The sequence below is a fragment of the Caulobacter sp. GW821-FHT10C03 genome (genome assembly GCF_059415485.1).
The window spans coordinates 198,607-253,647 of record NZ_JBWKNI010000002.1 but is presented as its reverse complement, the minus strand read 5'-3'; the positions used below and the strand labels follow the sequence as shown (position 1 = coordinate 253,647).

Sequence of the window (55,041 nt, the reverse complement as noted above, 5' to 3'; positions counted from 1 at the left end):
TGTTCAGCCGCGACGGCAAGCTGGTGGCGTCGGTGGCGCAGGAATGCCTGATGCGGATCCGCAAATAGTTCCCCTCTCCCCCTGCGGGAGAGGGTGGCCTCCGAAGGAGGTCGGGTGAGGGGTCGAAAGTCCTGTCCGCCGCGATGGCGGTCAGACAGGGTGCGGCGTCTGAGTTTTGAGAGACCCCTCATCCGTCGACTTCGTCGACACCTTCTCCCGCAAGGGGAGAAGGATGCGCCTTCACCCCCGCCCAGTCACCGAGGCCAGGGCCCGGGCGATCTGGTGGACGTTGTAGGGCTTGCGCACGATCGGGGCGTCGAAGCCCATCGGAGCGGCCTTGTCGGCGTAGCCCGTGGCGAACACGAACGGCCGGCCTTCCCTGCGCAGCACCTCGGCCACCGGGGCGACCGACTGGCCGTTGAGGTCGGCGTCGAGCACGGCCGCGTCGAACTCCTGCTCCAGCATCGCCAGGGCCTCGCCCAGTTCGGCCGCGCAGCCGACCACCTCGACGCCGCTGTCCTCCAGGCCCGCTTCCAGCTCCATGGCCAGCAGCAGCGAGTCCTCGACGATCAGCACCTTCAGGCCGGCGATGGCCCCGGCGCGGAAGTTCTCGTCGCCGCCGCCGATGGTCTCGACGATCCGTTCGGGCTCGGCCTCGACCGGTTCCGGCTCGGGACCGTCGGCCAGGGCGGCCGGCGCGGCGTGGATCATCGCCGACACCCCGCTGCGGCGGTAGTCGATCTTGGCCTCGCCGCCCAGCTCGCGGCCGACCACGTCCTCGACCAGGGTGGCGCCGAAGCCGCGCGTCGTCGGCGGATTGGTCACCGGGCCGCCGGTCTCCAGCCATTCCAGGCTGAAGCCGCCGTCGGGCGAACGGCGCCAGACGATCTCGACCCGGCCGCTCTCGGTCGACAGCGAGCCGTACTTCACCGCATTGACCGCCAGTTCGTGCAGGGCCAGCGACAGGGCGGCCGCCGCACGCGGCGTCAGGAACAGTTCCGGCCCGTCCCAGCGGGTCTGGTTGGGGGCCAGCCCGCCCAGTTCGGCGGCGGCGATCCGGCCCAGGGTGGCCCCGCGCCAGCGGGCGGCGCTGATCAGGTCGTGGGCCGAACTCATCGACTTCAGCCGCGCGGCGAAGGTCTTGAGGAAGGCGTCCAGCGACGAGCTCTTGCGGGCCGACTGGGCGGCCACCGACTGCACCACCGCCAGCAGGTTCTTGATGCGGTGGTCGAGCTCGGCCACCAGATTGTCGCGCCGCTCGTCGGCCTCGCGCTGGTCGGTGATGTCCTGCACCACGCCGATCAGCAAATCAGGCTTGCCCTCGCCGTCGAGCACCATGACCCCACAGCCGCGGCTCCAGCGTTCGCGACCGTCGGGACTGGCGGCGCGGCGATACTCCACCTCGTAGCGGCCGCCTTCGTGCAGCTGCGCCCGCAGGTCGTCGCGGGTCATCTCGCGGTCGTCGGGATGGACATAGGGCCAGATGGCCTTGCCCTCCTCGGCCGGCATCTCGCCGGCGGGCACCCCGCTGATCCGCGCCATCCGCTCGCTGATGCGCAGGTGATCGGTCTTGATGTTCCACTCGAACTCGCCCAGGCGCGCGGCCGTCAGGGCCAGGGCCAGGCGTTCGCCGTCGAGCAGGCGCTCGGCCTCGGCCCGCGCCTGGTCGGCGCCGCGGATCAGTTCCTCGACCGCCAGGTCGGCCAGTTCGGACAGCGCCTCGAGCAGGTCCGGCGCAGCCTCGCCACGTGGCGCATCGTCCTCGACGGCCAGAACGCCGACCACCAGGCCGCGAGGGTCGCGCAGCGGCGCGCAGGCCAGGAAGGCTGCGCCGCCGGCCACATCGGCGTGCTGCGACGAGCGGCTGCAGCGCAGCACGATGTCGGCCAGCGGCGTCTGTCGGGAAATCGTCGGATTGGCGTGGCCGACGCGTCCGGCCAGACGGATGTGATCGACCTCGATCAGCAGCAGGGCCGCGCGGGGGGCTTCGAACAGCCGCGCCGCCAGCCGGGTCAGGCGCGAGAGACGCGGGTCGTCGGCATCCTTCCACGCTTCGGCCAGAGCCGTCGCCGCCCGCAGTCTACGGGCCTCCTGATCCGATGCTCGTTCTGCATCCGCGTCCGCCATGATTCGAACATAGACCGCCTTCCCGTCACGCGCGAGCGGCGATCACCCCGTATTGGGGCGTTCGCACGCGATCTTCTGTGGTGAAGCTTTCGCGGTGACGCTAAGATGGGAACTGGCCGCACGGGCTCCGCGTTGACGGGGCGCAGCTTGATGCTGCATTCCCGTACAGCCTGCCGCGAACCGGAGACGAGATCATGCCCGCGAACGCCTTGAATCCTGCTCTCAAAGAAGCCGACAAGGCGCAGGCCGCCGCCGGCGTGGCCGCCGAGCACGCCGAACGCAGCTTCGCCGAAGCCGCCTCGGCCGCGAAGGCCAGCTTCGCCGACGCCGCCAAGCGCCTCGAGAAGAACCTCCTCGAAGGCTTCGACACCCTGCGCGCCCAGAGCCGCACCTACACCGACACCGCCGGCGCCCAGCTGGAAGACGCCCAGAAGTACGTCTCCGAGCGCGTGCGCGAACGTCCGATCACCGCCACCCTCGCCGGTCTCGGCGTCGGCGTTCTCCTGGGCCTCCTGCTCGCGGGCGGCCGCAGCCACAACAAGTGATCTTCGAAAAGACCCTGATGACGCTGGCAGCGGCCGCGGCGATCGCCGCGGCCGCTGCCGTGAGCGTGTTCGCCGCCGCCTTCGCGCTGTTCGCGGTGCTGGCCCCGTTCCTGACGCCCGCCGGCGCGGCCGCCGTGGTCGCCGCGGTGACGGCCTTCATCGTCGCCGTGGCCGGCCTGATCGCCGCCAACCGAGCCGAGGCCAAGCGCGTCCGCCACACTCCGACGCCGGAAGTGAACGGCTTCGCCGAACGCATCGTCGACATCGTCAAGGACCGTCCGATCCTGTCGATCGGCGCGGCCCTGGCGGCCGGAGTCTTCGCGCTCAGGAACCCGACCTTCACGGCGGCCGTCGCCCAGGCCTTCATGGCTTCGAGACAACCACCGCCCCGGCGCTGAAACTTCCGCTGAAGTTTTTTCCGCGCCGCCGTCTAGCTTTCAACCGCCCCCGGCCCATTTCCCGGGGGCGTTTCGCCATGGAGCAACCATGTTCAAGCTGCCCGACCTGCCCTACGCCTACGAGGCGCTTCAGCCGACCATCTCGGCCAACACGCTGCACTTCCACCACGACAAGCACCATGCGGCGTACGTCAACGCCCTGAACGGCCTGCTGCCGGAAGGCGACACCCGCTCGCTGGAAGCCGTCATCGCCGACGCCGGCCCGGGCAAGGTGTTCAACAACGCCGCCCAGGCCTGGAACCACGCCTTCTTCTGGGACTGCATGAGCGCCGACACCCAGGGTCCGGGCGAAGCCCTGGCCAAGGCCATCGACGAGACCTTCGGCGGCCTGGCCGGCCTGAAGGAAAAGTTCGTCGCCGAGGGCGTCGGCCACTTCGGTTCGGGCTGGGCCTGGCTGGTCGCCGAAGGCGCCAAGCTGTCGCTGATCTCGACCCACGACGCCGACGGCGCCATGACCAAGCCGGGCGTCACCCCGCTGCTGGTCTGCGACGTGTGGGAGCACGCCTACTACCTCGACCACCAGAACAACCGTAAGGGCTTCCTGGAAGCCTGGTTCGACGCCCTGCCCAACTGGGCGTTCGCCGACGCCCAGTACGCCGCGGCCCAAGGCCAGGGCGAAGCCTGGAAGTACCCGGTCTAATCGACCGATCGAGGGCCGACCTCGAGAAGGGCGGGATCGCAAGGTCCCGCCCTTCTTGCGTTCAGGGGGTTTTGCAGTTGGGCCGACGGTTGACCGCCCAGGTGCGCCAGACCACGAAGCCGGTGCGCTCGAAGGCCATGGCGGTGATCCGTATCTCGGTCTCGTCGGCCTCGATGATGTTGAAGCTGGGCGGCACGCCGCGCTCGCGCACCGACAGCGTGCCCGAGCCCACCGCCTGGGTGCAGCCGCCGGCATAGGGATAGGCGTGCACGAACGGGACGTGGATATGCCCGGTCAAAACGAGATCCGCCCCGGCCTCGGCGAAGGCCAGGGCCGCGACCTCGCCGCCGCGCACCTTGGCGGTCATCGGCCCGCCCATCATCTCGATCAGCGGATGGTGGCAGACCACCACCTTCAGGCGGCCAAGCGGCTCGGCCTGCAGGCGACGGGTCACCGCCCTGGTCTGCGAGCGCGACACCGCTCCCTTCGACCAGTTCCAGCGGATCTGGGCGCCGCGCGCCGAATTGAGCGTGAACACCGCCGCCCGCTCGTCGCGGAAGGAAAGACCATCTGCGTCGCCGAACCGCGCCTCGTAGCGCCGCCAGGGCGTCGCCAGCCGCTCCAGGATCTCGATCGGCCCCTTGAACGGGGTGTCGTGATTGCCCGGGGCCAGCAGCTGCGGCCGGGGCAGGCGCGCGAACCAGGCGCGGGCGGCGTCGAACTCGACCTGGGCGCCGTCCTTGGTCAGGTCGCCGGCGCCGATCACCAGGTCGGGCCTGGCCGCATGGATGCACTCGACCGCCGCCTCGACGGCCTGCGGGTGCTCACCGCCGAAGTGGACGTCGGAGACCTGGACCATCTTGAAGACGGGTCCCGGCGAGGCGGACGCGCTCACGGCGCGTCGTCCTTCAGGGCCAGGGCGCGGAAGGCCTTGGGGCGGAAACGGATCGAGACGTGATCGTCCAGCCGCACCGGCTCGCCGTCGAGGATGGCGGGGATTCGCCCGCCGGCCCAGGCCCGGCCGATCCGGCAGCGCTGGACGCTGACCGCCGGGTCGTTGCGCCAGTCGCCGGTCACCGTCTTCACGCCCAGGCGGAAGATGTCGAGGGCGTTGGTCGGGTCGAGGGCCGCGGCCTCCAGAGCCCGCTCGTCGGCGTCCATGCCGCTGGAGACCAGGGGGCACATCAGGGTCAGGGCCTCGGCCTTCTCCTTGGGCCGGCCGTCCAGCACGTAGCGCAGGCGGCTGGAGAAGGCGCGGCGCAGGGCCCGCTGGGCGCGCATGATCGCAAGGTCCGCCCGACCCTGGCGCGCGGCCTCGCGCGCCTCGGCCCACAGGGCGGGACTGCCGAGGATGGCGGCGACGAAGAACAGGCGGCCGGCCACCTCGCCGCCAGAGATCATCTTTTCCTCGCCGTGGGTCAGGCAGGCCTTCAGGGCCTGGGGCCAGGCGCGCTCGCCATAGAGGGCGCGGGGCAGCATGTTCATGGTGCCGCCGGGCAGGGGCGCGATCAGCGGCCCGTCGGGACCGGCCATCTCGGCCGCCGCCCGGGCGGTGCCGTCGCCGGCCAGCACGAACAGCACGTCGGGCTTGCGGGCCAGGGCTTCGCTCAGGCACGGCTCCAGCTCGCCGCCGGCCGGCGCATGGACCCTGGCGTCAACGCCGTGCTCGGCCAGAATGGCTTCGGCCTGGGCGGGTCCGTCCCGTCCGACCGATCCCGAGGCGCTGTTGGCGACCAGTTCGACGCGCATGGAGGCTCCCGACGGCGCGGTCCCGAACGGCCGCCGTCCGGAGCTAACGGCGGCGCTTGGCCAGGGTTCCCCCGGAGTTCCCCCAGAGTTCCCAAGCCGACCGTCGAGCGGCGCGCCGGAACTTCCGGTGGTGGTGCTCCGTTTGACTGGCCGGGACACGCTCGAACGGAGAGCCACGATGAAAACCACAATGATCGCCCTGGTCGGCGTCGGCCTGCTCGCCAGCGCCTGCACCGCCACCGGCAACACCGAACGCAACGCCGCCGGCGGCGCGGCCCTCGGCGCCCTCGCCGGCGCCGTGATCGGCAACAATGTCGGCGCGGGCGACGCAGGCACGGGCGCGGCCATCGGCGCGGCCATCGGCGGCACCGCGGGCGCCGTGAAGGGCTGTCGCGAAGACGGCGGCTGCGGCGCCACCAACGTCAATCGTCGCCAGTACTATGACGAGCGCGCCGGACGGTATTACTACTACGACTCGCGCAGCGGTCGTTATTTCTGGGAAGACGGCAGCCCCCGCTGAGGCGGCGTCGTCCAACAGGGTTTCGAAGGCGGTCGACGCGCGTCGGCCGCCTTTGGCATGTTCGCGATCGGCGGGTTTCACGAAGAGGGGCTACGCATGAACAAGGCTGGCGTCTGGATCGCGGCTGCGGCGATCGGAGCAACGATGACGGGGTGCGCCACCGGGCCCTGGCCCAAGTCGCGATCGCAGATAGAGGCCTTGCCGGCCGCCTGTGACGACTTCTCGGTGTCGATCTATTTCGACCGCGACTCCGCGGCGATCACGCGCGAGGCCCGGCAGGTGCTGCGCGGCGCGGCCGACCTGGCTAAGGGCTGCACGGCCAAGAACGTCCACGTGGTGGGCCTGGCCGACGCGGTCGGCGCGCCCGACGCCAATCTGGCCCTGTCGCAACGCCGCGCCAGCGAGGTCACCGCCGCCCTGGCCAAGGTCGGCTTCCGCCAGGTGTCGTTCGAGGTCTCGGCCGCCGGTGACGCGGGCGCGATCACCCGTGACGGCGAGGCCCGGCCCCTGCGCCGCCGCGCCGACGTGCGGATCGATCTCGAGGCGCCGCCCAAGCGCTGATCCCTGGTCCATCGGACCGCGCATGAAGAAAGGCGGGCCGGTGGTCCGGTCCGCCTGAGGCATGACAGAAAAGGGGGGTGCGGAGGCGACAGGCTGGCTTTCACCAGCCTCAAGTCGGGGGGGCGTCGCCGCCTCCGCAAAGAGTAAACGACCTCCCCCAGGCGGCGTTCCCAACAATCCGAAATATTTTTCGCCTCCTCGGCGAGCGGATATTCCGCCCTCTCGACAAGCGTCTCGGCTGGAACATGGCTGTGTGCGGAACGTTGTTTCTTCGACCCGCGACATCGCGGGCGAATGGGGAGCGACGTGATGATCCGCGCCTATGAAGCCGCGCATGGCGGACTGGTCTTCGAAACCCAGCGTCGACGCAAGCAGGCCCGGAGTTCGCGGCTGCTCGCCCTGGCGACGGTGCTGGGCATGGCGCTGGCGGTCGGCACCGTCCAGCATTTCGCCACCGCCTGGCTCGACGCCGACCACGCCGCCTCGAAAGGCGCGGCCTGGACCGTCGCGAATTAAGTCAGGAGGTCCCCATGGCGACCGACATCAATACCGAACACAGCCCCACCCTGAAGGCCACCCGCGCCCGCCAGGGCCGCTGGGGGCGCCACATCTTCTGGGTGCTGGTGATCTCGACCGTGCTGGCGGCCATCGCCCTGTTCGGGGCCTGGGGCATGCGCTCGGGCGACTTGGCCTCGGTCCAGCACAACACCGGCGCCGACACCCCGGCCGAAGCCGCCCAGGGCACGACCGTGCAGACCGCGCCCAAGCAGACCCCGGGCGAGAAGACCGCGCCCGCCCACTAAGGTCTTCGCGTTTTCGACAAAGAAAAAGGCCCCGGCGATCGCTCGCCGGGGCCTTCGTCTTTTTCAGCCTCGCGCGTCAGGCCGCCTGGCGGGTCCGGCGCGGATGGAAGAACAGCGCCTGGCCGATGGCGGCCTTCACCGTCTCCGGCTGGAACGGCTTGGTGATCAGGAAGGTCGGCTCCGGACGCTCGCCGGTCAGCAGGCGTTCGGGGAAGGCGGTGATGAAGATCACCGGCACGTCGAGGCGGGCCAGGATGTCCTTCACCGCGTCGATGCCCGACGAGCCGTCGGCCAGCTGGATGTCGGCCAGAACGAGGCCCGGGGTCTTGCGGGCGACGGCGTCGACCGCTTCGCCACGGGTGGCGGCGATGTCGATCACGTCGTGACCCAGCTCGCGCACCAGCGCCTCGATGTCGGCGGCGATGACGGGCTCGTCCTCGATGATCAGCACCTCGGTGGCCAGTTCGGCGTCGATCTCGCTCTGGGCGTCGGCGATCAGCCGCTCGACCTCGCCGAAGTCGCAGTCGAGGATCTGGGCGGCCTCGGTCGGCGTGAAGCCTTCCAGGGCCGTCAGCAGGAACGCCTGGCGCGACCGCGGGGCGATACGCAGCAGGCGCTGCGAGGCGTCGTCGGAGAGGTCGTCGCGACGCGCTTCAAGCTGGGCGCCCGAGGACAGCCAGATGGCGTGGAAGACGCGATAGAGCGCCACGCGCGGCGACAGCGCGGCATCGAGCGAGCGTTCGCCGGCGGCCAGGGCCTCCAGCGCGACGCGGACATAGTGATCACCGGTGGTCTGATCCCCGGTCAGCGCGCGGGCGTAACGGCGAACGTAGGGCAGGTGCGGCGCCAGTCGGGCAAGAAGACTCATGACCCCTCCCGTAGAGTGTCTTCGAAACAAAAAAGGTCGTCCATCACGGCAAAGCTATGCCGTTCGATCGGGAGCATAACGTGCCCTGCGCGACGACGGTTCCGCAGCAACTCGATTTTTGGCACTCTACGCTCAAGCTTATGGAACCCGATGCGGAATCTGGCGTTGACCTCCAGCATTTATAAATTCGGCCGCAGGGGGCGGACGCTGCGCACAACCGGCGTCGAGGACATGATCGAACACGTACCCATGGAAGATCAACGCAAGGGATCCGCCTCGCTCGACGAGGCGCGGCTTCGTCAGCAGGCCATCGGCGTCAAGCTTCGCCAGATGTTCGACGAGGTGGTCAACGAGCCCATCCCGGACGAATTCCTCGACATTCTGCGCAAGGCTGAAAAGCCTTCGGGAGAGCGTTGAGCATGAGCGAAGCGCAAGTCGGCCGGTCGCCCATCGATCCGGTCCGTGACGAGACCTTCAAGAAAGAGCTCGTCACCCTCATCCCGCATCTGCGGGCCTTCGCGCGCACCCTCACCGGTGATCCGACGGCCGCGGACGACCTGGCGCAGGACGCCATGATGAAGGCCTGGGACGCCCGGGCCAGCTTCCAGTTGGGCACCAACATGAAGGCCTGGACCTTTATGATCCTGCGCAACCAGTTCTATTCGGAGAAGCGTCGCTCCTGGCGTCAGAGCCAGCTCGACCAGGAGGCCGCCGAGCGGACTCTGGTGGCGGTCGACGATCCGGAAGCGCCGGTGGCGCTGGACGAGCTGCGCATGAGCCTGGCCATGCTGCCGCCGGAACAGCGCGAAGCCCTGATCCTGGTCGGGGCCGGCGGCTTCGCCTACGAGGAAGCGGCCGACATCTGCGGATGCGCGGTCGGCACGGTGAAGAGCCGGGTCAGCCGGGCCCGTCGGGCCCTGCAGGCCATCCTCGAGTCGGGCGGCTATGAGCGTGACGGCGCCGCCGCCGGCGACGCGATGCACGCCATCCTGGCCGATGCGGAGCGTTTGAGCACCCAGCGGTGAAGCGCGTGTACGGCCGCGCGGCGGAGGTCGTCGGCACCATCCGGGTCCGCCTGCTGCTGACCCTGACGCTGGCGCTGCTGCCGGTGCTGCTGATCGGCGCGCTGCAGTCGGCCCTCGTGTTCAAGCACGAGGGCGACGCCCGGCGGCAGAGCCTCGAGCTCGCCGCCGGCCGCAGCGCCGCTATCGCCCGCGCCCGCATCGAGGCGGCCGGCGTGCTGCTCCAGACCCTGGGTCCCGGCTCGGTGGGCCTGGAATGCGCGCGCCGGCTCGACGCGGTGAAGGCCCGCCTGCCCGGCTACGCCAACCTGATCCGCTTCGACGCCTATGGCCGCGTGGCCTGCGCGGCGGGCACCACGCCGCGCGATCCCGAGCGCGCCCATCGCCCCTGGTTCCTCGACCTGGCCGCCGGCGCCCACCTGGCCGTCGCCCCGACGCCGGGCGCGATCTATTCGGGCGAGCCTTCGGTGCTGACCGCCGTCCGCGCCGAGGACTCGTCCGGCGTGTTCGACGGGGCCATGGCCGCGGTGCTGACCCTGTCGAGCCTCAAGCCCGAGACCGCCAACCGCTTCCTGCCCGACGGCGCCGAGATCGGCCTGGCGGACTCGCGCGGCCAGGTGTTCTCGGCGACCACGCCCGGCGCCTTTGGCGAGGCGCGGCCGGGCCTGCGCGACGAGATCGACCAGGGCCGCACGGTGCTGTGGTCGGGCAAGGACGCCCAGGGGCGCCGCCGGCTGTTCTCGGCCGCCTCGCTGGTCGAGGACGACGTCTTCGTGATCCTGTCGGCGCCGGCCCCCGGCATCGTCTCGTGGGCTTCGCTGAACCCGATCTCCAGCATGCTGCTGCCGCTGCTGGCCTTCGCCCTGGCCCTGCTGGCGGTGTTCTGGGCCACCGAGCGCGAGGTGATCCGCTGGATCGTCTATCTGCGCCGGGTGGCGGCGATCTACGCCAAAGGACGCTTCACCGTGCGCCCGGTGCAGGCCTCCGAGCGAGCCCCGCCGGAGATCCGCGAACTGGCCAAGACGCTGGACGACATGGCCGTCGGCATCGTCCAGCGCGACGCCTCGCTGCGCGACAGCCTGGCGGAGAAGGACTCGCTGATGCGCGAGATCCACCACCGCGTGAAGAACAACCTGCAGATCATCACCTCGCTGCTCAACATGCAGCAGCGGGCGCTGACCGACCCGGCGGCGCGCACGGCGATGAACGACACCCGCCAGCGGATCACCGCCCTGGCCCAGATCTATCGCGCCCTCTACCAGGGCCCTGACCTCAAGCGGGTCGACCTGCGGCCGTTCCTGGAGGAGCTGACCGCCCTGCTGCTGGCCGGCGACATCAACGGTCCCGGCGCGGTGCGCACCGAGGTCCACGCCGACCCGCTGGTCATCGACCCCGACCGCCTGGCGCCGCTGGCCCTGTTCGCGGTCGAGGCCATCACCAACGCCCAGAAGCACGCCCTGGCCGAACGCGGCGGCGCGCTGACGGTGGACTTCTTCGTGCGCGGCGAGGAGGCCGAACTGGCCATCGGCGACGACGGTCCCGGCGCCCCGTCCGGACCCGGCGAGGGGGTCGGCCGCACCCTGATGACCGCCTTCGCCCGCCAGCTGCGCGGCACGGTGAAGTTCGACGTCAGCCCGATGGGCGGACTCCTTGTGCGGCTTGTGTTCCCGACGCCCCAGGCCCTGCCGGCGCCCCAGCATCAGGCCGGAACCTAGACCGCGCGGCCACGTTTGCTCTGGGCGATCCATCATCCGCCCACGAGGGCGAAAAGCGGAGAACCTCCCCCATGCGCAAGCTGATCATTTTCGCCGCCCTGGCGGCCAGCCTGACCGTCGCCGCCTGCAACACCGTCGAAGGCGCCGGCAAGGACGTCTCGTCGGCCGGCAAGGCCGTCACCGACACCGCCCGCGACGCCAAGAACTGATCCCGTCGCCTCGACTGAATGCGAGGGGCCCGTCTCAACCCTGAGGCGGGCCCCTTTCCATTCGGATCGCCACGTTACGCAGATGACGTCCAGAAACGGGCGCGGCGCTCGCCCGCGCATCAAACTTTGCAATACCGACACAAAAGGCCCGGATTTTCTGTCTTCGGGGAGATAACCAGGCCAAGTCCGCAAGCCACGCTGTTGGCATGTCGGTTCCGTTCGCTTCCCTCGATTCAGCGCTTCCCCCCGTGTTCGTGCACAGCGGCTGGCGCTGCTCGAGCACCTACATCTGGAGCCGGTTCCGCGCCCTGGCCGGCGTGCGGGCCTATTACGAGCCCTGGCACGAACACCTCGAGACGATGACCCACGAGATCATCGCCCGCGAGACGCCCGAGCACACGCGGCTGCGCCATCCGGGCGGCGACCGCCCCTATCTCGCGGAGTTCTCCGACCTGATCACCGCCGAAGGCGGCGTGGCCGGCTATCACGAGCGCTTCGCCCTCGACGGCTATCGCCTGGCGGCCGAGCAGGACGATCCCGAGCAGCAGGCCTATGTCGCCGGCCTCGTCGATCACGCCCAGGCTCAGGGCGAAGTCCCCGTGCTGGCCTGCTGCCGCACCCTGGGCAAGATCGAGTGGCTGCGGCGCCGGTTCGGCGGCTTCCACATCGTGCTGATCCGCGACCCGCTGCAGCAGTGGCTGTCGTTCTACTCCCTGCGCAAGCGCCCCCGGCCGACTTATTTCGAGATCTGCCAGTACGTGCTGATGGCGGAGTTCGCCGAGGCCGACAGCCTGCGCGGCGACCTGAAGGTGCCGGATTCGCGCGGCCACGGCTTCGCCGGACGGCTGGCGGCGGTGCGGCGGCGGCTGAAGCGCGCGCCGGCCAAGGTGTCGTTCGCCGCCTTCCTGTCGATCTACATCCTGTCCTACCTGCAGGCGCTGCCGGAAGCCGACCTCGTCATCGACGTCGACCGCCTGGGCCGCGACGCCGACTACCGCGCCGCCGTCTCGCGGGCGATCGAGGCCGGCTGCGGCCTGTCGCTCGACTTCTCCGACTGCCGCACGCCCGAGCCGCGCGAAACCGCCCCGCCCGTTCGCTACCGGCAGATGTCGCGGCGTGTGGTCGAGAGGCTGGACACGCGCGGCGCCCTGGCCGCGCCCGGCGCCACGGCCCTGCTGTTCGGCAAGCTGGCGCGCGCCATGGTCGATGCGCCGGAACCGCCGCCGTCGGCGTGGCGGACGCTGGTGTCGTGGCTGCGCGGTCAACGCGACGGCATGGCCCAGGCGGTTACGCGGCCGGCGCCCCGCCTGAGCTGAGACTTTAGCTGAACGTCACGCCGCGACGGCGCGGTAGGCGGGATCGCGGGCGAACACGCCGGGACGGCCGGCCACCGGATGCAGGGCCTCGGTCACGCCGGCAAGGCTCTCGGCCTCACCCAGCACCAGCAGCCCGTCCTCGGTGAGGCGCGCGGCGAGGTTCTCGATCAGGCGGGCGCGCACCGACGGGTCCAGGCCCGGCAGCACGTTGCGCAGCATGACGAGGTCGAAGGCGCCCATGCCCGACAGGTCGGACATCAGGTTGATGCGCCGCCAGCGCACGGCCTGGCGGATGCGGGGCGAGATCGCCCAGGTCTCGTCGTGGTTCTCGAAATGCTTGATCAGCAGCCGGATCGGCAGGCCGCGCTGCACCTCGAACTGGGTGTAGAGCCCGCTCTGGGCCTTCTCCAGGCAACGCTCGGAAAGATCCGAGGCGAAGAACTCGAAACGCACGCCCTGTTCGAGATTGCGCGCCTCGTCGGCGGCGATGGCCAGGGAATAGATCTCCTGACCGGTCGAGCAGGCCGCGCTCCAGATCCGCACCGAACCGTCCTTGCGACGGCGCGACAGTTCCGGCAGCGCCGTGTCGCGCAGGAAGGCGAAGGTGGCGCGGTCGCGGAAGAAGGCGGTGTCGTTGACGGTCAGGGCCTCGACCACCGCCCAGATCAGCCGCTCCTCGCGCTTGGCGCGCAGGGCCGCCACCAGGGCCTCGATCGAGGGGTAGCCTTCACGGCGCGCCAGCGGCGCCAGGCGGCTTTCGACCACGTAGTGCTTGTCGGTCTCGACCTTCAGGCCGGCGCGGGTGCGGCCCAGGGCCGCCAACAGGTCCATGTCCTCGGGGGTCATAGCAGGCCCGCCTCGGCGAACTTGGCGGCGATGATCTCGCCGTCGAAGGGCTTCATGATGTATTCGTCGGCGCCGTGATCGAGGGCCAGGCGGATGTTCTCGACCTTGTTCTCGACGGTGCAGAACACCACCACCGGCGCGTCGCCGCCCGGTTCCTCGCGCAGGCGCTGCAGGAATTCCAGGCCGTTCATCACCGGCATGTTCCAGTCGAGCAGGACGGCGTCGGGCATGGCCGCGCGACACCAGGCCAACGCCTCCATGCCGTCGGCGGCCTCGGCGATGTCGAAGCCGATGTCTTCCAACGCACGGCGGGCGACCTTGCGGATCACCCGGCTGTCGTCGACGACGAGGCAGGTCTTCACGGCACGCTCCAAATCGGAGAGCGCGTCAGGCGAAAGTGTGCGCGGTTTCGCCGCCAGACGCGCTCCAAATCCTAGACGATCAGGATTGGCCGATCCGGGTTAAGGAGCGGTGACGGCGCCGAAAAACGTACGGTTCAGTCGGCCGATCTCAGTCGGCGGGGGTCCAGGCGGCGATGCTGACGCGCTCCTCGGCGATCTCGACGCCGAGCTGGCCGCCGGCGGCGCGGACCACCGCGTAGAGATAGGCCGCCTGCACCCAGGGACCGCCCAGGCCTTCGCCCAGCGGCTCGCCCTTCAGGCCGGCCAACACCTCGGGGCGCAGGCGGGCGCGAGGGCCGACGGCGTCGGCGGTGATCGCGGTGCGGCCGTCGGCGACGACGGCGCGCAGCGTGGCCACGCCGCCGGCCGGCAGGGCGCTGGCGGCGATCTGGGCGATGTTGAGCAGGGCGCGCGAGGCGGCCTTGTTCAGCGACTGCGGCGCTATGTCCCAGGTCAGGTTGGGGCGCACGTGGGCGAAGACGCCCTGCTGGGCCAGCTTTTCCAGTTCGCGGGAGTCGAAGCTCTCGGCCGAGGCCGAGGCGCCGAAGGCCACGCGGGTGAACTGCAGCAGGTCGGCCAGCTTGCGGGCCGAACTGGTGATCAGGCTCATGGCGTCGTCGCGCATGTCCTGGGCGCTGGGGTCCTCCAGCAGGTCGAGACCCGAGACGATGGCGCTGGCCGGGCTGATGAAGTCATGACACAGGCGCGCGGCCACCAGGGCGGCGAAATCCGGGCCGTTGACGTCAAGCGTGGCGGCGGGCGCGGGCGAGGCGGTGGCTTCGGTGTCGGTCATGGCGCGATCTTTGGCGTGATTTGGGACTTTGGCAAACGGGACCGCCAGGCCGCAACGACGACTTTTAGGGCGTCTGGACGCCTAAAACCGCTCCCGCTTTGCGCCGCCAGCCTCTATCAGGTGCGTGTGATGGATCCCTTTCTCGAACCCGGCGCCCTGGTGCGCCATCCCGGCCAGCCCGACTGGGGCCTTGGCCAGGTGCAGTCCGTGACCGGCCATCGCGTCACCGTGAATTTCGAAGAGGCCGGCAAGCAGACGATCGACGCCCGCGTCGTGACCCTGGATTTCGTCGGCGACGACCCCCGAGGACAAGCATGAGCTCCGCCCCCATTCCGGCGAACATCGGCCGCGACCTGGCCCGCATCGTCGAGGCTGCCGCCGAGGTGATCCTGCCGTTCTGGCGGACCGAGCTGGACGTGGTGCGCAAGGCCGACGAGAGCCCGGTGACCGAGGCCGACCGCGCCGGCGAGAAGGTGATCCTGGCCCTGCTGGCCCAGCAGTTCCCCGACATCCCCGCCATCTCCGAGGAGCACGCCTGCGAGTACGGCACGCCCGACCAGATCGGTCCGCGCTTCTTTCTGGTCGACCCGGTGGACGGCACCAAGGCCTTCGTCCGCGGCGACCCCAACTTCACCGTCAACATCGGCCTGATCGACCAGGGTGTTCCCGTCGCCGGCGCCGTTTGCGCCCCGGCCACCGGCGAGGTCTGGTTCACGGCCGACGGCGGGGTGCTCAAGCGCGAGGGCGCGGACGGCGCCGAGACGCCGGTGCGGGCCCGCGCCTGGCCGCAGGGCGAGGCCCTGGCCCTGGTCAGCCACACCATGAAGGAAGACAAGGCCACGGCCCTGGCCGACCAGTACGGCTTCAGCCTGCGCGCCCCGATGGACTCGTCGATCAAGCTGGCCCGCATCGCCGAGGGCGCGGCCGACATCTATCCGCGCCATGGCCCGACCATGGAGTGGGACACCGCGGCCGGCCACGCCCTGATCGTCGCCGCCGGCGGCCGCTTCACCACCCCCGAGGGCGAGCCTTTCCTTTATGGCAAGGCCGACCAGGGCTTCCGCAACGGCTGGTTCGTGGCCCGCGGCGCCTGATACCAAGGCGAAACGTTGCAATATGGTCACGGTCGCCGCACGCAGCGGCGACCGGGCTCATCCTGCGACTGATTATTATTGCACCCCAGCAAAGGCATAACTAATAACGCCTCGCAATTTCAGGACAGGGGCCGCGGATCCTTCCCTCCGCGACCCGAGCTGGGGTCTCACTAAAAGATGCAAAAGCCTTCCTCGCCCGCCGCCGCCGGCGTTCGCAGCCACGCCCGCCGCGCCCTGGGCGCCGCCGCCGTCGCCGGTGTCGCCGGTCTGGCCATGGCGCCCGCCGCCTTCGCCGCCGACGCGGTGGACGCGGCCCCGGTCGCCACCGCCCCGGCCTCGGCCCCCGCGCCGAGCGCGGCCGACGTGCAGGAAGTGTCCGGCATCGCCGTCGACGCCCGCAAGGCCACCGACATGCAGTCGGGCAAGTACACCGCCCCGCTGGTCGACACCCCGCGCTCGATCACGGTGATCTCGTCGCAGATCATCGAACAGACCGCCTCGACCTCGCTGCAGGACATCCTGCGCACCTCGCCGGGCATCACCTTCGGCGCCGGCGAAGGCGGCCAGCCCCTGGCCGACCGTCCGTTCATCCGCGGCCAGGCCTCGGGCAACAACATCTTCGTCGACGGCATCCGCGACAGCGGCGGCCAGTCGCGCGAAGTCTTCGCGCTGGAGCAGGTCGAAGTCGTCAAGGGCGCGGACTCGGCCTACGGCGGCCGCGGTTCGGGCGGCGGCAGCATCAACCTGTCGACCAAGACCCCCAAGGCCCAGGACTTCGTCCGCGGCGGCCTGGCGGCCGGCACCGACAACTATTTCCGCGGCACGGTCGACGCCAACTATGCGTTCGCCGAGAACGCCGCCTTCCGCCTCAACCTGATGGGCACGCAGGGCGACACGCCCGGCCGTGACAGCGTCGACTTCAAGCGCTGGGGCATCGCCCCGTCGCTGGCCTTCGGCATCGGCACGCCCACCCAGGCGACGCTGACCTACTACCACCTCGACACCGACCAGGACCCCGACTACGGCATCCCGCTGGCCAGCAAGCGCACCTGGGGCGTGGCGGGCACCGACAGCCGCACCCGTCCGGCCAACGGCATTCTCGACGTCTCGCGCGACGCCTATTACGGCCTCGACCGCGACTTCCAGAAGACCAGCGCCGACATCGGCACCTTCATCATCAAGCACGAGATCAACGACAACCTGACGGTCCGTCAGGCCGTGCGCATCGGCCAGTCGGTCAACGACTACCTGGTCACCAACCCGGGCGACGGCGGCGCGGCCCAGTTCGTCGCCGGCGAATGGTGGATGAAGCGGGGCACCAAGTCGCGCTGGAACGAGACCACCACGGTCGCCTCGGTCACCGACCTGAGCGGCAAGTTCGACCTCGGCTCGCTGAAGAACAGCTTCAACATCGGCCTGGAAGTGTCGCGCGAGGTGAACGACAACGCCTCGTACGTGATCTACACCACCAAGGGCTCGACCTGCCCGACCGGCTTCACCAACAACGTCACCACGGCCGGCGTCGGCGACTGCACCCGTCTCTACGCCCCCAACCCGTCGGACGCCTGGGAAGGGATCATCACCCGCGGCCCGTCCTCGCGCTCGGTGACCAAGACCACCGCGCTCTACGGCTTCGACACCGTCAACCTGACCGACAAGCTGCTGCTGAACCTCGGCCTGCGCTACGACGAGTACGAGACCGACGGCTACAACGCCACGGCCACCTCCTCGAGCGGCGTGATCACGGCCGTCACCTACACCAGCCTCGCCGCCGCCAAGTGGGACTTCGTCAACTACCAGGTCGGCCTGGTCTACAAGCCCACCCCGAGCAGCAGCGTCTACGCCTCCTACGCCACGTCCTCGACCCCGCCGACCATCTCGGGCGGCGACCAGAACACCGCCTCGGGCTCGGGCACCGGCAACCTGGCCAACGAACTGCTTGATCCCGAAGAGTCCACCAACGTCGAACTCGGCGCCAAGTGGAACCTGTTCGGCGACCAGCTGGCCCTGTCGGGCGCGATCTTCCGCACCGAGCGCAAGAACGCCCAGATCCTGGTCGACGCCACGACCAGCACCTACGAGCAGGCCGGCAAGACCCGCGTGCAGGGCGTCGAGCTGGGCGCTTCGGGCAAGGTGACGCCGAAGTGGCAGGTGTTCGCCGGCTACACCTACATGGACAGCGAGCTGGTCCGCGGCGCCATCACCAGCGTCAACATCGGCGATCCGCTGGCCAACACGCCCAAGCACTCCTACAGCTTGTTCACGACCTACCGCGTCCTGCCGCAGATCTCGATCGGCGGCGGCGTCTACGGCGCCTCCAAGAGCTTCGGCGGCAACCAGGGCGGCGCGGGCGGCGGCGCCACCGGCGTCTTCGCCCCGGCCTACACCCGCTACGACGCTTTCGCGTCGTGGAAGGTCAATGACAAGGTCGACCTGCAGCTCAACGTCCAGAACCTCAGCGACGAGCGCTACATCCTGCGCACCAACGGCGTGCACCACGCCGACCCGGCGCCGGCCCGCCAGGCCCTGCTGACCCTGAACGTCCGTTACTGATCCTTCTCGCCTTCACCGGCGAAAAGCGCATGAACCCCGCCCGGAGCGATCCGGGCGGGGTTTTTCGTTGAGCACGCGGAACGGGGTCAGGAAATATTCGCCTCACGCGAGCCGGCGCCAACCTAAAGTTTACCCTTGGGCGCGACGATCCGCCTCACCTTCCGCCGGGAGCTGGGATTGTCCTCGCCGCGCTCGCCAGACACGCCGCCCGCGCCTTTGAGCCAGGCCGAGAGCGCGCAATGGTTCTTCGAGAACGCCCACGACCTGTTCGCCGTCGTGGTCGAGGGCCGTTTCGTCACCGTCAATCCGGCCTGGACGCGCCTCACCGGCTGGACCGCCGCCGAGCTGATCGGCCAGCCGCCCCTGAAGTTCATCGATCCCGAGCACCACGCCGAACTGATCCAGGCCGGCGAGGTCATCCGCGCCATGGGCGGCACGGTCCTGCGCGTGCGCATGATCTGCAAGGACGAGCGCCGCGTCTGGCTCGAGGCGCATGTGCGCCAGGGTCCCGCCGGCGAGATGGTCGGCACCCTGCGCGACGTCTCGGCCGAGGTGGCCCGCAAGGCCGAGCAGGCCGTCTCGCGCCGCACCCGTGAGATGCTGGCCTCGGCGGCCGGCGTCGGGGTGTGGAGCTTCGATCCCGTCACCCAGCGCATCGAGTGGTCGAGCGACATCCTCAGCCTGACGGGCCTGCGCCCCGAGCAGGTCTCGACGCCGGAAACCTTCTACGCCCAGCTCGACGAGCCCGAGCGCAGCCGCGTGCGCTCGACCTTCACCCGCGCCGTGCGCACCGGCCAGGGCGGCACGATCGAGCACCATATGCGCGGCGCGACGGGCCAGAAGTTCTCGTTCCGCGCCACCTTCCAGACCGAGCCTCGGCCCGGCGGCGTCTTCGCCCTGCGCGGCATCTCGCAGAACATCACCGAGGTCGCCCGCGACCGCGACCTGGCCCGTTGGGGCGAGCAGAAGGCCCGCCGGCTGGTCGAGAGCGCGCCCTTCGCCGTGGCCCTCTACGACCGCGACCTGCGCCTGAAGGTGGTCAGCCCGCGCTTCCTGGAGATCTTCCAGGCGACCGAGGCCGAGGTCATCGGCAAGTCGCTGCAGGAACTGACCTATGGGGCGCGCAAGCGCTTCGTCGCCGCCGTCGAGCGCGCGCTCACCGGCCAGACGGTGGTCCGCCGCGAGGACAGCCTGACCGACGGCCAAGGGGTCGAGCACCGCCTGCGCTGGGAGGCCCGGCCCTGGCGCGACGCCAGCGGCGCGATCGCCGGCGTCATCACCTACATGGACGACGTCACCGCCCTGGCCGACGCCCGCCGCGAGGCCCGCGCCAACGCCCGGCGGCTGAAGACCGCGCTCGGCGCCGCCCAGGCCGGCGTCTACGAGATCGACCACGCCGATCGCTCGTTCTGGGGCTCGCCCGAGTTCCACCGCATCCTGGGCCGTCGCATCACCTTCGAAGACGTGCGCCAGGCGATCTGGCCGATGATCCGCTCCGAGGACGTGGCCGCCGTCTACGCCGCCGGCGCGGTCGGCCGCTGGGGCGAGCGGGCCTTCGACGCCCGGGTCGTGCGCCCCAACGGCGAGGAGCGCTGGATCCGCCTGTTCCACGAGGTGCGCCGCGACGCCTCGGGCCGGGTGCGCAAGGCCTATGGCCTGGTGCTCGACATCGACGAGCAGAAGCGCGCCGAGCTGGCCCTGGTGGAGGCCGAGCGCGCCGCCCAGGCGGCCAACGAGGCCAAGGCCCAGTTCCTGGCCAATATGAGCCACGAGATCCGCACGCCGATGAACGGGGTGCTGGGGATCATCCACCTGCTCAAGCGCCAGGGGCTCTCGTCGGAAGCCGACCACCTGCTGGGCGAGGCCCTGGCCTGCGGCCGCATGCTCTCGACCCTGCTGGACGACATCATCGACTTCTCGCGCATCGAGGCCGGACGCCTGGACGTGACGCCCGAGCCGATCGACCCGGCCGATCTGGTGCGCAGCGTCGCGCGCCTGCTGAAGGGCCAGGCCGAGCACAAGGGCCTGGCCCTGATCGTCGACGCCCCGGACGTCGGGATCGTGCTGGCCGACCCCACCCGCCTGCGCCAGGCGCTGTTCAACCTGGTCGGCAACGCCGTGAAGTTCACCCTGTCGGGCTCGGTGACCCTGCGCCTGCGCCGCGAGGGCGCCGACCGCCTGGCGTTCGAGGTGGCCGACACGGGGGTGGGCATCGCCCAGGACGCCCAGGCGCGCCTGTTCCAGCGCTTCCAGCAGGCCGACGCCAGCACCACCCGCCGGTTTGGCGGCTCGGGCCTCGGCCTGGCCATCACCCGTCGCCTGGCCCAGATGATGGGCGGCGAGGTCGATTTCTCCTCCGTCGAGAGCGAGGGCTCGACCTTCCGCCTGACCATCGCCGCGCCGTCGGTGGCCCAGCCCGCCCAGGGCGACGCCGTCGATGAGCAGATGCTGCAAGGCCTGAAGGTGCTGGTGGTCGAGGACAACCCCACCAACCGCATGGTCGCCCGCCGGATCCTGGAGATGCTCGGCGCCTCGGTCGAGACGGCGGAGGACGGCCTGTCGGGCGTCGAGGCGGCCGAGCGCGGCTTTGATCTGATCCTGATGGACGTGCAGATGCCCGGCGTTGACGGGCTGGAGGCCTCGCGCCGCATCCGCGCCCTGCCCGGCCCGGCCGGCGCCACGCCGATCGTCGCCCTGACCGCCAACGTCCTGGCCCACCAGCGCGCCACCTACCTGGCCGCCGGCATGAACGGTGTGGCCGCCAAGCCGATCTCGCCCACGGCCCTGCTGTCGGAGATCGTCCGCGTCGCCGAAGCCGCCGCCAGCGCCCAGGCCGCCGTCGCCTGACGACGTTCTCCGAAGGCTTCCCAGGACGCCGCGTTCCGGGCTAATCCTCCGATCAATCAGGGGGATTTCCGAATGACGGAAACGGTATCGGGCGCGGCTCACAAGAAGGGCGCGTCGATGCGCACGGTGGTGGCGGCCTCGTCGGCCGGCACGGCCTTCGAGTGGTACGACTTCTTCATCTTCGGCAGCCTGGCCCAGGTCATCTCCAAGACCTTCTTCACCGGCCTGTCCGACACCGCCGGCTATATCGCCGCCCTGGCCCTGTTCGGCGTCGGCTTCGCCTTCCGGCCCCTGGGCGCCCTGGTGTTCGGCAAGATCGGCGACCAGGCCGGCCGCAAGGGCGCGTTCCTAGCCACGGTCCTGCTGATGGGCGGCGCGACCTTCGCCATCGCCCTGCTGCCCACCTTCAAGCAGGCCGGGATCATCGCGCCGATCCTGCTGATCATCCTGCGCTGCGTGCAGGGCTTCGCCCTGGGCGGCGAATATGGCGGGGCGGCGATCTATGTCGCCGAGCATTCCCCGCCGGGCCAGCGCGGTCGGGCGACGTCGTGGGTGCAGAGCTCGGCCTCCCTGGGCCTGTTCGCGGCGCTGCTGGTCATCCTGGCCACCCGCTGGCTGCTGGGCGCCCTCATCGGGCCGGCGGCCTTCGACGACTGGGGCTGGCGCATTCCCTTCGCCGTCTCGATCGGCCTGCTGGCGGTCTCGGTCTGGATGCGCCTGAAGCTCAGCGAAAGCCCGACCTTCGCCCGGATGAAGGAAGAGGGCGCGGCGTCCAAGGCCCCCTATGCCGAGGCCTTCGGCCAATGGAAGAACCTCAAGCTGGTGCTGCTGGCCTTCTTCGCCGTGATGTCAGCGCAAGGCGCGGTTTGGTACACCACCTTCTTCTACATTCAGACCTTCATGGAGAAGTTCCTCAAGGTCGCGCCCGGCACGATCAACGGCCTGATGATGGGGGCCGCGGCGGTCAGCGCGGTGCTCTATGTCGTGTTCGGCTGGCTGTCGGACAGGATCGGCCGCAAGCCGGTGATGCTGGGCGGCATGACCCTGGCGCTCGTTTTCTACTTCCCCGGCTTCCACATGCTGGAGCGCGCCGCCAACCCGGCCCTGGCGGAGGCCTCGGCCAGGGCTCCGGTCAGCGTCACCGCCGCCCCCGGGGACTGCGCCCTGCAGTTCGACCCCATCGGCAAGGCCGCCTTCGTCTCGTCCTGCGACATCGCCAAGAGCGCCCTGGCCAATGCCGGCGTCTCCTACGCCAACCAAACCGGCCCGGCCGGCGCCCCGGCCGTCGTCCAGATCGGCGAGACGCGCATCGTCTCGAAAAGCGCCGAGGGCCTGCCGGCCAAGGACGCCAAGGCGGTGAAGGCCGCCGGCGAGGCCGCGATCAAGGCGGCGCTGGCCAAGGCCGGCTATCCGACCGCGGCCGATCCCGCCCGGATCAACATCTGGGGCGTGTTCGGCGTCCTGCTGGTGTTCGTGATCGGGGCGACTGCCCTCTACGGCCCGCTGGCCGCGGCCCTGGTCGAGCTCTTCCCGACGAAGGTCCGCTACACGGCGCTGTCGCTGCCCTACCACATCGGCACGGGCTGGATCGGCGGCTTCGTCCCCTTCAGCGCCTTCGCCATCGTGGCGGCGGTGGGGAACATCTATGCCGGGCTCTGGTACCCGGTGATCTTCACCCTGATCAGCGTGCTGACCACGGCGTTCCTGCTGCCGGAGACGAAGGGGCGAAGCCTCGACTAGCCCCTCTCCCCTTGCGGGAGAGGGTGGCCCGCGAAGCGGGTCGGGTGAGGGGTCGAAAGCGCTGTCCGCCGCGACGGCGGTTAGGCTGGGCGAGGCGTTTGAAGTCTGAGAGACCCCTCATCCGACGCCTTCGGCGCCACCTTCTCCCGCAAGGGGAGAAGGACCTTTAGTGATCCGCCGCTCTCGCCAGCTTCCACCTGATCTTCGCGCCCTTCTCGGCGCGGACCTGGCTTTTCAGGACGATCACCCCGGCCTGGCGGGCGTGGCCGTGGTCGAAGTGGGGGGCGGCCAGGACGGCGACGTCGGGCGCGTCGTTGCGCAGCCACCAGCCGATGTTGGACGGCCCCTTGATCAGCACGCTCTTGCCGTCGCGGGCCAGCGAGGCGCGGGCGTCGGGGTGCAGGTGGAAGCTGATCTTGAACGGATGGTAGCGGCGCGGGCCGTCGACTTTCGCTTCCGCCATCGGGATCAGGCTGTCCTCGCCGCGCAGCTCGTCGGCGGCGATGTCGAGGAACAGGCGGCGGGCGTGCTTGAGGCCCAGGCGCCGCCAGCCGTCATGGACGATGTCGAGCCAGACGCCCTGCTCGGCGTCGTGGCGGCGGGATTCGACGCTGGTCGCGCCGTCGACCAGCCAGGGACCCAGCGCCGTGGCCCGGAAACCCGACAGCGGCCGGCCGGCCGAGCCGCCGCCCACCGACACGGTCGAGGCGGCGTCGGACAGACGGAAGGCCTGAGCGTTGGCCGCCTCGGGGCTCCAGCCGCTGGAGGTGATCAGCCGGTCCTTGCCGCAGATGATCTCCAGGGCGGCCGGTTGGGCGCAGGCCGAACGGCTGAGCGCGCCCACGGGCGGGACGCCGGCGTCGGCCATCACCTGGATCGTGCCGCCCTGCATCTTCTGGAAGCCGGCGTGCGGCATGTCCATCGGCGGCTGGGGACCGTGGTCGTCGTGGGCCAGGGCGGCGGCGATGCGGGCCGGCTCGATGGCCTCGCCGCCGTGGAAGGCCGCCAGCCGTCCGTCGGCCAGGGCGAAGAAGCGCGCGCCGGACGACAGGCGGTCGATGGCCCGGCTCATCGCCTCCGGCGTCGGCCGGCCGCGCTGGCCCAGGGCGTCGTCGAGGGTCAGGAGGTCGAACAGCAGCTCCAGCCCGGCCTCGGGCGAGCGCGAGGCGTGGCCGCCGTCGGCCAGGACGACCGTGTCTAGGCAGCGCAGCACCCGGCGCAGGCCTTCGGCCATCAGGCGGTCGCTGGCCTTGCCGACCAGGGCCGTGCCGGCGATCGTCACCACCACCGCGCGTTCGAGGGCTCGGTCAGGGGCGTCGGAGGCCCGAAGCAGCTGGCGGGCGCCCCGGGCGATGTCCAGGGCCAGGGCCGTCGCCTCGGCGTCCGAGGCGCCCGGCGACAGGGTCTTGGCGGCGCAGGCCAGGTGGAAGGTGCGGCGCTCCAGGCACTCGCCCGACCACGAGAACTGGTTCCAGGTACCGAACACCCGCCGCCAGTCCTGGATCAGCCGCAGCGCCCGGCGCGCGCCCTCGGGGCCCTGGGCCAGCAGGCCGGGCAACCAGTCGAAGCGGTGCAGGGCGACGGCGAAGGCGCGCGAGGGGCTGGGGGTGTCGAAGGGATCGCCCTCGGCCCCGACCTTCAGGCTCTCGTCGTGCAGGGTCAGGACGCCGTCGAGCAGCTGGCGGCCGCGCTGGACCTGCACCGGACGGGGATCATGCGGCCGGGCGGCCAGACCGACGGGACGCAGCGAGGAGATCAGCGCCCGGTGCGGCGGCGAGCCGAACCACTCGCGCTCGACGCCGGCGCGGACCGAGGCGGCGATCGACCGCGCCAACACGGATCCCCGGCGCACAGGACGTCCAAGGGGACGCCCGGCGGCCTGGGATGCGGAAGGCGTGTCGGGCGCGCCGGTCATGCGGTGGCGTCAGTCCCCTTTGAGGGCGCGGATGTTGGCGGCGTAGGCGTCCGGGCCGCCCTTGAACACCGCCGAGCCGGCCACCAGGGCCGTGGCGCCGGCGGCGACGCATTGGGGCGCGGTGACCGGGGTCACCCCGCCGTCGACCTCGACGATGACGTCCAGGCCCTGAGCGTCGATCAGCTTGCGCAGGGCCTCGACCTTGCGCAGTTGGCCGGGAATGAAGCTCTGGCCGCCGAAGCCGGGGTTCACCGACATGACCAGCACCAGGTCGACGTCCTCGAGGATCCATTCGACGTGGTCGAGGCTGGTCGAGGGGTTGAACACCACGCCCGCCTTGGCGCCCAGCTGGCGGATGCGCTTGAGCGAGCGGTGCAGGTGGGGACCGGCTTCCGGATGGATGCTGATGATGTCGGCGCCGGCCTCGCGGAAGGCTTCCAGATAGGGATCGGCCGGGCTGATCATCAGGTGCACGTCGAACGGGATCTTGGCGTGCGGCCGGATGGCTTTGACGATGTCGGGACCGAGCGTGATGTTCGGCACGAAATGGCCGTCCATGACGTCGACATGCACCCAGTCGGCGCCGGCCGCCTCGATGGCGGCGACTTCGGCGCCCAACTTTGCGAAGTCGGAAGCGAGGATCGACGGGGCGATGATCGGCGCGGTCATGGTGTTCCTGGCTTACCGGGCAAAGGCTCGCGCTACAAGCGAGCGGTTGAGTTGCAGCCTTATGCGGCCTTGACGAAGCGGGCCACGAAGAAGCCGTCCTGGCCGCCTTCGCGGTGATGGGGCAGCAGGCGCAGGGTTCCGCGCGCCGTCAGGCTGGCCTGCGGCGCCCCGCCCTCGCCGGCGCCGATCGGGGCCAGGGAGAATTCAGGATGTCGGGTCAAGAACGCCTCGACCTGGGCCTCGCCCTCTTCCGGCTCCAGCGAGCAGACGCAGTAGACCAGGCGGCCACCGGGGGCGGTGCGCTTGGCCGCGCTGTCGAGCAGGGCCGACTGCACGGTCGCCAGGCTGGCGATGTCGCCCGGGCGGGCGGCCCACAGCACGTCCGGATGGCGGCGGAAGGTGCCGGTGGCCGAGCAGGGCGCATCCAGCAGCACGGCGTCGAAGACGCGCTCGTCGGTCCAGGTCGCGGCGTCGGCGGCCACCACCTCGGCCTGGAGGTTCATGCGGGCCAGGTTCTCGCCGACCCGCTTGAGGCGCGAGGCCGAACGGTCGACGGCCACGACCTTGGCGCCCGTGGCGGCCAGTTGCAGGGTCTTGCCGCCGGGAGCGGCGCAGAGGTCGACGGCAGTCTCGCCGGGCTTGACGTCCAGCAGGCGGGCGGGAACGGCGGCGGCGGCGTCCTGCACCCACCAGCTGCCGTCCTCGAAGGCCGGCCAGGCGGCGACGTCGCCGCGGCGGCGGGTGCGCAGGGTGTCGCCCGGCAGCACCTCGGCTTCCAGGGCCTCGGCCAGGGCCGCGACGTCGGTTCCGGGCTTGAGGGAAAGATCGGTGGCCGGCTCCTCGGCCACGACGGCGGCCAGGGCGCGGGCGTCGTCCTGGCCCCAGGCGCCGACCCAGCGGGCGAACAGCCACGGCGGCGTCAGGTCGGACGGATCGTCGGACGGCGCGCCGTCACGCAGCAGACCGCGCAGCACGGCGTTGACCAGGCCCTTGAACGGACGGCTGGCCTTGTTGGCGCCGGCCAACTCGACGCTGGTCGCGACGGCGGCGAAGGCCGGCACCTCGAGATAGAAGGCCTGGGTGGCGCCCAGGCGCAGCAGGTTGCGCACGCGGGGCGGCGGCTCCTTGCTGAGCTTGGCGGCGAGGGCCCGGTCGACGGGTCCCAGACGGCGCAGCGCGGCCATGGCCAGAGCGCGCGCGAAAGCGCGCTCTCGCGGCTCCAAGGCGCGGAAAGCGTTGGTCGTCGCGGCCTCGTCGAGGCCGCCGCGGCGCGAAAGGGCCGCGTCGAGTAGGGCGAGGGCCGCTTCCCGAGCGGGAAGGCCGTCGTTCAATTCCTGAGTCACCGCCCCGCCGTGCCCCGCAATGAGCGCGAGCGCAAGCCCCTTGGATGATCCATCGACGCTTGCGTGCTATGAAAGCGCATGTCCGACGATCTTTCTTCCCCGCTTTCCGAGGTTCAGGACCCGGAACTGGCCCGCCTGGGCGCAGCTCCCGGCAAGGACCTCAGCCCCGCCGCCCGCCGCGCCCTGGAAGAGGCGGCCGCCCGCCGCGAGGCCGAAGCGGCCGCGTCGCTTCCCGTGGAACAGGGCGGCCGCAACGGCCCCGAACCCACGCGCTTCGGCGACTGGGAGCGCAAGGGCGTGGCGGTGGATTTCTGATCACGATCCTTCTCCCACCACATCTCACCTCTCCCATAGGGAGAGGGAGGGGCCCATGCGCAGCATGGGAGGGTGAGGGGTTAGGGACCTTTCCGGACAGGGCAGGGTCGAAGGGGATGTGACGTTTGACGTCTTACACCCTCCCACGCCTTCGGCGCGGGCCCCTCCCTCTCCCCATGGGAGAGGTTTTCCTTTTCTAGGCCTTCGGCTTGCGCGGAGCGGCCGGCTTCTTGGCGGGAGCGGTCTTGGGCGCGGCCGGCGCGGGCTTTTCAGCCGCCGGCGCCGCAGCCGCGACAACCGCCGGCTTGGCCAGCAGGTCGCGGATTTCGGTCAGCAGCTTTTCTTCCGGGGTCGGGGCCGGCGGGGCTTCGGGGGCCGGGTCAGCGGCGTCGGCGCGGCGGATCTGGTTGACCAGCTTGACCAGCAGGAAGACCACGGCCGCGACGATGAAGAACTGGATCAGGGTGTTGATGAAGGCGCCGTACTGGATGGCGACCTTCTCGACCGCCTCGGTGGCCGGATCCTCGGGCCTCAGCACCCATTCCAGCTTCGAGAAGTCGAGCCCGCCGGTCAGCAGGCCGATCGGCGGCATGATCACCTGGTCGACCAGGCTCTTGACGATGCCGTTGAAGGCCGCGCCGATGATCACGCCGACGGCCAGGTCGATGACGTTGCCGCGGGCGATGAACTCGCGGAATTCCTTGACGATGCTCATGCGAAAATCCCTCTCGGCACATCCAACGCCGAGAGGCTGAAGCGGTTCGCCCGCAGGGGCAAGTGAGTCGGTTTCCCGACTATTCCGCGTTCAGGCGGGCGCGCAGTTCCTTGCCGCTCTTGAAGAACGGCACGTGCTTGGCACGGACGTCGACGGTTTCGCCGGTGCGCGGGTTGCGGCCGGCCCGGGCCGGGCGCGAACGGACCGACAGGGCGCCGAAGCCGCGCAGCTCCACGCGGCCGCCGCCTTCCAGCGCGCCGATCATGCGTTCGAGGATCACGCCCACGACGCGTTCCACATCCTTCTGCGTCAGGTGCGGGTTTTCGTTCGCGAGCCTGGCGATGAGTTCAGACTTGATCATCGATGTCCCCTGCGCCGAGGGAGCGGCGCGCCGCGACCTTTGCCCAAGCGGCATGGAATCTTCAAGGAAAAGGTTGCAACCGGTTCCCAAAGACTGCGGGGGCGCCCGGAGTAACCGCAAAAGAAAAGCGGCGGCCGGATCGCTCCGGCCGCCGCCTGTCTTCAGCTTACGCGGTTAGGCGAAAGCTTAGTCCTTCGTAGCGCGCTCGCGCAGAGCGGCGCCCAGGATGTCGCCCAGCGAAGCGCCGGAGTCCGACGAGCCGAACTGCTCGATGGCTTCCTTTTCTTCGGCCATTTCCAGCGACTTGATCGACAGCGAGACGCGGCGCGCGGCCTTGTCCACGTTGGTGATCTGAGCGTCGACGCGGTCACCCACGGCGAAGCGCTCGGGGCGCTGTTCCTGACGATCGCGCGACAGGTCCGACTTGCGGATGAAGGCGGTCATCGGGGCGTCGTCTTCACCGAAGCGGACTTCGATGCCGCCCGAGGTCACTTCCGTGACGGTGACGGTCACGGTCTGAGCCTTGCGGAAGGTGTCGCCCGACATCGGGTCGCCGGCCAGTTGCTTGATGCCGAGCGAGATGCGTTCCTTCTCGATGTCGACGTCGAGCACCTTGGCCTTGACCAGGTCGCCCTTCTTGTAGCGGGCCATGGCTTCTTCGCCGGCGACGCTCCAGTCGATGTCCGACAGGTGCACCATGCCGTCGATGTCGTTGTCGAGGCCGACGAACAGACCGAATTCGGTCGCGTTCTTGACTTCGCCTTCGACGGTCGAACCGATCGGGTGAGCCTCGACGAAGGCTTCCCACGGGTTGGCCAGGGCTTGCTTCAGGCCCAGCGAGACGCGGCGCTTGGACGGATCGACGTCCAGGACCACGACGTCGACTTCCTGCGAGGTCGAGACGATCTTGCCGGGGTGGACGTTCTTCTTGGTCCACGACATTTCCGACACGTGCACCAGGCCTTCAACGCCGGCTTCCAGCTCCACGAAGGCGCCGTAGTCGGTGATGTTGGTGATGCGGCCGGTGAACTTGGCGCCGACCGGGTACTTGGCTTCGACGCCGTCCCACGGATCCGACTGCAGCTGCTTCATGCCGAGCGAGATGCGCTGGGTGTCCGGGTTGATCTTGACGATCTGGACCTTCACGGTGTCGCCCACGGCGAGCACTTGGCTCGGGTGGTTGACGCGCTTCCAGCTCATGTCGGTGACGTGCAGCAGGCCGTCGATGCCGCCCAGGTCGACGAACGCACCGTAGTCGGTGATGTTCTTGACGACGCCTTCGCGGATTTCACCCTCTTGCAGCTGCGACACCAGTTCGGTGCGCTGCTCGGCGCGGGCTTCTTCCAGGATGGCGCGACGCGAGACGACGATGTTGCCGCGCGGACGGTCCATCTTCAGGATGGCGAAGGGCTGTTCCTTGCCCATCAGCGGGCCGACGTCGCGGACCGGACGGATGTCGACTTGCGAGCCCGGCAGGAAGGCCGAGGCGCCGCCGAGGTCGACGGTGAAGCCGCCCTTAACGCGACCGACGATCGCGCCCATGACGGGTTCGTTCTTGGCGTAGACGCCTTCCAGGCGGGTCCAGGCTTCTTCGCGCTTGGCCTTTTCGCGGCTGATGACCGCTTCGCCCATGGCGTTCTCGAGGCGCTCGAGGAAGACTTCGACGGTGTCGCCGGTCTTGATGGTCGCCTTGCCTGCTTCGTCGACGCCGAATTCCTTCAGCTGGACGCGGCCTTCGGTCTTCAGACCGACGTCGATGATCGCGAAGTCCTTCTCGATCCCGACAACGACGCCCTTGACCACGGAGCCTTCGGCGAAGTCGCGGCCGCCCATGGAGTCGTTCAGGAGCGCTTCGAAATCGTCGCGCGTGGGGTTGAAGCTCATATCGTCAGCCATGCTGATCTTTGGTCTCTGGGTTGTGGGAAGCCCTGCGATGAGCGCCGCCAGATGACGGTTCTCGGGATTCCGGGTGAAGTGGATTTTTGATGCGATCCGGCGCTTCCAAAGCGGCGGCGAGGCGGGCGTTAGATTAGCCCTTGGGGTTTCCCCACCGGGCGCGCGCCGTCTCGACGATGCGGAGAGCCGCATCGAAGGCCTGGGATATAGTCATTTCCGACGTATCAAGCAAGGTGGCGTCCTGCGCCTGGGCCATGGGCGCGTCCTTGCGGCCGCCGTCGCGCTCGTCGCGCTTCCTGATGTCGGCCAGGATCTCTTCGAACGAGACGCTTTCGCCCTGGCCGGTCAGCTGTTTCCAGCGGCGATCGGCGCGGACCTCGGGGCTGGCCGTGACATAGAGCTTGGCCGGCGCCTCGGGGGCGATGACGGTGCCGATGTCGCGGCCGTCGAGCACGGCGCCGCCGTCCTGGCTGGCGAAGGTCCGCTGCAGGTCGAACAGGGCCGAGCGCACGCCCGGATGCACGGCCACGCGGCTGGCGGCCTCGCCGGCGGCGCGCGTGCGCACCTCCGGCCGCTCCAGTTCGGCAAGGTCGAGGCCCCGGGCCGAGGCCTCGGCGGCCCCGGCGTCGTCCAGGTCGCCGCCGGCCTCCAGCAGCCGCACCCCGACCGCCCGGTAGAGCAGGCCGGTGTCCAGCATCAGCAGGCCGTAGTGGGCCGCCAGGCGCGAGGCGATGGTGCCCTTGCCCGAGGCGGCCGGGCCGTCGACGGCGATCACGAAGCCCATGGATCAGGCCTCGACGATCGAGCCGCCCAGGCCCGTCATCAGCGACACGAAGCCCGGGAAGCTGGTGGCGATCATGCCAGGCTCGTCGATCTCGACCGGCTCCAGGGCGGCCATGCCCAGGATCAGGTGGCTCATGGCGATGCGGTGATCGCCGTGGGTGATCACCTTGCCGCCGCCGCGCACCGGATGGTTGCCGCCGCGCGTGCCGACCACGGTCATGCCTTCCGGCTCTTCCTCGACCGTGACGCCGCAGGCCAGCAGGCCCGCCGCCGTCAGGGCGATGCGGTCGCTTTCCTTGACCCGCATCTCGCCGATGCCGCGCATGACGGTGGGACCATCCGCGAAGGCGGCCGCGACGGCCAGGATCGGATATTCGTCGATCATCGACGGCGCGCGCTCGGGCGGCACCACGACGCCCTTGAGCTGAGAGTGGCGGGCGGTGATGTCGCCGACCTCCTCGCCGCTCTCGACGCGGACGTTCGAGATCACCAGATCCGCGCCCATCTCCTGCAGGGTCGTGAAGAGGCCCGTGCGCAGCACGTTGAGCATCACCCCCTCGACGGTCACTTCCGAACCGGGGACGACCAGGGCCGCGACCAGCGGGAAGGCGGCCGAGGACGGATCGCCCGGCACCTGCACGTGCGTGCCCTTCAGCTTCTGGCCTTCGGGCAGGCGCACGTGGCGCACGACACGGTCCCCATGGGGCTTGTCCTCGACGATCACCTCGGCCCCGAAGGCGCGCAGCATGCGCTCGGTGTGGTCGCGGGTGGCTTCCGGCTCGATCACCTCGACGCCGCCCTCGGCGTGCAGCCCGGCCAGCAGCACGGCCGACTTCACCTGGGCCGAGGCCATCGGCAGGGTGTAGACGAGGCCGCGCAGGCCGCCGCCCTTCAGGGTCAGGGGCAGGCGACCCTTGTCGCGGCCGAGCCAGGTGGCGCCCATGCGGGCCAGCGGATCCAGCACCCGGCCCATCGGACGGCCGCGCAGCGAGTGGTCGCCGGTGAAGGTGGCGCACATGGCGAAACCCGAGGCCGCGCCCATGATCAGGCGCACGCCGGTGCCGGCGTTGCCGCAGTCGATGACGTCCGAAGGCTCGGCGAAGCCGCCCTTGCCCTCGACGCGCCAGCGGCCGACGCCTTCTTTTTCGATGCGTGCGCCAAAGGCCTGCATCGCCCGGGCCGTGGCCAGGACGTCGTCGCCTTCCAGCAGTCCCTCGATGGTCGTGGTGCCGCTAGCCAGGGCCCCGAGGATCATCGAACGGTGCGAAATGGACTTGTCGCCAGGCGCCCGAACCGTACCGCGAAGGGCTCCGCCGGGCGTGCTCTTCAATCCAGCCGTCGTCATGCCGAAACCGGCTCCTTGCAACATAGGTGTTTCGCGAAGGGGTTTGCTTTTGACAGCGGCCCTTCGTCATGGCAAGTCAGCCGCCGCTTTTCCCATCAGGATCAAAGGGTCGCCACCTTGGCAAATCCCGACTTGGGCGCAAAACAAATCTGCCCCAGCTGCCAGTCGAAGTTCTACGACCTCAACCGCCGTCCGGCCGTCTGCCCCAAATGCGGTGAGCAGTTCGATCCGGAAGAGGCGCTGAAGTCCCGCCGCGTGCGCGCCCGCGCCATCACGCCGGACTACGACGCCGAAGACGAAAAGGAAGTCCCGGCTCCCAAGGAGCAGGACGGCTTCGAGGACGAAGTCGACGAGACCCCGGAAATCGACGAGGCCGCCGAGGCCGACGTCGTCGAGACCGATGACGAGGACGGCGATCCGACCGCGGCTCCGGCCCCAGGCGGCGACGACCTGGGCGTCGATTTCGCCGAGGACGAGGACCTCGCCGAGGACGAAGCCGACGACGTTCCGTTCCTGGAAGACGAGGACGACGACGATCTCGGCGACGAGATCGAAGGCCTCCCGGGCGAAGAAGACGACGACCGCTAAGCGGCGAATGCGCCGGGGTCGGAGTGATCCGACCCCGGGTTTTCGGGTTCTCCACAGCGTTTCGTCGCACCCCGAAAAAAAGTTCACCGAGGGGGTTGATCCCGGAAAAACCTCGGCATAGGTTCCGCGCCTCTTCGGGGGGCAGCCACTCGGAACCGTCGAAGAGACTAAGGAATTCAGACGAAAGTCTTCGGATTTTCGGAAGAGCCTTGGGGCTATAGCTCAGCTGGTAGAGCGCTTGAATGGCATTCAAGAGGTCAGCGGTTCGACTCCGCTTAGCTCCACCAAGACGGCCGCTTCCCTAAAGGGAGCGGCCGTTTCCATTTTCGGAGCCGTCCGAAGACTTGCCGGAAAACTTGAGCCTCGCCTGACGGAGGGGGCTTGATCCCGGAAAGACCTCGACATAGGTTCCGCGCCTTCCCGGGCGACCATCCGGGAGACCAAGGCTCTCGTTTTTCGAGGGGCCTCGGGGCTATAGCTCAGCTGGTAGAGCGCTTGAATGGCATTCAAGAGGTCAGCGGTTCGACTCCGCTTAGCTCCACCAAAGCGGCCGCTTCCCTAAAGGGAGCGGCCGTTTCCATGTCTGGGCTCCGCAAAACCCCCTCAGTCGCTCCGCGACAGCTCCCCCAGAGGGGGAGCATCTTCGCCGCCCAGATCCTCCCCCTCTGGGGGAGGTGGCCCGGAGGGCCGGAGGGGGTCAGCGCGGCGTCGCGATCAGCGCCGCCAGACGCCGCACGCCCTCCTCCATCTGCTCCGGCGGCAGCAGCGAATAGCTGAGGCGCAGGGTGTTGGCGGCAGGAGCTTCGGCGAAGAACGGGGCGCCGGGCACGAAGGCCACGCGGGCCTCGACCAGGGCGCGCTCCAGCAGGGCCTTGCCGTCCAGCCTCTCGGGCAGGGTCAGCCAGACGAACATGCCGCCTTCCGGCGAAATCCAGGAGACGTCCTTGGGCATGTGGCGCTCAAGCGCCGCCAGCATGGCCCGCGCCTGGCCGCCATAGGCCCCGCGCAGGCGGTGCAGGTGCTGGTCGTAGCCTTCCGACACCACGCGGTGGGCGACCATCTGGTTGATGGTCGAGACGTGCAGGTCGCCGCCCTGCTTGAGCAGGACGAGCTTCTCGATCGCCGCCTTGGGACCGCAGATCCAGCCGATGCGCAGGGCCGGCGACAGGGTTTTGGACAGGGTGCCGCAGAACAGGGTGCGCGCGGCCTCGATCGAGCCCTTGCGGGCGATGTCCAGCGCGAGCAGCGAGGGGATGGCCTCGCCGCCGAACCGCAGTTCGCGATAGGCCGCGTCCTCGATCATCGGGAAGTCCTGGGTGTCGGCGAGGTCCAGCAGGGCCTCGCGCTCGGCCAGGGTCAGGCTGACGCCGGTCGGATTGGCGAAGTCGGGCACGAAGTAGCCCAGGCGCGGTTCGCGGGCCGCCACTGCGCCTTGCGCCGCCGCATCGCCGGCCAGCGCGCCCTCGGGCAGGTCCAGATAGGCCGGCTGGTAGGCGTTGAAGGCCTGCAGCGCGCCCAGATAGGTCGGCCGGGCCACCATCACGGTCGCGCCGGGGTCGAGGAACAGCTTGCCCAGCAGGTCGAGCGCCTGCTGCGAGCCGGCGGTCAGCAGCACGTTCTCGGGCTCGCACGGCATGCCGTCGCGGGTCATCCGCTCGGCGATCCAGCGGCGCAGCGGGCCGTGGCCCTCGCTGACGGTGTATTGCAGCGCCTGGGCGGCCTGGGCGCCGTCGGCGAGGATGTCGCCATAGGCCGCCCGAATGGTTTCGGCGGGAAACAGGGCCGGGTCGGGAATGCCGCCGGCGAACGACAGGATGTCGGGCTGCTCCAGCAGCTTCAGCAGTTCGCGGATCTCGCTGGCGCGGATGCCGGCCATGCGCGCGGAAAAGCGTCCGGCCCAATCCTGGATGGCCGCGTCTTGGGTGTCGATGGTCATGGAGGTCGTGTTCTTCGTCGAGACTGATCTGTGCGGCGGCCCTGGTCGCTGTCTTGAAGGGGCCGCCTGTCTTTTTGAGCGCGGCGGCTGAGGCCGCCCGTCGGGCGCACGGAGGCGCCCCGCCTGATCCCTAGCGGTCAGGCGCTGCGTACGAGTCCGGTCGGTCCAAGAGAGCGGCGACGCTGGAAGCGTCCCGGTCCGCGTTCGATCTCGATCATGGGCGCGACCCTAACCAAACCGGACGCGGATGAAAACCCGCCCCGGACGCCTCGATGGTCGCAACCGGCCTCAGCGCACGCCGGTCAGGCTGTCGGTCCAGTCCTCGGTGGGATCGGGCGGACCGCCGCTCGGCAGGCGCCATTCGCCGCGGTAGGAGAAGTCCAGCGTGCCGCACAGCCGCGCCTGGCCCGGCGCGGCGGGATCGTCGCCGAAGGCCTGGATCCGCAGATCCTGGCGCACGGCGATGCGGCTGAAGCTCAGCCACAGGCGCTTGGAGCCTGGGCAGAAGGCGCGGACATAGACCTTGCCCTGCTCGGCCTTGCCGTCGACCTCGTAGAGGGCCGCATTGGCGTCGACGCCGCTCATGGCCGCCAGCCCGCCCTTGCCGAGGTCCTTTTCGCCGCCCTTGCGCAGCAGGGCCTGGGCCGGCACGCCGGTGGCCAGCACCTTGACCGGCTTGGCGCCCAGCAGGCTCTGGTCGAACAGCACGGTCAGGCCCGCCCCGGTCAGCCGCTTGGCGTCGGCCGAGATCGGATCGTACGAGAACATCCGCCGCTCGGCGGCCGCCGAGGGCCCCGCCACGGCGCTCAGGAGCGCCGTGGAGGCCAGAAGCAGGACAGCCCCAAGCCTCATCGCTTGGCCCGCAGGTCGACGGCCTGGGCGTCGAATCCGGACAGCCGCCAGGCGCCGCCCTCGCGGGTGAAGGTCAGCAGGCACGGCCCGTCCTTCTTGGCGGCGCAGACCCGGCCGTCGCCGGCCGGCCGCAGGGCCGAGGCGATGGCGATCCGGCCCGGGATCGGCCGATCGGGCGTGTAGCCGTAGTAGTTGGCGGCGGCGCGGAACACCTCGGGGCGGATCAGGGCCTCGCCGGCGACGTCGGCGGCGGGACCGGCCAGGGCGATGGCGGCGGCCTGCCAGCCGCCCTTCAGACCCGAACCGCGCGCCTCCTGCACAAGGCGGGTCTCGATCGCGCCCTTCAGGGCCTGGTGGTCGACCAGGCTGTCGAACGTCGCCCGATCGTTGTTGCGGATCGACGTCAGCAGGGCGTGCACGTCGCCGGCCGCGTCGTAGCGGTCGGCGGTGGCGCAGGCCGCCAGCGAAGCGGCGGCCGCGCTCAGGGCGATGAGGGCTCGAATACGCATGGACGAAGGGCTAGCGCTCAATTCCGGCGAATTCCAGTCCGGCGTGTATCGGTCGGTCAGCCGCGGCTCAGCGAAACCACGTCGTGGTCGGCCGCGCGCCACAACCGCCGGGTCTTGCCGCCGACCAGCGGCTCCTCGACCCGCAGGGCGAAATCGAAGACCCCGGAGACCTCGTAGCTTCCCGCCAGGTCGTAGGTCGCCGCCGTGGCGCGATCGGGGGCCAGGCGATCGATCGCGGCGCGCCAGTCGGCCTTGAAGGTCGCCTGCAGGGCGTCGAGCGAGACCTCGTAGCGCGTTTCGGCCGGCACCTCGATCTCGACCGTGATTTGGCCGCGGACGCCCACGGCGGCGCTGACGTCGGCGCCGAGCACCAGCCCGGCCGGCGCGCCCACGAACCGGGGTTCCAGCCCGCAGGACAGTTGCAGGCGTTCGCGGCGGAAGCTGGCGACCTCGTCGAGCTCGATCCGGCCGCCCAGGGCCGTCAGGCAGGCCAGGGCCTGTTCGGACCCCACGTCGGTGCGCCAGCGGTGCTGCGCGACGCCCGACCCCGTCAGGGTGGCGCTGAACAGGCGCGGCGCCTTGCCGCCCCGGTTGTCGAAGGTCTCGACCGCCACGCGCCTGCTGTCGTTCGGCGCCAGACTCCTGGTCCGATAGGCGATCCGGGGCGCGCTGAAGCTTGGCCGGTAGGGCCGGAAGCGCCAGGTCTGGTGATCGCGGTGATGCCGGTCGTACTCGTAGACGCAGACGCGGCTGCGCTCGTCATAGGGACCGTTGCCGGCCACCTCCAGCAGCTGGTCGCCCCAGGGCTTGGCCAGTATGGGCGTGGACGCCAGCGCGACGTCGACATCCCAGTAGAAGCCCTGGGCGTTCTGCTCGAACGGGACGACCCGGACGGGCCCCTGGCCCTGGACGCCGCTGAAGTGCAGCGCGCCGCCGACACCCCCCGCCTCCGGATGCCGCAGGGCGACCGCCTCGAACCAGTACTTGCCGTCCGCGCCATGGCGCCGCCACAGCTGGTTGTCGCCGTAGCGGGCCGGGGCGATGCCCACGCGGCAGTCCAGCCCGCCCCAGTCGCCGCCGGGACCAGCGCCGTCCGATCCGGCGGCCGTCAGCGCCCAGGAGCGCGACCAGTCGCGGCTGACTTCAGACAGGATGATGAAAAGGTCCGACGCCATTGATGCCCCCAGGTGATGCGCCCAGGCGCGCCCCCGCGCCGCGGGCCTCACCCTTAGGGGTTGCGCCGCCCGCGTCCACCCGCCCGAGGGCTCATTTTGGGCGGGGCAAGGAAAAAGGGCGCGGATCCGAAGACCCGCGCCCTTCTCATTTTCGGTGACCCAGGTCGCCGGGCTCTTAGTCGAGCTGGCGCTTGATCTCCTCGACGGTGAAGCACTCGATGGTGTCGCCGACCTTGATGTCCTGGAAGCCGGCGAACATCATGCCGCATTCCTGACCGACCGGCACTTCGTTGACCTCGTCCTTGAAGCGCTTGAGCGTCTGCAGGGTGCCGAGTTCGAGCACGACGATGTCGTTGCGGATGATCCGGACCTTGGCGCCCTTGCGGACCACGCCTTCGGTGACCTTACAGCCGGCGACCTTGCCGATCTTCGAGATGTCGAAGGCCTGCAGGACCTCGGCGTTGCCGAGGAAGGTTTCGCGCTGGATCGGGGCCAGCATGCCCGAGAGCACGCCTTTGATGTCGTCCAGCAGGTCGTAGATGATCGCGTAGTAGCGGATCTCGACCCCTTCGCGTTCGGCCAGGGCCCGCGCCTGGGCCGAGGCCCGGACGTTGAAGCCGATGACCGGCGCGCCGGCGCCCTTGGCCAGCATGACGTCGCTTTCGCTGATCGCGCCGGCGCCCGACAGGATGATCCGCGCGCGGACCTCGTCGGTCGACATCTTGTCCAGCGAGCCGATGATCGCTTCGGCCGAACCCTGCACGTCGGCCTTGATGACCAGCGGCAGTTCTTTCAGCTTCTTGTCCTGCAGCTTGGCCATCATGTCGGCCATCGAAGCGCCGGCGCCCACCGGGGCCATCGTCTTCTCGCGCTTCTGGCGGATGCGGTACTCGGTCAGCTCGCGGGCGCGGGCTTCGTTCTCGACCACGGCGAAGGCTTCGCCGGGCGAGGGAACGCCGTCCAGACCCAGGATCTCGACCGGCGTGGCCGGACCAGCTTCGGTCAGCTGCTCGTTGCGCTCGTTCAGCAGGGCGCGAACCCGGCCGAACTGGCTGCCGGCGACGACGATGTCGCCGCGCTTGAGCGTACCGCGGTTGACCAGCACGGTGGAGACCGCGCCGCGACCCTTGTCCAGCTTGGCCTCGATCACAACGCCGTCGGCGGTGCGGTCGGGGTTGGCCTTCAGGTCGAGAACCTCGGCCTGCAGCAGGATGGCGTCGAGCAGGTCGTCCAGGCCGGTGCGGGCCTTGGCCGAGACTTCGATGATCTGGGTGTCGCCACCCAGGCTTTCGACGACGATCTCGTGCTGCAGCAACTCGTTGACCACGCGGGTCGGATCAGAGCCCGGCTTGTCCATCTTGTTCACGGCCACGATGATCGGCACTTCGGCCGCCTTGGCGTGCTTGATGGCCTCAATCGTCTGCGGCATCACGCCGTCGTCGCCGGCCACCACCAGCACGACGATGTCGGTGATGTTGGCGCCGCGAGCGCGCATGGCCGAGAAGGCGGCGTGGCCGGGCGTGTCGAGGAACGTCACGCGCTGGCCGTCCTTCAGGCGAACCTGATAGGCGCCGATGTGCTGGGTGATGCCGCCGTGCTCGCCGGCCGCCACGTCGGTGGCGCGCAGGGCGTCGAGCAGGCTGGTCTTGCCGTGGTCGACGTGGCCCATGATGGTCACGACCGGAGGACGAGCCTCCAGGTGATCGTCGTGGTCCTCGGCGCCGATGAAGCCTTCTTCGACGTCGGCTTCAGACACGCGGCGCACGGTGTGACCGAACTCGGTCGCCACCAGCTCGGCGGTGTCGTTGTCGATGACGTCGTTGATCTTCAGCATCACGCCCTGACGCATCAGGAACTTGATGATCTCAACGCCGCGCACGGCCATCCGGTTGGACAGCTCCTGCACGGTGATGACGTCGGGGATCACGACCTCGCGGGCCACGCGGGCCTGCTCGACCGCGCCGCCACGGCGCTTTTCCTTTTCGCGTTCACGGGCCCGGCGAACCGAGGCCAGCGAGCGCATGCGGTCGGCGGACTCCCCATCACCGGCCACGGCCTGGATGGTGAGGCGGCCTTCACGGCGCTGCGGAGCGCCCTTGGCGCGCGAAACGGCCTTGTTCGGCGCGTTGTTGGCCTTGCGGCGATCGTCGTCCTCGTCCGGACGGCGATCGGTCAGGCCGCCGCCGGGCCGCGGGGCCGAGCGGGTGGCGCGCTGGATTTCCGGGGTCGCCGGAGCCGAGGCGGGAACGCCGGGACGCGGACCGCGCGGACCACCGGGGCCGCCAGGGCCACGGGGACCGCCGGGCGCCGGGCGCGGGGCCAGGGCCGAATAGCGGACGGTCTGCTGCGGACGGTCGCCTTGCGGACGATCACCCTGCGGGCGGTCGCCGCCCGAACGGTAACCACCGCCGCCACCAGCGCCGCCTTCCGGACGCGGACCACGCGGACGGTCGCCGTCCGGACGCGGAGCGCGCTGGTTGTACGGGCCGTCCTGACGGGGGGCGCGTTGATTGTAGGGACCGTCCTGACGCGGCGCGCGCTGGTTGAACGCGCGGTCGCCCTGCGGACGATCGCCTTGCGGGCGATCCCCTTGAGGACGGTCGCCGTGCGGACGATCGCCGCCCGGGGTCGGGCGATAGGTCGTGGTCGTCGGACGATCGTCGCGGCGCTCACGGCTGGGTTCGTAGGTGCGGGTCTGGCCGGGCGACGCGGCGGCGGGGCGAGGGCCCTCGCTGCGCGGCGCTTCGGCGCGCGGGGCGACCGGAGCGGCGGGAGCCGGGGTCGGCGCGGGCGTCGGGGCCTGAGCCACCGGGGCCTGGGCCACGGGAGCCTGAGCCACAGGGGCCTGGGCCGCCGGAGCAGCGGCCGCGGGAGCGACCGGCTTCGCAGCAGCGGCTTCGGCCGCGGCCTTCGCGGCGGCGGCCTTGGCCGCGGCTTCCCGAGCCGCGTTCGCCTCGGCGGCGGCGCGGGCCTCGGCGGCGCGGCGTTCGGAAGCCTGACGCTCCTGGTTTTCGCGAGCGGCTTCGATGGCGCGCTGACGCGCGCGCATCTCGTCCTGCGACAGACCGCCGGCCGACGAACCGCCGCCACCGCCCTGCCCTTGCGGACGCGGAGCGTCGTAGCGACGCTCGGCCTGCGACGGCGCGGCGAGGTTGCCGGCGGCGGGCGCATGCGGACGCGTGCGCTTGGTCTCGACGACCACCGTCTTCGTCCGGCCGTGGCTGAAGCTCTGCTTCACAACGCCCGCGCTCACCGAGCCCTGGCGGGGCTTCAGGGTGATGGGGGCTCGCCCACCGGGGTTGGAACCAGGCCGACCGTTATCGTTCTCGTCGCTCATGCGCTCGCTTGTACTTCCGCCGGGCGGGTTCCCGGCCCAAAAACCGATCAATCCATACGAGAAAGGGGCCTGGACGTACCTCCAATAGGAAGCGCGTTTCCCGGCCCTTCGCTCAAGAGCGCGACGCCTTAGGCGGCTTGCTCCAACATTCAGGTTCTAGACCTTTCGCACCGCCGGATGAAGTCATCCGAGGACGCATCGAAGCCTAGGGCTCCTCGTTCTGACGCACCACCCAGTCCGGCGGCATGAGAGGACGGAAGCCTGATAACCGCTCGACATCCAAAGTCCAGCGATCCGTGCCTCGCCCCGTGAGGAGCGCCGTGTGTATCACATTCTCCCCGCCCAAGGCCAAACCCAATTCGTCGGATGTGAACATCCCGAGGATTCTGGGCGTGTTAGGCGCTTTGCGGGCGGCTGAAAACACCTTGCGGCGGCCGTCTTCGGCGCCATTGGCGGCTTCGATCAGCCAGGCGGTCTTGCCCGAGGCGAGGGCCGCCAGAACCTTTTCGTACCCGGAGATAATGCCGCCGGAGCGTCGTGCAAGGCCCAGCCCGTCCAGAACCCGCTTGGCCAGCAGCCGTTCCACCTGGTCGGGCAGGTCGGCGGGCGCGGCCAGCTTGGTCTTGGCCGAACGCGAGAAGGCGTTCTTCTTGACGGCCGCGGCGATGGACTCGCGATCGGACGCGACCCACATGCCCCGACCCGGCAACTTGCGGGCCACGTCGGGCACCACCACGCCGTCGGGACCGGCCACGAACCGCACCAGGCGCGCCTCGTCGACCGCTTCGCCCAGGACGACGTCCTTGCGCTGGCGGTTGGCTTCGGCGTGCGTCTTGGGGGCGGCCTGGTCGATCATGAAGTCCGTGACGGGGTCCTGAAAGGAAGCGGCCCCTCCGAAGGCCGGAGGGGCCGGGGTTTCTTACTGCTCTTCGGCGGCTTCTTCGGAGGCGGCCTCTTCGGCGGGGGCTTCTTCGCCTTCCGCCTCGATCTCGCCTTCGAGCTCGGCTTCGGCGTCAGCCTCGCCCTCGAGAGCCTCTTCTTCTTCGTATTCCGGCTCCGGCGGAGCCTCGACCCAGCCCATGACGATGCGGGCGCGCATGATCAGCGCTTCGGCGTCGTCGGGCGACAGGTTGAAGCTTTCGAGGATGCCCGGCTCGCGCACGCGCTCGCCGTTCTTGCTCTCGAACCAGCCGCGCATGTCGTCGGGCACCAGGCCGGCCAGGTCTTCCACCGACTTCACGTCGCCTTCGCCCAGGGCCACGGCCATGGCGAGGGTCACGCCCTCGATGGCCAGCAGGTCGTCCTCGACGCCCAGTTCGACGCGCTTGGCGTCGAGGGCGGCGGCTTCCTTCTCGAGGAACTCGCGGGCGCGGGCCTGCAGTTCTTCGGCCGTCTCTTCGTCGAAGCCCTCGATCGAGGCGACTTCATGCGACTCGACATAGGCCACGTCTTCCACGGCGGTGAAGCCTTCGGTGACCAGCAGCTGGGCGATGACCTCGTCGACGTCCAGGGCTTCCTGGAACAGGGCGGTGGCCTCGGCGAACTGCTTCTGACGGCGCTCGCTCTCCTGGCTTTCCGTCATGATGTCGATCTGCCAGCCAGTCAGCTGCGAGGCCAGGCGGACGTTCTGGCCGCGGCGGCCGATGGCCAGCGACAGCTGCTCGTCCGGCACCACGACTTCGACGCGCTCGTCTTCCTCGTCCATGACGACCTTGGAGACTTCGGCCGGGGCCAGGGCGTTGACGATGAAGGTGGCTTCATCTTCCGACCACTGGATGATGTCGATCTTCTCGCCCTGCAGCTCGGCGACCACCGCCTGCACGCGCGAACCGCGCATGCCGACGCAGGCGCCGACGGGGTCGATCGAGCTGTCGTTCGAGATGACGGCCATCTTGGCGCGCGAACCCGGGTCGCGGGCCACGGCGCGGATCTCGATGACGCCGTCGTAGACTTCCGGCACTTCCTGCGCGAACAGCTTGGCCATGAAGCCGCCGTGGGCGCGGCTCAGCATGATCTGCGGGCCCTTGGTCTCGCGACGGACGTCGTAGATGTAGGCGCGGATGCGGTCGCCGACGTTGAAGTTCTCGCGCGGGATCGACTGGTCGCGGCGCATGATGCCTTCGCCGCGGCCCAGGTCGACGATGACGTTGCCGTACTCGACGCGCTTGACGCTGCCGTTGACGATCTCGCCCGAGCGGTCCTTGTACTCTTCGTACTGGCGCTCGCGCTCGGCTTCGCGAACCTTGTGCATGACGACCTGGCGGGCCATCTGGGTCTGCACGCGGCCGATCTCGAACGGCGGCAGGGATTCTTCGTAGATCTTGCCGATCTCGGCGTCGCGCCAGGTGCGCTTGGCCGACGAGATCTGGACCTTGCCGATCTCGCCTTCCATCTCGTGGTCGTCGCCGACGACTTCGATCACGCGCTTCTGGGTGGTCTCACCGGTGCGCGGATCGATCTTGACGCGGATGTCGTGCTCGGCGCCGTAGCGGGCGCGAGCGGCCTTCTGCAGGGCCTCCTCGATCGCCTCGATGACGACTTCCTTCTCGATGCCCTTCTCGCGGGCGACCGCGTCGGCGATCTGCAGCAGTTCAAGCCGGTTGGCGGCGATGCCGATGGCCATGGTCAGTCCTCTTCACTTTCGGACAAATCGTTGTCGTTCTCGGCGCCCACGCGGGCGGCGCGCTGGTCGGCGCCCCGCTTCATCAGCTCGTCGGTCAGAACGAGCTTCGCGTCGACGATCCAGGCGAACGGGAAATAGACGGTGACGTCGTCCTCGCCCTCGATGTTGAGGCCGACCTGGTCGTCCTCGACGCCGGCGAGTTCGCCCTTGAAGCGCTTGCGGCCCTCGGCCACGCGGTCGAGCTCGATGCGCACTTCCAGACCGGCGTAGGTCTCGAAGTCCTTCAGGCGGGTCAGCGGGCGGTCGACGCCCGGGCTGGAGACTTCCAGGGTGTATTCGCCGGCGATCGGGTCGGCGGCGTCCATGACCTCGGAGATGGCGCGGGACAGCTTGGCGCAGTCCTCGACGTTCATGTCGCCGCCCGTTCCATCTTCCTGGAGCGGACGTTCGGCCATGATCTGCAGGCGGCGCTGCTCGGCCCCGCCCATCAGGCGCAGGCGGACGATCTCGTAGCCGACGGTCTCGGCGACGGGATCGAGAATCTCGATCAGGTCCAGGTCTTCTCGCGTCTTGCCGCGCACGGTTCTCTTCTCAAATTCGCGGGCCGCCCGAGCCGACCAGAAAGCCAAGCTGGCGAGCGACCAAAGAAAAAGCGGCAGCCTTTCGGGCCGCCGCTCGAAAGCGCCATCTAGCGCTAACGGACGATGTAGGAGCTATATAGCGCGATAGGCGAGCGGGTGGAAGCCCCTAGCGAACGGGCCCCGACAGCGGTCGGCGCGCCCCGTCCCCGCCGTCCGTAAACCACGTCGCCGCGCTGTTCTCACGGTCACTGAACGGGCGCGGTCGTAGATCCGATATGCTTTCTGCGGCCAAGTCGAGGCGCGAGCACGCCCCCTCTTTCGCATCGCAACACTTGTGGCCTATACAGGCGGCCGCTTGAGGCCCGCCTCCCCGCGGGAACCTTCCCACAACGAAGAGTCACTATGGACCTCTCCAAGATCGCCGTGGGCGTGAACCCGCCCTACGACCTGAACGCCGTCATCGAGATCCCGCAGGGCGGCGAGCCGGTGAAGTACGAGATCGACAAGGAAAGCGGCGCCCTGATGGTGGACCGCTTCCTGCACACGGCGATGTTCTACCCGGCCAACTACGGCTTCATCCCGCACACCCTGGCCGACGACGGCGATCCGGCCGACATCATGGTCGTGGGCCCGACCCCGGTGGTGCCCGGCGCGATCATCCGCTGCCGCCCGATCGGCGCCCTGATGATGGTCGACGAGGCCGGGTGCGACGAAAAGATCCTGGCCGTGCCGGTCGACAAGCTGCACCCGTTCTACACGGGCGTGAACAGCTGGCGCGACCTGCCGACCATCCTGACCGAGCAGATCGCCCACTTCTTCCAGCACTACAAGGATCTGGAAAAGGGCAAGTCGACCAAGATCACCGGCTGGGCCGATCCGGACGAGACCGCCGAACTGATCCGCGCGGCGATCAAGCGCCACGACGAGAGCTACTGATCTTTCCAGGATCGAAGAACGACGGCGCCGGGGACCTCTCCGGCGCCGTTTTCTTTTGGGGCTTCTTCAGCGGGTTCGGCCGCCGGGTGTGACCATGGCGACCTTGCGCGCGGGGCCGCTCGACCCCATAACCTCGCCGGATGAGCGAGACCCCGCAAAAGCGCCTCTATATCAAGACCTACGGCTGTCAGATGAACGTCTACGACAGCGAGCGCATGACCGACGTCCTGCGTCCGCTGGGCTATGGCGTGGTCGATGATCCCGAGGGCGCGGATCTCGTCGTGCTCAACACCTGCCACATCCGCGAGAAGGCCACCGAGAAGGTCTATTCGGAACTCGGCCAGATCAAGCTGATGAAGGACCGCAAGGCCCAGGCCGGCGGCAAGATGACCATCGCCGTGGCCGGCTGCGTCGCCCAGGCCGAGGGCCAGGAGATCATGACCCGCCAGCGAGCGGTGGATCTCGTGGTCGGCCCGCAGGCCTATCATCAGTTGCCCGAGCTGATCGCCCGCGCCCACCGGGCCTCGGGCGAAAGGCTCGCCGCCGACTTCGCGGCCGACGAGAAGTTCGACGCCCTGCCGGCCGAGCGCAAGGTCGACGGCGTCACCGCGTTCCTGACCGTGCAGGAAGGCTGCGACAAGTTCTGCACCTTCTGCGTGGTGCCCTACACCCGCGGCGGCGAGTGGTCGCGACCTCCGGAAGCCATCGAGGACGAGGCCAGGCGCCTGGCCGACCAGGGCGTGCGCGAGGTCACCCTGCTGGGCCAGAACGTCAACGCCTACGACGGCGGCGGCCTGACCCTGGCCAAGCTGGTCCGACGCCTGGCGAAGATCCCCGGCCTGGACCGCATCCGCTACACCACCAGCCACCCGCGCGACATGGGCGACGACCTGATCGAGGCCCACGGCGAGCTGCCGCAGCTGATGCCTTATCTGCACCTGCCGGTGCAGGCCGGATCGGACAAGATCCTCAAGGCCATGAACCGCGACCACACGGCCGAGAGCTACGTGAAGCTGATCGAGCGCATCCGCGCCGCCCGGCCCGACATCGCCATGAGCGGCGACTTCATCGTCGGCTTCCCCGGCGAGCGCGACGGCGATTTCGAAAAGACGCTGGAGCTGGTCCGCCAGGTCGGCTTCGCCAGCGCCTTCTCGTTCAAGTATTCGCGCCGCCCAGGCACGCCGGCCTCGGCCATGCCCGGCCAGGTCGACGAGGCCGTGAAGTCCGAGCGCCTGGATCGCCTGAACCAGCTGCTCGACGAGCAGCAGCGGGCCTTCAACGCCAGCCAGGTCGGCAAGACCCTGCCGGTGCTGTTCGAGAAGGCCGGCCGCCACCCCGGCCAGATCGTCGGCCGCAGCCCCTATCTGCAAGCCGTCCACGCCTCGGGCGGGGAGCACCTGATCGGGACGATCGTTCCCGTCCGTATCGAGAGCGCCGCCAAGATGAGCCTGGCCGGCGTGCTCGCCAATGAATCTGTTCTGGAGACCGCGTGAGCCGCACGCCTGAGTTCCTGCCGCTTTCCGACGACGCCGTCGTCGCCGTCACCGGCCCGTCCGGCCGCCACGCCGCCCTGATCGAGGACGCCTTCAAGGTCCTGCTCGAAACCCCGGGCGGCGGGATCAAGATCACCGGCGACGTCAAGGGCCGCTCGTCGGCCAAGCGCGCCCTGATCGCCCTGGCCGAGCGCGCCGACGCCGGCCACGAGGTGGTCGAGGCCGACATCCGCGTGGCCGTGGGCGAAGCCCACAGCGCCGGCGGCCAGGCCTCACCGCGCGCCGTGCGCCGCGGCGCCGTCTCGCCCAAGACCAAGAACCAGGCCCGCTACATGGAGTCGATGACCCGGCATCCGCTGGTCTTCGGCCTGGGTCCCGCCGGCACCGGCAAGACCTTCCTGGCCGTCGCCCAGGGCGCGGGCATGCTGCTGCGCGGCGAGGTCGACCGCCTGATCGTCACTCGCCCCGCCGTCGAGGCCGGCGAGAAGCTCGGGTTCCTGCCGGGCGATCTCAACGAGAAGGTCGACCCCTACATGGCCCCGGTCTGGGAAGCCCTGACCGACATCATGGGCGCCGAGCAGCTGCGCCGCCGCCGCGACAAGGGCGAGATCGAGGTCGCCCCGATCGCCTTCATGCGCGGCCGCACGCTGGCGCATGCGTTCGTCATCGTCGACGAGGCGCAGAACTGCTCGCGCCTGCAGATGAAGATGGTGCTGACCCGCCTGGGCGAAGGCGCCCGCATGGTGGTCACCGGCGACCCGACCCAGATCGACCTGCTGAACCCCCGCGACTCCGGCCTGGCCCACGCCGTCTCGATCCTGGAAGGGGTCGAGGGCGTGGACGTGGCCCGCTTCACCGCGACCGACGTCGTGCGCCACCCGCTGGTGGAGCGCATCGTCAAGGCCTACGACGCCGACGCGGCCCTGCTGGCGACTCCCCGATGATCACCGTTGATATCGAAATCGAAGACGAGGCCTGGACCAAGGCCGAGCCCGAAGCCGAGGCCCTGGTCTGGCGCGCCGCCCAGGCCGTGCTGGACGCCCACGAGGACATCGAGGGCAAGGGCATCGTCATCCTGCTGGCCGACGACGACAGCGTCCAGGCGCTGAACCGCGACTTCCGCCAGAAGGACTACGCCACCAACGTGCTGTCCTTCCCCGCGCCCCAGGACCCGGCGGCCAATCCGGAAGGCCAGATCGGCGACATCGCCCTGGCCTACGGCGTCTGCGTCCGCGAGGCGGCCGAGCAGGGCAAGCCCCTGGCTCACCACCTGCAACATCTTGTGGCGCACGGGGTGCTGCATCTTTTAGGATACGACCACGAGGGCGACGACGAGGCCGAGGCCATGGAAGCGCTCGAACGCGAGATCCTGGCGGGACTGGACGTTCCCGATCCTTACGCCGACGATGCGTCGGCGACCGACGAGGGGTAGACACCTAAAGGCATGCCCGACGACGACCAGAGTTCCACGCCCGCCGGCCCGGCTCGACTTAGCCGAGGCCTGCGGGCGTTCTTCCGCAAGCTGCGTCGCGGCGGCGCGCCGGCCGAGCCCGCGCGACCGATCGATCCCGACACGCCCCCCGCCCCCGACCTGGTCGACCAGGCCGAGGCCTTCAAGACGCTGAAGGTGGGCGACGTCATGACCCCCCGCCCCGACGTGGTGGCGGTCGAGGTCGAGACCCCCTTCGCCGTGGTCGTGGCCCAGTTCGTCGAGGCCGGCCACTCGCGCATGCCGATCTATCGCGAAGCCCTGGACGCCCCGATCGGGGTGGTCCACGTCAAGGACGTGTTCCTGCTGCTGGCCGACGGCGACCTGCGGCCCGAGCCCGAGGATCGCATCCTCGAACAGCTGCGCCGCGACATGCTGCTGGTGCCCGCCTCGATGCGGGCCGCCGACCTGCTGCTGAAGATGCGCACCAAGCGCATCCACCTGGCGATGGTCATCGACGAATTCGGCGGCGTCGACGGCCTCGTCACCATGGAAGACCTGATCGAGTCCGTGGTCGGCGAGATCGACGACGAGCACGACGACGCCGCGAGCGTCAGCGTCACCGTCACCGACGACGGCGCGCTGGAGACCGAGGGCCGCACGCCGCTGGAAGATCTCGAAGCGATGGTCGGCGAGACCCTGGCCCCGCCCGAGCACGAGGAAGAGGTCGACACCGTCGGCGGTCTGGTCGCCGCCCTGGCCGGCCAGGTGCCCGAACAGGGCGAGATCGTGCGCCATCCGGCCGGCTTCGACCTGGAAGTGCTGGAAGCCGACGCCCGGCGGGTGCTGCGGGTGCGGGTGCGCCGCGCCGAAGAGACGGCCGAAGCCGACGTCCCGCTCGACGCGGTGGACGTCACTTGAAGCTTTCCGTGCTGACCGCGCGCTCTGCATGGCGCGACCGCGTCCTGGCGCTGGTCGCCGGCCTTTCCGCGGCCCTGGCCCATCCGCCGTTCGGGATCCTGCCCGGCCTGCTGGGCTACGCCCTGCTGCTATGGCTGCTGGACGGGATCGACGGACCCCGGCCGCTGCGCTCGGCCTTCCTGCGCGGCTGGCTGGCTGGCCTGGCCTATTTCGGCCTCGGCACCTGGTGGATCGGCGAGGCCTTCATGGTCGACGCGGCGAACCAGGGCTGGATGGCCCCCTTCGCCGTCGCCGCCATGGCCGCCGGCCTGGCGCTGTTCTGGGGCCTGGCCGCCCTGCTTTACCGTCGCTTCCGCCCCGCCGGCGCCGTGCGCGTGCTGGCCTTCGCCGCCGCCCTGTCGGCGCTGGAGTGGGTGCGCGGCCACATCCTGACCGGCTTTCCCTGGAACCTGCCGGGCGAGACCTGGCGGGCCGGCTCGGCCCCGTCCCAGGCCGCGGCCCTGATCGGCGCCTACGGCCTGACCTTCGTCACCCTGGCGATCGCCGCCGCCCCCGCCGTCTGGCGCGCCGGACGTTCGGGCCGGATCGCGCTCGGCGTGGCCGCCGCGGCCCTGGTCGGCCTCTATGCCCACGGCGCCTGGCGGCTGCTGAACGCTCTGGAGTTTACCGCCTCCGCCGTCGCCCCCCGCATGCGCATCGTCCAGGCCAATGTGCAGCAGGCCGCCAAGTGGGACGCCGCCAGCTTCCAGGCGATCGTCCGCGACTATGTGACGCTCACCGCCCAGCCCTATGCCGACGGCAAGCCGGCCGACGTGGTGGTCTGGCCCGAAGGCGCCCTGCCCGCCGCCATCGACGACTACCTGGCCCCCGGAACCTGGGTGCGCCAGGCGATCACCGACGCCCTGCAACCGGGCCAGCTGCTGCTTATCGGCGGCTACCGCTACGAAGGCTCGGCCGAGCATCCGACCTACTACAACAGCCTGGTGGCCCTGCGCCGCGATGCGGGCGGCCTGTCGGTGGTCGGGATCTACGACAAGCACCGGCTGGTGCCGTTCGGCGAGTACCTGCCGGCCGAGGGCTTGCTGACCGCGATCGGCGTGAAGAGCATGGCCCACCTGGGCGACGGCTTCGCCATCGGTCCCCGCCCCGCCCCGCTGGCGATCGCGCCCGGCCTGAAGGTCCAGCCGCTGATCTGCTACGAAAGCCTGTTCCCGGGCCTGGCCCGCCCCGATCCGGGCGTGCGGGCGCTGGTCAACGTCTCCAACGACGCCTGGTTCGGGGTCACCTCCGGCCCGCTGCAACACCTGAACCTGGCCAGCTACCGCGCCATCGAGGCCGGCCGGCCGATGATCCGCGCCACGCCCACGGGCGTCTCGGCCATGATCGACGCCCAGGGACGGGTGGTCGGCGGCCAGCGCCTGGACCTCGGCCAGCGCGGCGTGATCGACGCCAACCTTCCCGCGACCGGCCGCGACACATTCGCGCCCAAGGTGGGGGATTGGCCGTTTTTGGCGTTCATTCTCGCGTCGGTGGCGATCTGTATCGGAAGTTCGCGTAACCGCGGCCGCAAGTTTGCCGACATGAAAGATATAGGCTGAACTAAAACCGCAATCTCAGGTCTATGCCTAAGCATGACCGTCGCCATTGAATCCCCCACCGAAATCGAGCGCTCGCCCAACCCCGTGGACCTGCACGTGGGCGCCCGCATCCGCATGCGCCGCAAGATCCTGGGCGTCAGCCAGGAGAAGCTCGCCGAGAGCCTGGGCCTGACCTTCCAGCAGGTGCAGAAGTACGAGCGAGGCGCCAACCGCGTCAGCGCCAGCAAGCTCTACGAGATCGCCCGCAGCCTTCAGGCCCCCGTGGCCTACTTCTTCGAAGGTCTGGCCGATCCGTCCGAGCCCGGCGACGGCGAGGTCCGCAACGACCTGCAGGTCCACGAGTTCCTGATGACCCCCGAGGGTCTGGAGCTGGCTGGCCTGTTCCCCAAGCTCACCAAGGCCCCGGTTCGCCGCCGGCTGCTGGACCTCGTGCGCTCCATGGCGGACGAAGAGCTCTAGGCTTCAAGGCCGTACGCGGGTCGGCTTCGGCCGACTTGCGGACATAAACTTATCTTTATATGTTCCCCGGCATGCTCGCGGGGCCGGTCGCCGCGTGGGCGCTGGTCCTAGCCGGAGCGTTCCACTTGAATCGTTCGTCCTACATCTTCACGAGTGAGAGCGTTTCCGAGGGCCATCCCGACAAGGTGGCCGACCGGATCAGCGACACCGTCGTCGACGCGTTCCTGGGCGTGGACCCCGAAGCGCGCGTCGCCTGCGAGACCCTGGTCACCACCAACCGCATCGTCCTGGCGGGCGAGGTGCGCGCCGGCAAGCCGGGCGGCGACAAGGCCGCCAACAAGCAGCTGACCAAGGACATCATCAAGTCCCTGGAACCCAAGATCCGCGCGGCGATCAAGGACATCGGCTACGAGCAGAAGGGCTTCCACTGGGAGAAGGCCAAGTACGCCTGCTACCTGCACGGCCAGTCGGCCCAGATCGCCCAGGGCGTGGACGCCACCGACAAGAAGGACGAAGGCGCCGGCGACCAGGGCATCATGTTCGGCTACGCCAGCACCGAGACCCCGGAGCTGATGCCGGCGACCCTGCAGTACAGCCACAACATCCTCAAGCGCCTGGCCGAGCTGCGCCATTCGGGCGAGCTGTCTGAGCTGGAGCCCGACGCCAAGAGCCAGGTGACCCTGGAATACGACGGCAACGGCGTGCCGCAGCGCGTCGTCTCGATCGTCGTGTCGCACCAGCACAAGAAGAAGATCGACGGCAAGGCCCCGACCTCCAAGCGCGTGCTCGACCTGATCAAGCCGCACATCCTGCCGGTCTTCCCCGAAGGCCTGATCACCAAGAAGACCCAGTGGCTGGTCAACCCGACCGGCCGCTTCGAGATCGGCGGCCCGGACGGCGACGCCGGCATCACCGGCCGCAAGATCATCGTCGACACCTACGGCGGCGCGGCCCCGCACGGCGGCGGCGCCTTCTCGGGCAAGGATCCGACCAAGGTCGACCGCTCGGCCGCCTACGCCTGCCGCTACCTGGCCAAGAACGTCGTGGCCGCGGGCCTGGCCGAGCGCTGCACGATCCAGATCGCCTACGCCATCGGCGTGGCCAGGCCGGTGTCGTTCCACGTCGACCTGCACCGCACGGGCAAGGTCGATCCGGCGGTGCTGGAAAAGCTGCTGCCCGAGCTGATCGGCGGCGCCACCCCGCGCGGCATCCGCGAGCACCTGCAGCTGAACCGCCCGATCTACGCCCGCACCGCCGCCTACGGCCACTTCGGCCGCACGCCGGACAACGAAGGCGGCTTCTCCTGGGAGAAGACCGACCTGGTGTCGGAGCTGAAGGGCCTGGCGTAGCCCTTTCCCTCCTTCGGAATTGAAGAGCGGGCCTCGGTCACAAGACCGGGGCCCGTTTTCTTTTCGCCTTCAAGCCTCTAAAGACCCGCCCCATGACCAATCCCCAACAGCCCCACGGGCCGCTGCGCTCGTTCGGCCGCCTGAAGTCGCGGCCGGTGAAGCCGCGCCAGCAGGCTCTGCTCGACAGCCTGCTGCCGACCATCAGCGTGCCGCACGAGGTCTTCCAGCCCCGCGACCAGATGCCCGACGCCAAGGAAGTCTGGCTGGAGATCGGCTTCGGCGGCGGCGAGCACATGGCCGCCCAGGCCGGCCGCCGTCCGGACGTGCTGGTGATCGGGGCCGAGCCCTTCGTCAACGGCGTGGCCAGCGCCGTCCGCCACGTCGAGGAACAGGCCCTCTCCAACGTCCGCATCCACGAGGGCGACGCCCGCGACGTGGTCGGCTGGCTGCCCGACGCCTCGATAGACCGCCTGTTCGTGATGTTCCCCGATCCCTGGCACAAGGCCCGGCACAACAAGCGCCGGATCATCCAGCCGGAGTTCGTGACCGAGCTGGCCCGGGTGCTGAAGCCGGGCGCGGCCTTCCGCTTCGCCACCGACTGGGCCGACTACGCCGAGTGGACGATCGAGCGGGTGCTGGCGGACCCTTCCTTCCGCTTCGCGGACGAGGGCTCCAACCGCCAGGCCATCCCGGCCGACCACGTCACCACCCGCTACGAGGAAAAGAAGCTGGGCGACTGCGCCCCGGTGTTCCTCGACTTCGTCCGGACCTGAGCCGCTCCCAAAGCCACCCCGGGGGCGCCAGGGTCGGACCCAAAAGAAAAGGGCGCGGGGTGAACCCGCGCCCTTTGTCTTGATCCAGGTCAATCACTCTTCGATCGGCACGCCGTAGAGTTCGAGCCGGTGATCGATCAGCTTGTAGCCGAGCTTTCGGGCGATCGCGTGCTGCAGGGCCTCGATCTCCTCGTCCACGAACTCGACGACCTTGCCGGTCTTCATGTCGATCAGGTGGTCGTGGTGATGGGTCGGGGTCTCTTCGTAGCGCGAGCGGCCGTCCCGGAAGTCGTGGCGCTCGATGATGCCGCTCTCCTCGAACAGGCGGACGGTGCGGTAGACCGTCGCGATCGAGATGTGCGGGTCGATGGCGTGGGCGCGGCGATGCAGCTCCTCGACGTCGGGATGGTCGTCAGCCGACGACAACACACGAGCGATGACACGACGCTGGTCGGTCATGCGCATGCCTTTTTCGATGCAGAGCTTTTCGAGGCGGTCCAAAGCGCAATCTCCGTCGGGGGATTCGCGGCACAATAGGCAATCGCTTCTTAAGTGTTAAGCGCCCGCCGCATGACGACGGCGTCCTTGGCGCCGTCAGGATGGGGATAATAGCCCTTCCTGAGACCCACTTGCGAAAAGCCGGTCGCCTTGTAGAGCCCGATCGCCGCCAGATTGTCGGCCGCGACCTCCAGGAACAGGTCGAAGGCCTTGGCTTCCGTGGCGATCCCGGCGGCCATTTCGACCAAGGCCGCGCCCCAGCCGCGCCGGCGGGCGGCCGGATCGACGGCGATGGTCAGGATCTCGGCCTCGCCGGCGATCGCCCGGCACAGGATGAAGCCGCGCGGCGCTTCCGGTTCGCCCGAACCGCCCAACACGGCGAAGACGCCGGGCGAGTTGAACAGCGCTTCGAACTCGGTCGGGCTCCAGGGGCGGTCGAAGGCCTTTTCGTGCAGGTCCGCCAGGTCCCAGCACGCTTCCAGTCCGACAGGGCGCAGGTTCATGCGGCGGGCATCGTGGCGTAGGGCGCGCGCAGATAGAGCGGCCGGGGCGAATGGGTCGGCGCCGGTCGGGCGGCGGCCAGGCGGGCGATGGCGACGGGGTCGGCGGACGCGGGCGTCAGGACGGTCGCCTCGGGCAGCACGCCCTCCAGCAGGGGCGCGCCGGAACCCACCAGGGTCGCCGGACCGCCGGAATAGAGCTCCGCCAGGCGGGCCGTGGCCGCGCCCAGGTCGAGGGCGTCGGGAGCCATCAGGGCCGTCCCGCCGTCGAAGACCTGCAGATAGACCTGGCCCATCTTGGCGTCGAGGACGGCGGCGACGAAGCCCTTGGCCTCCGACGAGGCCGCCAGGGCCTCCAGGCTGTTGACGCCCACGCAGGGGATCGACAGCGCCTGGGCCAGGCCCTTGGCGAAGGACAGCCCCACGCGCAGGCCGGTGAAGGATCCCGGGCCGACGGTGACGGCGATGCGGTCGAGTTGGGAAAAGGCGATCCCGGCCTCGGCGGCGACGTCCTTGGCCAGGGGCGCGATGCGCTCCTGGTGGCCGCGGGTCATGGGTTCGGTGCGGGCGGCCAGGACGCGGCCGTCCTCGATCACGGCGACCGAGGCGGCCGCCAGGCAGGTGTCGACGGAAAGAACGCGCAAGGTCAGGCGGCTCCGACCTGGGCGGTCTCGGCCGGACGCCAGACGAATTCGTTGAGCTGAGCCTTGGCCTTCAGGGTCTTCTCGTCGGGCACGCCGCCCTTGGTCCAGCCGGGCACGCCGAAGACGTAGGACACGGTCGGGGCCTCGGGGCGCACGCAGACCACCGCATTGACCGTGCGGCCCTCGCCGGCCCGGCACTGATCGACGGTGAAGCCCAGGGCCTCCCACTTGGCCAGCAGACTCTCGCCCTTGGGGCCGCGCACGTCGCCGGCGGCCAGGCGGATCTCGGAGATGCCGCCGTCGGCGCCCTTGCCGATCTCCAGCAGCGGGACCTTGTCCTGCTCGACGACGATGATCGGCCCGGGCGGGCCCTCGCCGACATGGATGAAGGCGCTCTTGACCTGCGCCTTCGGGAACAGGGCCGCGATGGTCGGCTGGTCGAAGGCGGTGGCGGCGGTGATCGGTCCCACCCCCGCAGCGCCCACCTGCAGCGGGCCGCCGACATAGGGGGTGATCTTCACGGCGACGGGACCATCGGCCAGCTTGCCCGCTTCCTGCTCGGCCTGCGGGGCCGCGGCGGAAGGCGCGGAGGTCTTTTCGGCGGGGCCGCAGGCGGCCAGCAGGGCCAGCGGGGCGGCGAGGAGCGCGAGACGAAGGGTCATGACGAGGTTCTAACGCCGAAGCGGGGGGA

General features: G+C 69.8%; 55 protein-coding genes, 2 tRNA genes and 1 pseudogene (1 of these 58 only partly in view). 31 read left to right on the top strand and 27 right to left on the bottom strand.

Features of this window, described 5'->3' with window-relative positions; all coding sequences use genetic code 11:
• Positions 1-68: the end of an acyl-CoA thioesterase gene (locus AC07NG_RS03270; RefSeq protein WP_487288878.1), read on the top strand. 787 nt of this gene lie to the left of the window's left edge; only the last 68 of its 855 coding nucleotides appear in the window; its start codon lies off the left edge, out of view; it ends in the stop codon at positions 66-68.
• A gap of 172 nt (positions 69-240) precedes the next feature.
• On the opposite strand, the gene AC07NG_RS03265 is transcribed toward AC07NG_RS03270, so the two are convergent.
• Positions 241-2,127 carry an HWE histidine kinase domain-containing protein gene (locus tag AC07NG_RS03265; protein WP_494592164.1) on the bottom strand — a complete coding sequence of 629 codons (1,887 nt, stop codon included), beginning with the start codon at positions 2,125-2,127 and terminating at the stop codon, positions 241-243.
• Positions 2,128-2,321: 194 nt separating this feature from the next.
• On the opposite strand from AC07NG_RS03265, the gene AC07NG_RS03260 reads away from it, so the two are divergent.
• The 3 genes from AC07NG_RS03260 (at position 2,322) to AC07NG_RS03250 (ending at position 3,770) form a co-directional block, all read left to right on the top strand.
• Entirely contained in the window at positions 2,322-2,672 is a 351-nt protein-coding gene (locus AC07NG_RS03260; RefSeq protein WP_110118962.1) for a hypothetical protein, read from the top strand.
• Positions 2,673-2,689: 17 nt separating this feature from the next.
• On the top strand, positions 2,690-3,070 hold the full coding sequence (locus AC07NG_RS03255) for a hypothetical protein (RefSeq protein WP_110118964.1): 381 nt from the start codon (positions 2,690-2,692) through the stop codon (positions 3,068-3,070).
• A gap of 88 nt (positions 3,071-3,158) precedes the next feature.
• Positions 3,159-3,770 carry a superoxide dismutase gene (locus tag AC07NG_RS03250; protein WP_487288876.1) on the top strand — a complete coding sequence of 204 codons (612 nt, stop codon included), beginning with the start codon at positions 3,159-3,161 and terminating at the stop codon, positions 3,768-3,770.
• A gap of 61 nt (positions 3,771-3,831) precedes the next feature.
• Here AC07NG_RS03250 and AC07NG_RS03245 read toward each other — a convergent pair whose 3' ends face one another.
• Together AC07NG_RS03245 and AC07NG_RS03240 are read right to left on the bottom strand one after the other, a co-directional pair.
• Positions 3,832-4,665, bottom strand: coding sequence for a metallophosphoesterase family protein (locus AC07NG_RS03245; RefSeq protein ID WP_494592162.1), 834 nt, complete (start codon positions 4,663-4,665; stop codon positions 3,832-3,834).
• Positions 4,662-5,519: a diacylglycerol/lipid kinase family protein gene (locus AC07NG_RS03240; protein WP_494592160.1), complete on the bottom strand. Its 858-nt coding sequence runs from the start codon at positions 5,517-5,519 to the stop codon at positions 4,662-4,664. The genes AC07NG_RS03245 and AC07NG_RS03240 overlap by 4 nt, the downstream gene beginning before the upstream one ends.
• Positions 5,520-5,697: 178 nt before the next feature.
• Here AC07NG_RS03240 and AC07NG_RS03235 point away from each other — a divergent pair, with 178 nt between their 5' ends.
• From AC07NG_RS03235 to AC07NG_RS03220, 4 genes are all read left to right on the top strand, one after another.
• A complete protein-coding gene (locus tag AC07NG_RS03235) occupies positions 5,698-6,039 on the top strand; it encodes a YMGG-like glycine zipper-containing protein (RefSeq protein ID WP_110133347.1) in 342 nt (113 codons plus the stop codon).
• Between the two features lie 96 nt (positions 6,040-6,135).
• Positions 6,136-6,600 carry an OmpA family protein gene (locus AC07NG_RS03230; RefSeq protein WP_487288872.1) on the top strand — a complete coding sequence of 155 codons (465 nt, stop codon included), beginning with the start codon at positions 6,136-6,138 and terminating at the stop codon, positions 6,598-6,600.
• A gap of 309 nt (positions 6,601-6,909) precedes the next feature.
• Positions 6,910-7,116 (top strand): hypothetical protein, encoded by a 207-nt coding sequence (locus AC07NG_RS03225; RefSeq protein WP_494592158.1) that lies wholly within the window; start codon positions 6,910-6,912, stop codon positions 7,114-7,116.
• Positions 7,117-7,130: 14 nt separating this feature from the next.
• Positions 7,131-7,403: a hypothetical protein gene (locus AC07NG_RS03220; protein ID WP_110118971.1), complete on the top strand. Its 273-nt coding sequence runs from the start codon at positions 7,131-7,133 to the stop codon at positions 7,401-7,403.
• 76 nt (positions 7,404-7,479) lie between these two features.
• On the opposite strand, the gene phyR is transcribed toward AC07NG_RS03220, so the two are convergent.
• Positions 7,480-8,271 carry an anti-anti sigma factor/receiver protein PhyR gene (gene phyR / locus AC07NG_RS03215; RefSeq protein WP_110118972.1) on the bottom strand — a complete coding sequence of 264 codons (792 nt, stop codon included), beginning with the start codon at positions 8,269-8,271 and terminating at the stop codon, positions 7,480-7,482.
• A gap of 231 nt (positions 8,272-8,502) precedes the next feature.
• On the opposite strand from phyR, the gene nepR reads away from it, so the two are divergent.
• The 5 genes from nepR to AC07NG_RS03190 all read left to right on the top strand — a co-directional run bounded on the left by nepR (position 8,503) and on the right by AC07NG_RS03190 (position 12,533).
• The gene (gene nepR / locus AC07NG_RS03210; protein WP_110118974.1) at positions 8,503-8,688 is read left to right on the top strand and encodes an anti-sigma T factor NepR; all 186 of its coding nucleotides are present in this window, start codon (positions 8,503-8,505) and stop codon (positions 8,686-8,688) included.
• Positions 8,689-8,690: 2 nt separating this feature from the next.
• A complete protein-coding gene (locus AC07NG_RS03205) occupies positions 8,691-9,296 on the top strand; it encodes a sigma-70 family RNA polymerase sigma factor (protein ID WP_110118973.1) in 606 nt (201 codons plus the stop codon).
• Positions 9,293-11,008 (top strand): sensor histidine kinase PhyK, encoded by a 1,716-nt coding sequence (phyK, locus tag AC07NG_RS03200; RefSeq protein ID WP_492854167.1) that lies wholly within the window; start codon positions 9,293-9,295, stop codon positions 11,006-11,008. The genes AC07NG_RS03205 and phyK overlap by 4 nt, the downstream gene beginning before the upstream one ends.
• Positions 11,009-11,079: 71 nt before the next feature.
• A complete protein-coding gene (locus tag AC07NG_RS03195; RefSeq protein ID WP_110120447.1) occupies positions 11,080-11,217 on the top strand; it encodes an entericidin A/B family lipoprotein in 138 nt (45 codons plus the stop codon).
• A gap of 248 nt (positions 11,218-11,465) precedes the next feature.
• On the top strand, positions 11,466-12,533 hold the full coding sequence (locus AC07NG_RS03190) for a hypothetical protein (protein ID WP_494592154.1): 1,068 nt from the start codon (positions 11,466-11,468) through the stop codon (positions 12,531-12,533).
• A 15-nt stretch (positions 12,534-12,548) separates the two neighbouring features.
• Here AC07NG_RS03190 and AC07NG_RS03185 read toward each other — a convergent pair whose 3' ends face one another.
• The 3 genes from AC07NG_RS03185 to chpT all read right to left on the bottom strand — a co-directional run bounded on the left by AC07NG_RS03185 (position 12,549) and on the right by chpT (position 14,573).
• Positions 12,549-13,379 carry a CheR family methyltransferase gene (locus tag AC07NG_RS03185; RefSeq protein ID WP_492854165.1) on the bottom strand — a complete coding sequence of 277 codons (831 nt, stop codon included), beginning with the start codon at positions 13,377-13,379 and terminating at the stop codon, positions 12,549-12,551.
• Entirely contained in the window at positions 13,376-13,753 is a 378-nt protein-coding gene (locus AC07NG_RS03180) for a response regulator (protein ID WP_487288865.1), read from the bottom strand. Before AC07NG_RS03180 ends, AC07NG_RS03185 begins: the two co-directional genes overlap by 4 nt.
• Positions 13,754-13,889: 136 nt before the next feature.
• Positions 13,890-14,573: a histidine phosphotransferase ChpT gene (gene chpT, locus AC07NG_RS03175; RefSeq protein WP_487288864.1), complete on the bottom strand. Its 684-nt coding sequence runs from the start codon at positions 14,571-14,573 to the stop codon at positions 13,890-13,892.
• 126 nt (positions 14,574-14,699) lie between these two features.
• Here chpT and AC07NG_RS03170 point away from each other — a divergent pair, with 126 nt between their 5' ends.
• The 5 genes from AC07NG_RS03170 to AC07NG_RS03150 all read left to right on the top strand — a co-directional run bounded on the left by AC07NG_RS03170 (position 14,700) and on the right by AC07NG_RS03150 (position 22,807).
• Entirely contained in the window at positions 14,700-14,891 is a 192-nt protein-coding gene (locus AC07NG_RS03170; RefSeq protein WP_110120443.1) for a DUF3553 domain-containing protein, read from the top strand.
• A complete protein-coding gene (cysQ, locus tag AC07NG_RS03165; RefSeq protein ID WP_492854164.1) occupies positions 14,888-15,667 on the top strand; it encodes a 3'(2'),5'-bisphosphate nucleotidase CysQ in 780 nt (259 codons plus the stop codon). The genes AC07NG_RS03170 and cysQ overlap by 4 nt, the downstream gene beginning before the upstream one ends.
• A 177-nt stretch (positions 15,668-15,844) precedes the next feature.
• Positions 15,845-18,220, top strand: a complete 2,376-nt coding sequence (locus AC07NG_RS03160) for a TonB-dependent receptor (RefSeq protein WP_494592150.1) — start codon at positions 15,845-15,847, stop codon at positions 18,218-18,220.
• Positions 18,221-18,397: 177 nt separating this feature from the next.
• Positions 18,398-21,067: a PAS domain S-box protein gene (locus AC07NG_RS03155; protein ID WP_494592149.1), complete on the top strand. Its 2,670-nt coding sequence runs from the start codon at positions 18,398-18,400 to the stop codon at positions 21,065-21,067.
• Positions 21,068-21,139: 72 nt separating this feature from the next.
• Entirely contained in the window at positions 21,140-22,807 is a 1,668-nt protein-coding gene (locus AC07NG_RS03150) for an MFS transporter (protein ID WP_494592147.1), read from the top strand.
• A gap of 166 nt (positions 22,808-22,973) precedes the next feature.
• On the opposite strand, the gene AC07NG_RS03145 is transcribed toward AC07NG_RS03150, so the two are convergent.
• From AC07NG_RS03145 to AC07NG_RS03135, 3 genes are read right to left on the bottom strand one after another with little or no spacing between them, the layout of a single operon-like run.
• A complete protein-coding gene (locus tag AC07NG_RS03145) occupies positions 22,974-24,722 on the bottom strand; it encodes a heparinase II/III family protein (protein WP_494592145.1) in 1,749 nt (582 codons plus the stop codon).
• 9 nt (positions 24,723-24,731) lie between these two features.
• Positions 24,732-25,391 carry a ribulose-phosphate 3-epimerase gene (rpe, locus tag AC07NG_RS03140; protein WP_198575287.1) on the bottom strand — a complete coding sequence of 220 codons (660 nt, stop codon included), beginning with the start codon at positions 25,389-25,391 and terminating at the stop codon, positions 24,732-24,734.
• A 59-nt stretch (positions 25,392-25,450) separates the two neighbouring features.
• Positions 25,451-26,734: an RsmB/NOP family class I SAM-dependent RNA methyltransferase gene (locus AC07NG_RS03135; protein ID WP_494592143.1), complete on the bottom strand. Its 1,284-nt coding sequence runs from the start codon at positions 26,732-26,734 to the stop codon at positions 25,451-25,453.
• A gap of 78 nt (positions 26,735-26,812) precedes the next feature.
• Here AC07NG_RS03135 and AC07NG_RS03130 point away from each other — a divergent pair, with 78 nt between their 5' ends.
• On the top strand, positions 26,813-27,049 hold the full coding sequence (locus AC07NG_RS03130) for a DUF1674 domain-containing protein (protein WP_494592141.1): 237 nt from the start codon (positions 26,813-26,815) through the stop codon (positions 27,047-27,049).
• Between the two features lie 304 nt (positions 27,050-27,353).
• Here the strand turns inward: AC07NG_RS03130 and mscL are convergent.
• From mscL to aroA, 5 genes and pseudogenes are all read right to left on the bottom strand, one after another.
• Positions 27,354-27,764 (bottom strand): annotated as a pseudogene (gene mscL, locus AC07NG_RS03125) (large-conductance mechanosensitive channel protein MscL); the annotation flags it as partial.
• Positions 27,765-27,843: 79 nt separating this feature from the next.
• The gene (locus AC07NG_RS03120) at positions 27,844-28,125 is read right to left on the bottom strand and encodes an integration host factor subunit beta (protein WP_110120436.1); all 282 of its coding nucleotides are present in this window, start codon (positions 28,123-28,125) and stop codon (positions 27,844-27,846) included.
• 186 nt (positions 28,126-28,311) lie between these two features.
• The gene (rpsA, locus tag AC07NG_RS03115) at positions 28,312-30,021 is read right to left on the bottom strand and encodes a 30S ribosomal protein S1 (RefSeq protein ID WP_487288856.1); all 1,710 of its coding nucleotides are present in this window, start codon (positions 30,019-30,021) and stop codon (positions 28,312-28,314) included.
• A gap of 133 nt (positions 30,022-30,154) precedes the next feature.
• A complete protein-coding gene (cmk, locus tag AC07NG_RS03110; RefSeq protein WP_494592138.1) occupies positions 30,155-30,805 on the bottom strand; it encodes a (d)CMP kinase in 651 nt (216 codons plus the stop codon).
• A gap of 3 nt (positions 30,806-30,808) precedes the next feature.
• Entirely contained in the window at positions 30,809-32,149 is a 1,341-nt protein-coding gene (gene aroA / locus AC07NG_RS03105) for a 3-phosphoshikimate 1-carboxyvinyltransferase (RefSeq protein WP_494592136.1), read from the bottom strand.
• A 117-nt stretch (positions 32,150-32,266) separates the two neighbouring features.
• Here aroA and AC07NG_RS03100 point away from each other — a divergent pair, with 117 nt between their 5' ends.
• From AC07NG_RS03100 to AC07NG_RS03090, 3 genes are all read left to right on the top strand, one after another.
• Positions 32,267-32,737, top strand: coding sequence for a TIGR02300 family protein (locus tag AC07NG_RS03100; protein WP_487288851.1), 471 nt, complete (start codon positions 32,267-32,269; stop codon positions 32,735-32,737).
• Between the two features lie 211 nt (positions 32,738-32,948).
• A tRNA-Ala gene (locus AC07NG_RS03095) sits at positions 32,949-33,024 on the top strand.
• A 181-nt stretch (positions 33,025-33,205) separates the two neighbouring features.
• Positions 33,206-33,281: transfer RNA gene (locus AC07NG_RS03090), tRNA-Ala, on the top strand.
• A 153-nt stretch (positions 33,282-33,434) separates the two neighbouring features.
• Here AC07NG_RS03090 and AC07NG_RS03085 read toward each other — a convergent pair.
• The 8 genes from AC07NG_RS03085 to rimP all read right to left on the bottom strand — a co-directional run bounded on the left by AC07NG_RS03085 (position 33,435) and on the right by rimP (position 43,798).
• Positions 33,435-34,673, bottom strand: a complete 1,239-nt coding sequence (locus tag AC07NG_RS03085) for an aminotransferase-like domain-containing protein (protein WP_494592134.1) — start codon at positions 34,671-34,673, stop codon at positions 33,435-33,437.
• A 288-nt stretch (positions 34,674-34,961) separates the two neighbouring features.
• Positions 34,962-35,525 (bottom strand): hypothetical protein, encoded by a 564-nt coding sequence (locus tag AC07NG_RS03080; protein ID WP_494592132.1) that lies wholly within the window; start codon positions 35,523-35,525, stop codon positions 34,962-34,964.
• A complete protein-coding gene (locus AC07NG_RS03075) occupies positions 35,522-36,034 on the bottom strand; it encodes a DUF2939 domain-containing protein (protein WP_110132646.1) in 513 nt (170 codons plus the stop codon). The genes AC07NG_RS03080 and AC07NG_RS03075 overlap by 4 nt, the downstream gene beginning before the upstream one ends.
• Before the next feature lie 56 nt (positions 36,035-36,090).
• Positions 36,091-37,209, bottom strand: a complete 1,119-nt coding sequence (locus AC07NG_RS03070) for a hypothetical protein (RefSeq protein ID WP_494592130.1) — start codon at positions 37,207-37,209, stop codon at positions 36,091-36,093.
• A gap of 175 nt (positions 37,210-37,384) precedes the next feature.
• On the bottom strand, positions 37,385-40,546 hold the full coding sequence (gene infB, locus AC07NG_RS03065; RefSeq protein WP_492854153.1) for a translation initiation factor IF-2: 3,162 nt from the start codon (positions 40,544-40,546) through the stop codon (positions 37,385-37,387).
• A gap of 205 nt (positions 40,547-40,751) precedes the next feature.
• Positions 40,752-41,402 carry an RNA-binding protein gene (locus AC07NG_RS03060; protein ID WP_492854152.1) on the bottom strand — a complete coding sequence of 217 codons (651 nt, stop codon included), beginning with the start codon at positions 41,400-41,402 and terminating at the stop codon, positions 40,752-40,754.
• Between the two features lie 63 nt (positions 41,403-41,465).
• On the bottom strand, positions 41,466-43,169 hold the full coding sequence (nusA, locus tag AC07NG_RS03055) for a transcription termination factor NusA (RefSeq protein ID WP_492854151.1): 1,704 nt from the start codon (positions 43,167-43,169) through the stop codon (positions 41,466-41,468).
• Positions 43,170-43,171: 2 nt separating this feature from the next.
• Positions 43,172-43,798 (bottom strand): ribosome maturation factor RimP, encoded by a 627-nt coding sequence (rimP, locus tag AC07NG_RS03050; RefSeq protein WP_110118429.1) that lies wholly within the window; start codon positions 43,796-43,798, stop codon positions 43,172-43,174.
• A 354-nt stretch (positions 43,799-44,152) separates the two neighbouring features.
• Between rimP and ppa the strand changes: the two genes are divergently transcribed.
• From ppa to trmB, 9 genes are all read left to right on the top strand, one after another.
• Entirely contained in the window at positions 44,153-44,686 is a 534-nt protein-coding gene (ppa, locus tag AC07NG_RS03045; protein WP_110118428.1) for an inorganic diphosphatase, read from the top strand.
• Between the two features lie 140 nt (positions 44,687-44,826).
• Positions 44,827-46,179: a tRNA (N6-isopentenyl adenosine(37)-C2)-methylthiotransferase MiaB gene (gene miaB, locus AC07NG_RS03040; protein WP_494592127.1), complete on the top strand. Its 1,353-nt coding sequence runs from the start codon at positions 44,827-44,829 to the stop codon at positions 46,177-46,179.
• The gene (locus AC07NG_RS03035) at positions 46,176-47,123 is read left to right on the top strand and encodes a PhoH family protein (RefSeq protein ID WP_487291586.1); all 948 of its coding nucleotides are present in this window, start codon (positions 46,176-46,178) and stop codon (positions 47,121-47,123) included. The genes miaB and AC07NG_RS03035 overlap by 4 nt, the downstream gene beginning before the upstream one ends.
• Before the next feature lie 11 nt (positions 47,124-47,134).
• Positions 47,135-47,611 carry an rRNA maturation RNase YbeY gene (gene ybeY, locus AC07NG_RS03030; protein ID WP_487291658.1) on the top strand — a complete coding sequence of 159 codons (477 nt, stop codon included), beginning with the start codon at positions 47,135-47,137 and terminating at the stop codon, positions 47,609-47,611.
• 12 nt (positions 47,612-47,623) lie between these two features.
• Positions 47,624-48,529, top strand: a complete 906-nt coding sequence (locus AC07NG_RS03025) for a transporter associated domain-containing protein (RefSeq protein ID WP_492854149.1) — start codon at positions 47,624-47,626, stop codon at positions 48,527-48,529.
• Positions 48,526-50,127 carry an apolipoprotein N-acyltransferase gene (gene lnt, locus AC07NG_RS03020; RefSeq protein WP_494592124.1) on the top strand — a complete coding sequence of 534 codons (1,602 nt, stop codon included), beginning with the start codon at positions 48,526-48,528 and terminating at the stop codon, positions 50,125-50,127. Before AC07NG_RS03025 ends, lnt begins: the two co-directional genes overlap by 4 nt.
• Before the next feature lie 33 nt (positions 50,128-50,160).
• A complete protein-coding gene (locus tag AC07NG_RS03015) occupies positions 50,161-50,586 on the top strand; it encodes a helix-turn-helix domain-containing protein (protein WP_110118424.1) in 426 nt (141 codons plus the stop codon).
• 125 nt (positions 50,587-50,711) lie between these two features.
• Positions 50,712-51,935, top strand: a complete 1,224-nt coding sequence (gene metK, locus AC07NG_RS03010) for a methionine adenosyltransferase (RefSeq protein ID WP_492854147.1) — start codon at positions 50,712-50,714, stop codon at positions 51,933-51,935.
• Positions 51,936-52,027: 92 nt separating this feature from the next.
• Positions 52,028-52,708: a tRNA (guanosine(46)-N7)-methyltransferase TrmB gene (gene trmB, locus AC07NG_RS03005; RefSeq protein WP_494592121.1), complete on the top strand. Its 681-nt coding sequence runs from the start codon at positions 52,028-52,030 to the stop codon at positions 52,706-52,708.
• 93 nt (positions 52,709-52,801) lie between these two features.
• On the opposite strand, the gene AC07NG_RS03000 is transcribed toward trmB, so the two are convergent.
• From AC07NG_RS03000 to AC07NG_RS02985, 4 genes are read right to left on the bottom strand one after another with little or no spacing between them, the layout of a single operon-like run.
• Positions 52,802-53,209 (bottom strand): Fur family transcriptional regulator, encoded by a 408-nt coding sequence (locus AC07NG_RS03000; protein WP_109101055.1) that lies wholly within the window; start codon positions 53,207-53,209, stop codon positions 52,802-52,804.
• A gap of 47 nt (positions 53,210-53,256) precedes the next feature.
• Positions 53,257-53,709, bottom strand: coding sequence for a GNAT family N-acetyltransferase (locus tag AC07NG_RS02995; RefSeq protein ID WP_492854145.1), 453 nt, complete (start codon positions 53,707-53,709; stop codon positions 53,257-53,259).
• The gene (tsaB, locus tag AC07NG_RS02990) at positions 53,706-54,350 is read right to left on the bottom strand and encodes a tRNA (adenosine(37)-N6)-threonylcarbamoyltransferase complex dimerization subunit type 1 TsaB (RefSeq protein WP_494592119.1); all 645 of its coding nucleotides are present in this window, start codon (positions 54,348-54,350) and stop codon (positions 53,706-53,708) included. The genes AC07NG_RS02995 and tsaB overlap by 4 nt, the downstream gene beginning before the upstream one ends.
• A gap of 2 nt (positions 54,351-54,352) precedes the next feature.
• The gene (locus AC07NG_RS02985) at positions 54,353-55,012 is read right to left on the bottom strand and encodes a DUF1131 family protein (RefSeq protein WP_494592117.1); all 660 of its coding nucleotides are present in this window, start codon (positions 55,010-55,012) and stop codon (positions 54,353-54,355) included.
• Between the last annotated feature and the right edge of the window lie 29 nt (positions 55,013-55,041).

Coding starts and splice junctions, on each gene's coding strand:
- AC07NG_RS03265 (WP_494592164.1), bottom strand. CDS start 2,127: ATGGCGGACGCGGATGCAGAACGAGCATCGGATCAGGAGGCCCGTAGA.
- AC07NG_RS03260 (WP_110118962.1), top strand. CDS start 2,322: ATGCCCGCGAACGCCTTGAATCCTGCTCTCAAAGAAGCCGACAAGGCG.
- AC07NG_RS03255 (WP_110118964.1), top strand. CDS start 2,690: ATGACGCTGGCAGCGGCCGCGGCGATCGCCGCGGCCGCTGCCGTGAGC.
- AC07NG_RS03250 (WP_487288876.1), top strand. CDS start 3,159: ATGTTCAAGCTGCCCGACCTGCCCTACGCCTACGAGGCGCTTCAGCCG.
- AC07NG_RS03240 (WP_494592160.1), bottom strand. CDS start 5,519: ATGCGCGTCGAACTGGTCGCCAACAGCGCCTCGGGATCGGTCGGACGG.
- AC07NG_RS03235 (WP_110133347.1), top strand. CDS start 5,698: ATGAAAACCACAATGATCGCCCTGGTCGGCGTCGGCCTGCTCGCCAGC.
- AC07NG_RS03230 (WP_487288872.1), top strand. CDS start 6,136: ATGAACAAGGCTGGCGTCTGGATCGCGGCTGCGGCGATCGGAGCAACG.
- AC07NG_RS03225 (WP_494592158.1), top strand. CDS start 6,910: ATGATCCGCGCCTATGAAGCCGCGCATGGCGGACTGGTCTTCGAAACC.
- AC07NG_RS03220 (WP_110118971.1), top strand. CDS start 7,131: ATGGCGACCGACATCAATACCGAACACAGCCCCACCCTGAAGGCCACC.
- phyR (WP_110118972.1), bottom strand. CDS start 8,271: ATGAGTCTTCTTGCCCGACTGGCGCCGCACCTGCCCTACGTTCGCCGT.
- nepR (WP_110118974.1), top strand. CDS start 8,503: ATGATCGAACACGTACCCATGGAAGATCAACGCAAGGGATCCGCCTCG.
- AC07NG_RS03205 (WP_110118973.1), top strand. CDS start 8,691: ATGAGCGAAGCGCAAGTCGGCCGGTCGCCCATCGATCCGGTCCGTGAC.
- AC07NG_RS03195 (WP_110120447.1), top strand. CDS start 11,080: ATGCGCAAGCTGATCATTTTCGCCGCCCTGGCGGCCAGCCTGACCGTC.
- AC07NG_RS03185 (WP_492854165.1), bottom strand. CDS start 13,379: ATGACCCCCGAGGACATGGACCTGTTGGCGGCCCTGGGCCGCACCCGC.
- chpT (WP_487288864.1), bottom strand. CDS start 14,573: ATGACCGACACCGAAGCCACCGCCTCGCCCGCGCCCGCCGCCACGCTT.
- cysQ (WP_492854164.1), top strand. CDS start 14,888: ATGAGCTCCGCCCCCATTCCGGCGAACATCGGCCGCGACCTGGCCCGC.
- AC07NG_RS03160 (WP_494592150.1), top strand. CDS start 15,845: ATGCAAAAGCCTTCCTCGCCCGCCGCCGCCGGCGTTCGCAGCCACGCC.
- AC07NG_RS03150 (WP_494592147.1), top strand. CDS start 21,140: ATGACGGAAACGGTATCGGGCGCGGCTCACAAGAAGGGCGCGTCGATG.
- AC07NG_RS03145 (WP_494592145.1), bottom strand. CDS start 24,722: ATGACCGGCGCGCCCGACACGCCTTCCGCATCCCAGGCCGCCGGGCGT.
- rpe (WP_198575287.1), bottom strand. CDS start 25,391: ATGACCGCGCCGATCATCGCCCCGTCGATCCTCGCTTCCGACTTCGCA.
- AC07NG_RS03130 (WP_494592141.1), top strand. CDS start 26,813: ATGTCCGACGATCTTTCTTCCCCGCTTTCCGAGGTTCAGGACCCGGAA.
- AC07NG_RS03120 (WP_110120436.1), bottom strand. CDS start 28,125: ATGATCAAGTCTGAACTCATCGCCAGGCTCGCGAACGAAAACCCGCAC.
- rpsA (WP_487288856.1), bottom strand. CDS start 30,021: ATGGCTGACGATATGAGCTTCAACCCCACGCGCGACGATTTCGAAGCG.
- cmk (WP_494592138.1), bottom strand. CDS start 30,805: ATGGGCTTCGTGATCGCCGTCGACGGCCCGGCCGCCTCGGGCAAGGGC.
- aroA (WP_494592136.1), bottom strand. CDS start 32,149: ATGACGACGGCTGGATTGAAGAGCACGCCCGGCGGAGCCCTTCGCGGT.
- AC07NG_RS03085 (WP_494592134.1), bottom strand. CDS start 34,673: ATGACCATCGACACCCAAGACGCGGCCATCCAGGATTGGGCCGGACGC.
- AC07NG_RS03080 (WP_494592132.1), bottom strand. CDS start 35,525: ATGAGGCTTGGGGCTGTCCTGCTTCTGGCCTCCACGGCGCTCCTGAGC.
- AC07NG_RS03075 (WP_110132646.1), bottom strand. CDS start 36,034: ATGCGTATTCGAGCCCTCATCGCCCTGAGCGCGGCCGCCGCTTCGCTG.
- AC07NG_RS03070 (WP_494592130.1), bottom strand. CDS start 37,209: ATGGCGTCGGACCTTTTCATCATCCTGTCTGAAGTCAGCCGCGACTGG.
- infB (WP_492854153.1), bottom strand. CDS start 40,546: ATGAGCGACGAGAACGATAACGGTCGGCCTGGTTCCAACCCCGGTGGG.
- AC07NG_RS03060 (WP_492854152.1), bottom strand. CDS start 41,402: ATGATCGACCAGGCCGCCCCCAAGACGCACGCCGAAGCCAACCGCCAG.
- nusA (WP_492854151.1), bottom strand. CDS start 43,169: ATGGCCATCGGCATCGCCGCCAACCGGCTTGAACTGCTGCAGATCGCC.
- ppa (WP_110118428.1), top strand. CDS start 44,153: ATGGACCTCTCCAAGATCGCCGTGGGCGTGAACCCGCCCTACGACCTG.
- miaB (WP_494592127.1), top strand. CDS start 44,827: ATGAGCGAGACCCCGCAAAAGCGCCTCTATATCAAGACCTACGGCTGT.
- AC07NG_RS03025 (WP_492854149.1), top strand. CDS start 47,624: ATGCCCGACGACGACCAGAGTTCCACGCCCGCCGGCCCGGCTCGACTT.
- AC07NG_RS03015 (WP_110118424.1), top strand. CDS start 50,161: ATGACCGTCGCCATTGAATCCCCCACCGAAATCGAGCGCTCGCCCAAC.
- trmB (WP_494592121.1), top strand. CDS start 52,028: ATGACCAATCCCCAACAGCCCCACGGGCCGCTGCGCTCGTTCGGCCGC.
- AC07NG_RS02995 (WP_492854145.1), bottom strand. CDS start 53,709: ATGAACCTGCGCCCTGTCGGACTGGAAGCGTGCTGGGACCTGGCGGAC.
- AC07NG_RS02985 (WP_494592117.1), bottom strand. CDS start 55,012: ATGACCCTTCGTCTCGCGCTCCTCGCCGCCCCGCTGGCCCTGCTGGCC.